This is a genomic window from Legionella cardiaca (assembly GCF_029026145.1).
Taxonomy (GTDB): domain Bacteria; phylum Pseudomonadota; class Gammaproteobacteria; order Legionellales; family Legionellaceae; genus Tatlockia; species Tatlockia cardiaca.
In genome coordinates this window covers 3,361,715-3,419,385 of sequence record NZ_CP119078.1, presented here as the reverse complement: position 1 = coordinate 3,419,385, position 57,671 = coordinate 3,361,715, and the positions used below count along the sequence as shown (strand labels likewise).

Here is a 57,671-nt window from a genome sequence, read left to right as displayed (position 1 = left end):
GAGATTGATCTTAGCGGACAACTTGGTGCATTTACCTTTGAAAAAGGTTGTGCCACTCTACTTGCTTATCATGCAAAAATTTCGAAAAGTGCATTTAATGGTGCCGACATATCCAATAGTCGTTTTGTGGAAACAGAGGCTTCCCATTCTAATTTTACTAAATCCATTTTACACTCAGCCACTATAAAATCATCCAATTTAAATTCATGTAAACTTGATGATGCTCAGGTGCACAGTGCAACTATTGATCGCAGTCATTTTGATCAAGCATCCTTCAAGAAGGCAATTATTTTGTCGTCGTCAATAACTCAATCAAGTTTCGCGGGATCGACCTTCGTTCAAGCACGAATTGAAAACGTTATTTTTGAAAATATAGATTTTAGTGACGCTACATTTAAAGATGTTATATTCAGGAATGTTATTTTTAGAAATTGCAACTTCAGCCACATATCAGCGACCAAGATGAAAATGCTTGATTGTCACTTTGAAAATGTTTCTTTTGAATCTGCTACGTTAAGTAACTCAGAAATCTCATGTAATCCTGAAGAATACTTGGCATTAAATACCCAGAATGCTGACATGCTTACTTGTTCTTATTCTAATCCTTCATCAACTGGAAGTGAGGATTCTCTTGACCGCACTAAGAAAATTTAAATGCCTAGAGTCAATCAAGAGAATGAATTGTTTAAGATGCAAATGCGTTAATGCAAGCTGAAATCAAGCCCGCTGGAAATATACCTAAAAAGAGCAGTGCCAGACAATTAGCAGAGAATACCAAATTCATAGGTGTTGAGAATTGTAGTTGATTAGCATCGGTAGCTTCATCAAAATACATAACCTTGACAATGCGAACATAATAATAGGCACCCATTACAGCAAAAATCAATCCTAGCACTGCAACCCAAGTTAAATTCACATCGACCAATGCCTTAAGCACCAGTAGTTTGGTAAAGAAACCGACGGTTGGCGGCACGCCGGCCATGGAAAACATGATAATTAACATCATAAATGCAATCCAAGGATTTCGTTTATTTAATCCTTTCAGATCATCAACTGCTTCTATTTCCACACCATTTTTTGACATCAGCACAATTAAACCAAAAGCAGCAACAGTCATAAGTGCATAAACCAAAACGTAATAAAGTGCTGCGGCATAGCCAGCTGCAGTAGCTGCCAGTATACCAAATAATGCGTAGCCGATATGAGAAATAGCAGAATAAGCCAATAATCGTTTAATATTTGATTGGGTAATAGCTAGCATGTTCCCTAAGCCTGTAGATAATAAGGCCATTACGATCAATAGTTGCTGCCATTGAGCAGATGCATCAGGCAGTGCCAGTGTAAGTAGACGTAATCCCATTCCGACAGCAGCAACCTTAGGTGCCGTACTTAAGAAAAGAGTAACGGAGGTGGGTGCTCCCTGATAAACATCTGGAGCCCACATATGAAAAGGCATGGCGGCCAACTTAAATCCGACACCAGCTAAAATAAATACCAAAGCAAACGATAGGAGCATGTTTTGTTGCTGCCAGTTAGCAGCAACAGCATTAGCTATATCAAGTAAATCAAGTTTACCGGTTGCTCCGTATAGCAACGATAAACCATACAATAGCATTCCAGAAGCAATCGCACCCATAACAAAATATTTCATTGCAGCTTCTGCAGCATCGCTATTTGTGCGTCGTATAGCTGTCATTGCATAGAGTGGCAAAGAAAGCAGCTCCAAGCCAAGATAAATTGTTAATAACGAATGAGCAGACACTAAAACCATCATACCCAGAGTTGAAAACAAACCAAGGATATAATAATCCCCAGATGGAATTTGGCGTTCATCAATATAATTTCTAGAATAGAAGAAACCTAGAAATACACATAAATAAATGAATAGCTTCATTAACTGAGCCATATCATCACTGATAAATAAGCCACCTAAAATAGTAGTTTTAAAACTACCCAGAAAAAGAAAACTGACCCCAGCCGCTAAAATCAAACCAATTTCCGCAATAATAAATGCGATAGATTTATAGCGGTGACGTAAAAAAAGATCGCCCAGCAAGGCAACACAAGCCGTAATGAGCACAATCATTTCTGGCAAAGCAATATGTAGATTCTCTAGTAATGCTGTCATGTTAATTTAACCTTGCAAATTATAATTTTGATTTATTGGCTTCAGCCAAAGTATGGCTTACCGATTGATGTAAATAGTCAATTACAGGCTTAGGATAAACGCCCATACCCACTACCATTATGGCTAGCAATACGTATGCACTTATCTCAAAACTGGAAAGATCTTTTAATGCAGCCACTTTTTCATTCACAACAGGTCCGAAAATTACACGTTTATACATCCATAATGTATAAGCAGCACCAATAATCAGTGTAGTTGCAGCCCAGAAAGCCATCCAAAAACCGGCTTTAACAGTACCTAAAATTACCATAAATTCGCCGACAAATCCTGAGGTACCTGGCAAACCAGCGTTTGCCATGGCGAAAAGCATAAAGAAAGAAGCAAAGATTGGCATCGTATGTACAATGCCGCCAAAATCTTTAATTTGTCTTGTATGCATGCGATCGTAGATGTATCCAACGCCTGCAAACATTGCACTGGAAATGAATGCATGTGAAATCATAACCACAATTGCACCTTCAAGAACTAAGCCAGCGTTATTTATTCCAGACTGATGTGCTATTGCAAAGATGGCAAAACAGCCCAAGGTTACAAATCCCATATGAGAAATTGATGAATAGGCAATCAAACGCTTCATGTCTTGTTGGATAATAGCAACTAGCCCCACATAAACAACGGCTATTAAAGATAAGGCTATTATGATCATTGCATACTTATTGCACGCATCAGGAACTATGGGCAATGCAAAACGAATAAACCCGTAAGCGCCAAGCTTTAGGAGAATTGCTGCTAAAACAATAGAGCCTCCAGCAGGTGCCTCAGTATGAGCATCGGGTAACCACGTGTGCACGGGAAACATTGGAATTTTTATTGCAAAACCAAGAAAGAAAGCAATAAAAATAAGAGTCTGTGCTGTCATTCCCAGCTTAATGGCGTATAAGGTTTCGATCTTAAATGAACCCACGACATAGCCCATGTATAAAAAAGAGGCTAACATGAGTACTGAGCCTAAAAATGTATACAGGAAAAATTTAATAGCCGCATAAACGCGGTTATCAGAACCCCATATTCCGATAATTAAATACATTGGAATAAGCGTCGCTTCCCAAAATATATAAAACACAATGGCATCAAGTGACGCAAAAACGCCTACAAGTAAACCTTGCATGATTAGAAATGCTGCCATGTATTGGGCTACACGCTTATGAATGCTGTTCCAGGTAGCCAGGATAACGATAAGATTTGTAAATACGCTTAGAACGATGAGTAGTATCGATAGGCCATCAACACCTAGACTATAATTAATTCCTAATGCAGGCATCCAAGGATATTCGTCGACAAACTGCATATTGTAAGTGTTAGGATTAAATTCCGTAATTAAAGGAATGCACATGATCAGCGTTAATAACACTGTAAATAGCGATAAATAACGCGATACATTAGGATTGTTATCATCGCCAGTGAGAAATACAAACACACCACCGATGATAGGCAACCAGATCAATAAATTGAGCAAATGATGCATACCTTCACCTTATAATCAGCCTAATAACAACCAGCACAAGAAAATAAAAAGACCAAATACCATTACAGTTGCATAATGGTATAGATAACCACTTTGCATGGCGCGTCCCTTTTGCGCAAACCATCGTACAGTGCGACCAGTTCCATTCACTATCATGCCATCAATTAATCTTTGATCGCCCACATTGTAGAAGAAGCGTCCCAATGCTTTGGAGCCACGGACAACAAAAAGATTATTGAAAGCATCAAATCCATATTTGTTTAGCAAAATGCGATACAACCATGAGAATCTCTGTGCGAGAACAGTTGGAATTGACGGCATCGCAATATAGCAAATCCAAGCGAGCAATATACCGGCTACAGTAATCCAAAATGTCATCGTAGTTACCGAATGTAATGCTTCTTTCCACGGAGAAGAAATTTCTTTGGCTAGTTCCCCTAAAACATTATGTTCTGGCAGCACGAACAAAGATTTTCCTAAGAGAGATGGTGCATCGAATAGCATGGGCATGTAGAGGATATAGCCTATTATTACAGAAGGTATGGCTAGAACTACCAGAGGCAACCAGACAACCCAAGGAGATTCATGGACATGAGACAGGGTATGTTCATCCATTCTTGGCTTGCCATGAAAAGTCATAAACAAAGCTCGGAAGGTATAGAGTGCCGTCACCATCGCACCAGCAGCCACACAAAAATAAGCGTAACTGCTACCAGGGATCTCAGAAAGTTTTGCGGCTTCAATGATAGTATCTTTTGAATAAAATCCTGCAAATGGCGGGAAGGCGCAGAGGGCAAGACTACCAATGACGAAGGTAATATAGGTAATTGGCATTTTATTCCAAAGCCCGCCCATTTTACGCATGTCTTGTTCATGATGCATACCAATGATTACTGAACCAGCTGCCAGGAATAGTAAGGCCTTAAAACATGCATGTGTTAACAAATGGAATATTCCTGCACCATAGGCCGAAGCTCCCATGGCAACCATCATATAACCTAATTGTGATAATGTTGAATAAGCTACTACACGTTTAATATCATTCATGACCAGCGCAAGAATTCCAGTAAATAGAGCACCAGTAGCGCCAATAACAAGAATGACACTAAGAGCAGTCGTTGATAACTCTACTAACGGAGAAATTCGCGCTACCATAAATACCCCTGCAGTAACCATGGTCGCAGCATGAATTAATGCAGAAATTGGGGTAGGACCCTCCATAGATTCTGGTAACCAAACGTGAAGAGGTACTTGAGCGGATTTACCCATGGCACCAACAAATAGGAGCAAACAAATTACCGTAATTAATGACCAGGAATGACCGGCAAACAATTCAATTGATTGTCCAGCCAGGGAGTTTGCACTGCGAAATACGGTTTCATAATCGATGCTACCTGTATAGGCCAAAATTAGCCCTATCCCTAGTACGAAACCAAAATCGCCAACACGGTTAACAATAAAGGCTTTCAAGCCACCTTCTATTGCAGATTCCTTATGATACCAAAAGCTGATTAATAAGTAAGATACTAAACCTACCCCTTCCCAACCAAAAAAGAGTTGTAGGAAGTTGTTAGCAGTAACCAGCATTAACATCATAAATGTAAATAAGGAAATATAACTAAAGAATCGTTGGTAACCGTCATCATCAGCCATATAACCAATACTATAAATATGTACAAGGAAAGAAACAAAAGTTACCACCAGCAACATTATTGAGGTGAGGGGATCAATTAAGAAGCCCACATGGAAAGTGTAAGGGAACAAATCTCCACCGCTTGCCCAGGTAAACAGGTTTACGTTAACTACATCAGCAGCTCCACTGAGAATTTGAGCGGCCACATAGCTTGATAATACTAAAGACAAGCCCACCCCCAAAATGGTGACAGAATGAGCACCTACACGGCCAATCTGATTACGGAAAAAACCTGCAATCACTGAACCAAACAGAGGGGCAAGAACAATTACGAGACAAAGCTGTTGTATACTCACGTTATCAACCTTTTAAATGATTCATCTTGTCGACATCAATGTTGCCCCGGTTACGATAGAGCAACATCACAATCGCTAAACCTATTGCTGCTTCGGCTGCAGCCACTGTTAGGATAAAGAAGACAAAAACTTCGCCTGCAACACCACCATAGTAGTGAGAAAAGGCAATAAAGTTAGTATTTACTGACAGAAGCATCAATTCAATACAAACCAACAGAAGTATGACATTCTTGCGATTTAGCATAATACCAACAAGGCTTAAGCCAAACAAAATCGCGGACAATATCAGATAATCATTTACAGGTATCATCACTACATTCCTAGTTATTATTCTGACTTCATTTTAATTAGTTCAATTCGATCTTCATGACGTGTCATCAATTGCTTCGTGATATTTTGTCGCTTGGATCGAACAGCACCTCGATGAGCCAAAGTAATGGCAGAAACAATTGCGACTAATAAAAGCACTGCAGCCAGTTCAAAGGCAAAAACATAATCAGTATACAATGCCATACCAATTTCTTCTGTATTTGATGCAGTTTTTAGAGGAGCAACATAGTTTTCATCTTCCATGCTCATAGTGGCAGGTGATGCTGGTTTTGTTTCTACAGCTTTATTAAAAGCTTCATCGGGGATGGCAACTAGCAGTAAACCTGTTAATAATGCAACCAGAATTAGACCAAAGGGTAAATAACGAACAAAATGAGCCTTCATAGACTCTACGTCGATATTTAGCATCATGACCACGAATAAAAATAAGGTCATTACTGCACCAACATAGACCAACACAAGAATCAGTGCCAGAAACTCAGCTTCGGCAATGATCCATAACACAGAACTTGCAAAAAACGTCAACACAAGAAATAACACGCAGCGAACAGGGTTATTTTGTGTGATAACCATCAATGCTGATATTAAGGTCAAACCAGCAAAAATATAGAATACTATTTGTAAAAATAAATCATGCATCTTTCACCCCATTAGCGCCATTTCTTATCGGCTTCTCTATCTGCGGCCAATTGTTTTTCCATCAAATCACCCACCGCCAATAATTTTTCCTTTGTCATAATATTTTGACCGCGTTCACTAACGTGGTAATGATGAATTGGAGTCACAACAATTGAATCAACCGGGCATGATTCTTCACACAAACCGCAATTGATACATTTAAACATATCGATATCATAACGTGTGGTACGTCGTGAACCGTCTTCACGTGGCTCAGATTCAATGGTGATAGCCAATGCGGGGCATACGGCTTCGCATAATTTACAAGCAATACACCGCTCTTCACCATTCGGATAGCGTCTTAGAGCCAACATCCCACGAAAACGCGGAGATAATGGTGTTTTTTCTTCAGGAAATTGCACAGTTACTTTTTTCTTGAAGAAATACTTGCCGGTTAATTTTAAACCGCTAAACAACTCCCAAAGCAAGAAGCTGTTCAGATAGTGTTTAATGTATCGATATGCTTTTTTCATTAGCCTGCTCAATTAAGACTGGTTAAAACCATGGTTTCACTTGGGCTACTACCATTAAAGCAGTAACAATAATCCAAACGATGGTCACCGGGATCAATACTTTCCATCCCAAACGCATTAGTTGATCGTAGCGATAGCGTGGGAAAGTGGCACGTATCCATAAATAAACAAAAAGGAAGAATGCTATCTTAAGTAACAACCATACAAAACCGGGCACAACGAAGAAAATATTGTTTAATACGGGAATTCCTTCGAAAGGTGACAGCCAGCCTCCCATAAAGAGGAGTGCAATAACGGTAGAAATTAAGATCATGCTGGCATATTCGGAGAGAAAGAATAAGGCAAAACCAATACCTGAATACTCAACATGGAACCCTGCAACAATTTCTGATTCACCTTCGGCTAAATCGAAAGGAGCACGATTAGTTTCGGCAATACCAGCAATCCAAAATACAATAAAAAGAGGTAATAAGGGTAGAAACCACCAATGCCATATGCCACCCTGCTGTGACAGTACAATATCGGTAAGATTCATGCTACCAGCTGCTAGTAAAACACCTACAAACGCAAAGCCCATAGCGATTTCGTAGGAGACCGTTTGAGCAGTACTGCGCAATGCTCCAAACATCGCATATTTGGAATTAGATGCCCAACCTGCTATAAGAACACCATATACACCCAATGAACTCATAGCAAATAAAAACAAAGCACCTGCATTAATATTAGAAAGAACAATGCCCTCTGAAAAAGGTATAACGGCCCAACCAGCCAGCGCCGGCGCCAAAGCAAACAAGGGCGCTATTACAAACAAGTATTTATTTGATTTGGTTGGAACAATAATCTCTTTTGTAATGAGCTTGAATAAATCTGCAAAAGGTTGAGTTAAGCCACGCCAACCTACGCGGTTAGGGCCAATTCTTACTTGAATATAGCCAATTACTTTACGCTCGGCATAGGTCAAATACGCTACTGCTATCAGCAGCGGTACGACTATGACCAGAATCTTAATAATGATCCACAGCAAAATGCCAATATCTTGTAGCATATGTTTACCTTAGCGCTTTATAGTTATTGCAGCAAAAGAATGCCCTAGATCAATTGTCTCTGGCATTGCGTTTGCCACCCAGACAACATCAGGCGCTATACGTTCGTCACGTTTAAGCGGCAATGTTATCTCAATATCACCTTGAGATACAGTAGCAATCTCATCTAATTTCAATCTATCTGCAGTTTTTGGATGAATCCTCACGCAGGCTGTTTCAGCAGCAGCACAAACCTGTAGCGCTTTAGCATGACGCACTACCATGTCAGAGCGGTATAAAGGCCATTCGCCAACACGGACTAACTCTTGATTGTTTGATGGCAATGATTCGTGGTAATAAGGTTTATACTTAAGCTCAGTCATCATGTTTGCTTGTGCTTTGATTTCATTGAGTACGTCTTCTGACGATACATAGTCGAAATCTTTGCATTGCAGTAGATTTCCTAAAACTCTTATTATTTTCCATGCCGGTCTAGCTTCGCCATAAGGCGCCTTTGCACCTTTTACCGTTTGCCATGCTTTATCGATGTTAATATAAGTACCAGACGTTTCTGCGTAAGGAGCTATAGGTAGTATTACATCAGCATAGTCTTGCATTGACTCATGTTGAAAAGCTGAAAGCATGACGACAAATTCAGCGCCAAGCATTGACTGACGTGCACGATAAGGATTGGCAAAATCATAACCAGGTTCTACGGCCAGCAAAAAGTACCCTTTTAACTTGGCATTTAAGGCCGTTTCCACATCCATTCCTGTTGTTTCGCTTGATTTTCCAGCAACAGTACGATGAGGAAGCATGCCAGCCAGCCAAGCGCCGGCGCTATTTGCACCTGTGGTTAATCTTAAAACACGCACTCCATATTGTTCGATCACATGGGTTAGTGAGCGTAACAAAGAAGCATCAGGATGATTTTCGCAAAGGGCTCCTGTAACGATAACCGAATTAGGTTGGCGCAAAGCTTGAGCCATGGCCAGCGTTGCATCATCAGCCTGGAGTCCCAATAATAATTTTTGCACAGCCTCGGGAAGCTGAGTAACGTCTTCTGTCATTGCTCGGACTAGTTTTGCTAGCTGCATTGGCAATTCTTGTGGTGAAACAATAATTTTGTCAGCCAGATCAAAATGGTAATCATAATCAACAGGATTAATAGCAAAGACTCTGGCGCCATTTCTATATGCTTTACGCACACGAACACCTGCTAGCGGAACTTCACGATGAATATTGCAACCTAATAAGAGAATTTGTGTTTGATTCTCCAGCTCAGCATAATTAATTGAGCTTTCAGGCATCGTAGCTTGTGTTTCTTGATCACGGAAATCAACTTGTTGAATACGATGATCAAGATTATTCACGCCTAGTTCTCTCATCAATTTCTGTAGAAGATAGAGTTCTTCTAACGTTGATGAAGATGAGGCAAAAGCAGCAAATTGTTCTGGACCATGCTGCTTAATTACGCGACTCATTCCATCAGCGACAAACTTGAGTGCTGTAGTCCAATCCACGGTTTCCCATTGACCATTGCGTTTTATCATTGGTTGACTAGCTCGAGCCTCATGATTTAAACCAAGATAGCTGAATCTGTCTCTATCTGAGAGCCATGTTTCATTAATCGCTTCATTTTCGCGTGGAACAGCTCGCATTAACTCATTGCGACGAACATGCAAATGGATATTTGAACCCAGACAATCGTGCGGCGCTACTCCCTCATGTTGGACCAATTCCCAAGCTCGCGCAGTGAAACGAAATGGTTTTGAAGTTAGTGCACCCACTGGGCAAAGATCAATAACATTACCAGAAACTTCTGAGGTAATACTGTGCTGAATATAGGTGCCAATCTGCATGTTTTCACCACGACCTGTGGCGCCTAATTCTCTTACGCCGGCAACTTCCTCACCAAAGCGTACGCAACGGGTGCAGTGAATACAACGTGTCATTTCTGTGGCAATGAGTGGTCCAAGATTATCGTCTTCAACTGAGCGTTTGCTTTCCTCATACTCTGATGAGTCATAGCCAAATCCCATGGAGATATCTTGTAATTCACACTCCCCACCCTGATCACATATTGGACAATCAAGTGGATGATTGATAAGGAGAAATTCCATGACTGCTTGTTGTGAACGAAGCGTTTCTTCCGATTTAGTAAAAACCTTCATGCCATTGGTAATTGGCGTTGCACAAGCCGGCACAGGCTTACGTCCGTTTTCAACCTCAACCAAACACATACGGCAATTTGCAGCTACTGAGAGTTTTTTGTGATAGCAAAAGCGAGGAATATAAATCCCTGCTTCATCAGCAACCTCAATAATCATCTTACCGTTTTCAACTTCAAATGTTTTACCGTCGATTTCAATGGTAGCCATTGTTTAAACCTTCTCAATTATGCTGCGACGATCGAGCGTTTATGCTTAATGAAATAATCAAACTCATGGTAGAAGTGCTTTACAAAGCTCTGCACAGGCCATGCAGCAGCCTCTCCTAAAGCACAAATAGTACGCCCCTCAATTTTATCTGCGACATTCGCCAATTTCTCGATGTCTCCAGGCTCCCCATGACCTTCTTTAATACGGTGGATCAAACGAACTAACCAGCCTGTGCCTTCACGACAAGGCGTGCATTGTCCACATGATTCATCCATATAAAATTCAGAAATACGGTAGAGTGCATCCACCATACAAGTTGTTTCATCCATTACAATTACAGCACCCGAACCTAAGCCAGAACCAGCTTTTTGAATACTGTCATAATCCATGTCTAAATTCATCATGACATCACCCGGCAATACTTTCATTGAAGTTCCACCAGGGATAACGGCTTTAATTTTTCGACCGCCGCGTACACCACCTGCCAATTCCAAAAGTGTTTTGAAAGGAGTACCTAATGGTATTTCAAAATTGCCTGGTTTATTAACATGGCCACTGACGCTAAAGCACTTGGCGCCGCCATTGTTAGGCTTACCAAGTTTAAGGAACCACTCACCACCTTTTTCTAGAATTACTGGAACAGAGGCAAAGGTTTCTGTATTGTTAATCGTTGTAGGTTTACCATATAAACCATAGTTAGCCGGGAATGGAGGCTTAAATCGGGGCTGACCTTTCTTACCTTCAAGTGAATTGAGTAGCGCTGTTTCTTCACCACAAATATAGGCACCAGCTCCTAAGTGATTATACAAATCAAAATCAATACCAGTTCCTAAAATATTCTTCCCTAAAAGGCCAGCAGCATAAGCTTCTTTGAGCGCTGCCTCTGTTCGCTGAAAAGGAAGCCAAAATTCCCCGCGAATATAGTTGTAACCAACAGTAGCTCCCATTGTATAACCTGCAATGGCCATGCCTTCAATTAACTGGTGGGGGTTAAGACTTAGAATTTCACGGTCTTTGCACGTGCCAGGTTCGCCTTCGTCTGAATTACAAACTACATACTTTTGCACGGGCGAATTTCGATTCATAAAACTCCATTTCAACCCGGTAGGGAAACCTGCACCACCGCGACCACGTAGAGCTGAAGTTTTCAATTCTTCAATAATTTGCTGCGGCGGCGTCTGTTCTTTTAGAATGCGCTGCCATGCGCTATAACCACCGATGCTTTTATAAGCAGCGAGGGTCCAGGGCTCGTCTAAATGAAAGGTTCGGTAACAGACTTGATTTAATTCAACCATGACAACTCACCTCTATCGTTCATTGGTACTGTTCCAAAACTTGGTTAATTTTATCAGCGGTCAAGTTTTCATGATAATCTTTATCAACTTGCATCATAGGTGCATTAACGCATGCGCCCAAGCACTCCACTGCTCTTAGGGTATATTTGCCATCTGGCGTTGTTTCACCAAGTTTGATACCCAATTTTTTCTGTAAGTGGTCGACTACCTCTGAGGAACCACAGAGTTTACAAGAAATATTTGTACAGACATTAATTAAATGACGACCTATGGGTTTGTGTTCATACATGGTATAAAAAGTAGACACTTCATAAACAGCAATTGCAGGCATATTCAAATAATCAGCAACAGCATCCATTAATTCTGGCGTTAAATATCCTTGTTCTTCCTGTACAATCATTAATGCCCTCATGACAGCTGATTGTTTTTCGGTAGCAGGATATTTAGCAATCCATTGATCAATTTCATCCATACCAGTGGATGACACGAATTGACGAAGTAATTTAGCTGAGTTCTCAGACATTCTTTTCTAACCTTAATACTTTTAGTTAAAGCGTTATCCGCTCGCCTAATCTAGCGATCAATTTCACCAAAGACAATATCTTGGCTTGCCAGAATTGCCACACCATCAGCAAGCATATGTCCGCGAACCATCTCATCATAGCTTGATAAATGTGCAAAGCCAGGAGCTCGAATCTTTAAGCGATAAGGCTTATTAGCACCATCTGAGACAAGGTATATACCAAACTCACCTTTAGGTGCTTCTACAGCCGTATAAACCTCTCCCTGTGGCAAACAAAAACCTTCCGTGAACAATTTAAAATGATGAATTAAAGCTTCCATATCATGCTTCATTTCTTCACGAGTTGGCGGTGTAACTTTGTGATCAGCCGATTTTATCGGACCGGGATTATTACGTAACCATTCAATACATTGTCTGATGATACGATTTGATTGACGTAATTCAGCTACTCGCACCAAATATCTATCATAACAATCGCCAGTTTTACCTACTGGGATATCAAAATCGACTTTATCATACACTGCATACGGTTGTTTTTTGCGTAAATCCCATGCGATACCGGAAGCTCGAAGCATTGGGCCAGTAAACCCCCACTGCAATGCCATTTCTGGTGAAACAACGCCAATATCGACAGTTCGCTGTTTCCAGATACGGTTATCAGTTAATAGGGTTTCATATTCGTCGACACATTTAGGAAATCGCTCCGTAAATGCCCATAGAAAATCAAGCAGACTTCCATGACGATGCTCATTCATTTTTTCTACTTCACGTTCACTGTGCCAGCGTGAAGGTTTATATTGCGGCATTGAGTCTGGCAAGTCACGTGCAACACCACCGGGACGATAGTATTTAGCATGCATACGTGCCCCTGAAACTGCCTCATAACAGTCGAACAAATCTTCTCTTTCGCGGAAACAGTAAAGAAAAACAGTCATTGCACCAATATCTAGTGCGGTAGCGCCTAACCAAAGCAAATGATTTAAAATGCGCGTTACTTCGTCAAACATGGTACGAATATACTTTGCACGAATAGGAATTTCTATACCAAGTAACTTCTCTAAGGCCAGTACATAGGCATGCTCATTACACATCATGGATACATAGTCCAGTCGATCCATGTAGCCAATATTTTGCAGATAAGGCTTTGTTTCTACTAACTTTTCTGTAGCCCGATGCAATAAACCGATATGCGGATCAGCACGCACAATAGTTTCACCTTCTAATTCCATTACAAGGCGTAATACTCCATGAGCAGCTGGATGCTGTGGACCAAAATTGAGGGTATAATTTTTTAATTCAATCATTGCTCACCCCCTTGTTTTTTAGGCTCAAGATAGCGGTTATCACTTCGTATTACCTTAGGCACAAGAACTCGTGGCTCAATGTCAACAGGCTCATAAATAACTTGCTGTACCCGCGCATCATAGCGCATTTCCACATGTCCGCTTAGCGGGAAATCTTTACGGAATGGATGACCGATAAACCCATAGTCAGTTAAAATTCTTCGCAAATCCGGATGACCATCAAATAAAATACCATATAAATCATAGGCTTCACGCTCAAACCAGTTTGCTGATTTCCAGATCTCGTGAACTGAAGGAACAATCAAGTGTGATTCATCTACAAAAACTTTTACACGAACTCGATGATTTTTTGAGGTTGATAACAGATGATAAACAACGGCAAATCGTGGTTTGGACAAAGCATATGCTTTTGCCTCTTGTCGCTCTACACCTCTTGAAAAACCATGCTCTGTTGCTGATTCAGTTTCCCAATCATATTCACCGTAAAGCAGGTAATCCACGGCACAAAGATCAATCAATTGATTAAATTGAAAGGCCTCATGATCGCGCAATTGGTATAGGGCTGCTTTGAGATAAGCTATTTCACATTCTAGTGTAATTTCTTCATTTGCTAAATTCGCTGAAGCGATTAAACCATCCAGCTCCATAGTTATTTTTTCAGCCAAATTTGTTAATTTTGTCATCTGATAAGCACCTGTACTGGTCTTAAGCTTCAATTATCTGCTTACGTCTAATTTTATTTTGCAATTGGATAATGCCATAAAGAAGAGCTTCAGCAGTGGGCGGGCAGCCTGGCACATAGATATCAACTGGTACAATACGATCACAACCACGCACCACAGAATAGGAATAATGGTAGTATCCACCACCGTTAGCACATGATCCCATAGAAATTACCCAGCGAGGTTCAGGCATCTGATCATAGACACGACGTAAGGCTGGTGCCATTTTATTACATAGTGTACCTGCAACAATCATAACGTCTGATTGACGAGGACTAGGTCTAAAAATAATACCAAAGCGGTCCAAATCGTAACGAGCAGCACCTACGTGCATCATTTCGACAGCACAGCAGGCCAAACCGAAAGTCATGGGCCACATTGAACCGCTCCGAGCCCAACCAAGCAGTTTGTCTACGGAGGTTGTAACAAAGCCAGTTTTCTGCAATTCAGCAACAGCCATAGCAAGCCTCTATAATATCTGGGTTTAATGTAACATTGTGGTCATTTCTGCTAAGAAATGAAAGGAAACTCACTCCCATTCAAGAGCGCCCCGTTTCCACTCGTAGATAAAGCCAATTACCAATAGGCCTAAGAAGATCATCATTGCGGAAAAACCGAACCAACCAATCTTACGTAATACTAAAGCCCAAGGAAAGAAAAAGGCAGTTTCTAAATCAAATATAATAAAAAGTATAGCAACCAGGTAGAATCTTACATCAAAAGGAATATGAGAGCTTTCAAACGCTCCAAAACCACATTCATAAGGCGCATTTTTGACGGAATCAGGATTGTGTTTGCCAAGCAGTGAACCGGCTGCCAGCATCACAAGACCAATCACAAGGGCAATTATGATAAAAACAAGTATAGGTAAATATTGTGATAGCATCATTTCACATCGCTCGGATTAAATGGTGCCGAAGGCCGGACTCGAACCGGCACGGCTTACGCCACCGCCCCCTCAAGACGGCGTGTCTACCAATTCCACCACTTCGGCATGTTAGTTATTGTTTTCCGCTCTTACTGCTATCAACCGGCACCGGGATTTTACTCTCTGGTACACTGGTTTGCTGAGGTATGGCTTGCTGTGCTGCCTTCTGGTATTGCGAAGATACCATATATGACAGAGACAAACTCGTGACAAAAAAAGTCAAGGCCAAACCGCCGGTTAATTTGAACAAGAAACTACCTGTACCTTGGCTACCGAACACAGTATTAGACGCACCCGAACCAAAGGCTGCGCCGATGTCGGCACCTTTACCATGCTGAATTAATACCAAGCCAATTAAGACTATGGCAACCAGCACATGAATCATTAGAATTAATTGATACATTTTACAATATCCACAAACTGTTGCGCATTCAGTGATGCACCACCGACCAAACCACCGTCAACATCTGGCATTGCAAACAATGAGCTTGCATTTTTCTCATTGACACTGCCGCCGTAAAGTATAGACAACTGATTGGCATCATTAAGGTTAAATTCAGCGACTAAGGCTCTAATTGAGGAATGCACCTCTTGCACTTGCTCTGGCAAGGCAGTTTGCCCAGTCCCTATGGCCCATACAGGCTCATAAGCGATTATGCAACCATTAAAGCAGCGATTATTAGTCTCTGTAATCGCAAGCAGCTGCTTTGTTAATACTTGTTCAGTTAATCCTTGCTTACGCTCTTCCAGCGTTTCACCAACGCAAAGAACCGGTATCATACCATGTTCTTTTACATGGTGGAATTTATCTGCAACAAATTTTTCACTCTCAGCAAATATGCGTCTGCGCTCTGAGTGTCCGACTAAAACATATTTGCAGCCGTAATCTTTGAGCATGGGGCCAGATAACTCACCCGTAAAGGCGCCCATATCCTCTGGGTACACATTTTGTGCCCCCCATTTAATTTTACTATTGGCGAGCTGTTGCTCTACTAAAGCCATATAGATTGCTGGCGGGATTACTAAACAATCAGCAGTAATAGAATCATCCATCAGCGCTAATAATTGCTGCAACAGTGACTTAATCTGGCTAATACGACCATTCATTTTCCAGTTGCCGGCAACTATTTTTTTCCGCATTTATCCCCCCAGATTACGGTGCGTGACTATACAGTAAACTTTATTTAAATCCTAGTGCTAATACTTATATTTCTGCTTTTAGTTGCCTTTTCTGGTGAATTTTCGATCTAGTTGGCTCTTGTCAAACTAATTAGTTTAGTTAGAATCAATATTACACGCGCAAGGAGGTGCTGTGATGATGGACAAAATTAAGAGTTTAGTTAAGGAATTAGCAAGCTTAAGCCAACCCTATAATTTAGAATCACTTGCTCTAATTTTTTATAATTATAAAGAACTTTTTGATAATAATGTCAGTCCTCCCGAACAGCTAGCCCCCATTTGGTACAGTTTACGTAATGTTCGCGAGCAGATTGTAGACTGGCAACATTTAGATAGTGAACAAAAAGCGGTCGCAGCAGTCAACAGCATAATAATTAAGTCTGATAGACAATTGGACGAAATTGAGAAACAAATACATAAACTAAAAGATGAGGTTTTGCAGCAACAAGGGCAAATTAATAAATGTTACCCCAACTTGTTAGAAGCCTACCATGCTTGCTTGATGAAGCAGGAACCGACAATTGCCTTAGGTATTCCTTCTGATCTTCGTCAACAACGATATGCGTTGGATTCGTATTTAGAGATTCTTCAAGAACAATTAAAAATTCTCGAACTAGACAGTACACGTCTTAGCTTGTCTGAATCATTAATTAAACGCAAAGAATTAATTGCACAATTAAAGATGCTGAACATTATCATTAGCGAAAATGTTTCCGATGCTACTCGAATTTATGACAAATTAAAAATTCAACGAGAGGATTTAGGCATATTAAGGTTGGGTTTAGAAACTGTACAACGCGAATTGGCGGATACTATTTCTATACTGGATGTTCAGCAAGAAATAGAAAATAAAACCCTTCTTATCGATGAGACAAATGCTGAATTGCTTAGTGTGACAACTAAGCTCAAGCAGAGTCTCCTGGCACCAGAAACTAGAAAAACGCTCGAAAATGATTATCAATTAGCAACTGATAAGCAAAAACTCCTGGAGGAACGGCAAAATGCATTGAATTGGCATAATTCCTCCCTTAATCCCTATGCGTGGTATGAGTGGAGAATGAATCCTGCGTTTAAAACTGACCGCCAGCAATTGCAGGCCGAGTTCCATTATTTGCAGCTTTGGCATCAACAAGCACAGTTGACATCTGAGAGCATACATTTAAATCAGCAATTGGCCTCTGCACAAGGCTTTGTTAAACCACAATTGACCACTTTCAAGGTATCAAGTGACAGCTGTAAATTACACGAGCGCGCCCTGCAATTACTTAAAGAGCATAATCCAATGTATGCCTCTACAAATATCAATAATGTTGCCTTAATGACAGATATTCTAGATAGCCTTGACTCTATTCATAAAAAAAATGAGGTTCTTGAAGAAGCATTGCAAATTTTACCAACTTTAATTGAACTTGATAGAACGATTTTGGAATTACGCACAACCCATTTGTTAATCGTAGAGATTGATAATTTAATACTATCACCAGAAGAACTTAACAAACTACGCAGCTCTGAGCTGACACGCCAAAAAGACATACAAGAGCAAACTGAAAAAATTAACAGTTGCAAAACATGTATTCAATCCATGGATAGATTAGCTGATTTAAATAAGCTGGCAAAAGAATTGAATGAGTCTAAACGGATTATAAAAGCAGAGCTTAAGCACAATAAGGCTAAACAAGTAAATATGCCAGATTGCAGTAGCCATGATATGAAAAAAAACCAAACTCAACATTGCATTAGCCGGCAAATCGCAACTTTAGAAACTGATTTACAAGAAATATTAACCAGGCAAGAGGAATCTTTATCCTATACACAGGAAAAAAATACCAAGTTCAAAGCACTTATTACTTATCAAGATAGCTTGAATGCCTGGAATCGCCGTATCCGCAATATTAGTCCTGCTATGACCGTAGAATTTGAAGAATGGTATCAAGAATTATTTGTCGCGTTGCAAGTCCATATGCAAAATGAAACGCAGCATAACCAAGCATGCCAATTACTACGTGATATTTATTTTGAAATAGCACATCCTCAAGCCAATGATGCTGTTCTTTCTCACTATCGAGCTTTATGTCCTAATCCTAAGAGTTCATGGGAACTTTTAACTAGTCTTAAGCCAGCATTTGCAACAGAACCGCACTCTCTTGCTGAAGTAAAAAATCCGACGTTAAATAATCGCCTAAAGGCACTCTATCAACAGCAAAAATTGTTAGCCAAAAACTATCCTAGAGAAGCCGAGCTCTTGCATCAGGCAATTTGTAATTTGCATCAAGGTTGCCTAATGGCTGAAGAAAATCCTACACATCCAGTGCTAAAAAATCTTAATTTCAGCCTAAATGACCCTCGTTATGAAGCACTGCATAACCATCGTGGTTTCTTTAAAATTTGCGAATGGCTAGCTCAGCTGTGCCTTGCATTGTTGACTATTATTCACGCAAATCAAGGCAAAAACTATCGCCAGCTTTTCTTTTTTAAGCCAACTCATACAAGCAAATTATTAAATGAAACGACAACAGAACTGATTCATTGTTTAGCGGGGTAGGCATGCAATTAAATGCTGCGAGAGACGATTTAATTGCGATTGCCGTTGAAAATTGCTAACACGTTTTAAAAGTATTGCTTTTCAATATGACGAATCTCATTGCTCAGTTGCTCTGCATGAGACGCGACCTTATTGCTATCATGACCCTCGACCATTACTCTTAATAGTGGTTCAGTTCCAGAGGGGCGCAATAAGATACGACCCTCTCCTTGCCATTCACTACTAAGGGTAGCCACTATTTCTAAAATACGATTATGTTGTGCTAGTTGTTTGGCATAGGCAGTTTTGATATTGATTAATGTTTGCGGTAATAACTGAATCCCCTCAACTAATTGTTGCAAATCTTTTTGCCGCTTTATCATACAGGCCAATACTTGCAACGCAGCAACGATACCATCGCCAGTGGTTGTTTTATCAAGGCAAACGATATGGCCAGAGGATTCGCCACCAATTTTCCAATCTTTTTTCTTTAATGCTTCTAATACGTATCGATCGCCCACATTTGTTCTAAGGAAGGGAATTCCCATTTCATTGAAAGCCTTTTCCAATCCGTAATTACTCATTAAGGTGCCGACAATACCCCCTTGGAGCAGGTTTCTTTGATGCCTGTCTTTTGCAATAATATAAAGGATTTGATCGCCATCAATGATATTCCCAGTAGCATCAACAAGGATAAGTCTGTCACCATCTCCGTCCAATGCGATACCTATATCCGCTCCTGTTTGTAGGACCTGTTGCCGCAAAGCCTCAGGTGCCGTTGAACCACAAGCTTCATTAATGTTAAAACCATTTGGTTTATTACCAATCGCTAAAACTTCAGCCCCCAATTCGCTAAATACATTAGGAGCAATATGGTAAGTCGCTCCATGAGCACAATCGACAACAATTCTCAATCCAGTTAAACGTGTTTGCGAAGGGATGGTTGACTTACAAAATTCAATATAACGACCAGGAGCGTCATTAATACGTGCGGCTTTTCCCAATTTAGCTGAAGGAACGGTCTCAAGCGTTTTTTCCATTTCTGCCTCTATTGCCAGTTCCAGTTCATCCGGAAATTTACTGCCATCGGCAGAGAAAAATTTAATTCCATTATCCTCAAACAAATTATGGGAAGCGCTAATCACCACGCCAGCGCTAGCGCGTAAAGTTTGCGTAAGATAAGCTATTCCAGGAGTGGGCATTGGTCCTAATAAACCGACATCAACGCCAGCAGCAGATAATCCCGCTTCAAGAGCAGACTCAAGCATATAACCAGAAACTCGAGTATCTTTACCAATAATTACTTTCCCATGCCTGCTATTAGTAATTACCCGGCCTAGAGCCCACCCTAACTTTAAGATGAACTCAGGATTAATATTGGATAAACCAACTCGACCACGAATTCCGTCAGTACCAAAATATTTACGCTGATTCATCCTTATATCCTCTTTTAATTTCTCAATATCTTTATAATTTTTAAGCCTTCTTATATAGGTCAAATACCTGGTCGAAAAATGGCCTAATGCCTATTTCGCACAACCTGCACAATTGCGGAGTCGTGTGAATTTTAGAAACAATTAAATGGTTTTGGCAATGATTCGTTAGTAATTGCTTCTAACATTATTAAGACTTGTTGTGTTTCGTCAACATCATGAGTTCTTAAAATAGCCACTCCTTGTAAAGCTGCAAAAATTGCAATAGCCAAGCTCCCTAATAACCGCTGTTCCACGGGTTTTCCCAAGATTGAGCCCACTGTCGATTTACGAGAAGCACCAAGCATTATGGGAAGATGAAAGTCTTTGAAAGCAGCTATCTGTTTAACAATGCGTAAGTTATGCTGCGGTAATTTCCCAAATCCAAAGCCGGGATCCAGAATTAAATTTTCAGTTTTAATACCTGCAGAAAGACAGATTTGAATTTTTTGTTTGAAAAAAGAATATAACTCATCGATAACATCATCAACATATTGTGGCTGCTCTTGCATAGTCGTTGGTTTACCCTGCATGTGCATTAAACAGACAGGCACATCAAATTTAGCAGCAACGTCTAAAGATTCTGGTGTAGCTAATGCAGTAATATCATTAATTATAAAAGCTCCCGCAGCAAGTGCTTCCTGCATGACCTGGGCCTTTGTAGTATCAATTGAAATACAGATTTCACTTTCCTGGCGCAACTTTTCAATAACTGGAATCACTCTTGCTAATTCTTCCGCGCAACTCACAGGCTTTGCACCTGGTTTGGATGATTCTCCGCCAATATCAATAATATCAGCACCGGCAGCTACCATTTCCAAAGCATGTTCTACCGCTTTGTCTCTAGTAAAATATCGCCCACCATCCGAAAAAGAGTTTGGAGTTATATTCAATATTCCCATAACTAATGGTTTGGAGTACTCTTGAATAGATTGAGCATAGGCCCTAAGCCATTGCTTAAATTGATTATTGTTCATCAGATATCACAAATTATTACTTTTGAGTTGACTGTGATTACATTATTTTAATTGAATCACAGTTACTCCAGGCATAACGAGCATAGAAGAAACTCCTATGTTGCTAACACAAGAGTTTATTTGCTATTAATGTCCGCCCGCAGGATTATCGACAGGCTTCCCATTGATAGTTTTTGGAGTGGTATCATCACCTCTTTTATCTTTATCAATGAGTTTGGTAGCTTCCCAATCATCTGGAGGAGAAGGTTCTTGTCCAGCCATAATTTCCTGGATTTGATTTGCATCTATTGTTTCGTATTTAATTAATCCTTCTGCCATTAGATGCAACTTGTCCATATTTGCCAAGAGAATCTCTTTTGCTCTTTGATAGTTTCTATCAATAATATCTCTGACTTCCGCATCAATTTCTTGTGCTGTTTTGTCTGAAATCTCTTTATGTTGGTTAACGGTACGTCCCAGAAATACTTCACCCTGTTCTTCACCAAAAGTGAGAGGCCCAAGATTGGACAAGCCCCAAGCAGTAACCATTTTGCGAGCAATTTCTGTAGCACGCATTATGTCGTTGGAAGCCCCCGTAGTTACACTTTCAACACCGAAAATTAATTCCTCAGCAATACGACCACCAAATAAGCTAGACAATTGGCTTTCTAAGCGGCGTTTACTATGGCTATAGCGATCTTGTTCCGGTAAAAACATCGTCACCCCTAAAGCACGACCACGAGGTATAATTGTAACTTTATACACGGGATCATGCTCAGGAACTGAAAGCCCCACAATTGCATGTCCTGCTTCGTGGTAGGCTGTCAATTTCTTCTCATTCTCATCCATTACCATTGAGCGTCTTTCAGCACCCATCATAATTTTGTCTTTTGCTTTATCGAGCTCAATCATGCCAACTTTTCGTTTGTTAGCACGTGCAGCAAACAGTGCTGCTTCATTCACTAAATTCGCTAAGTCAGCACCAGAAAACCCTGGAGTTCCACGGGCAATAGGTAATATTTCTACATCTTTATCAATTGGTACTTTTTGCAAATGAACCTTGAGAATCTGTTCGCGCCCACGGATATCAGGCAAAGGGACGACAACTTGACGGTCAAAACGTCCTGGCCTTAACAGTGCAGGGTCAAGAACATCAGGCCGGTTTGTCGCGGATACAACAATAACGCCTTCATTACCTTCAAAACCATCCATTTCAACCAGCAATTGGTTTAATGTTTGTTCGCGTTCATCATGACCGCCACCTAAGCCAGCGCCACGATGTCTACCTACAGCATCAATCTCGTCAATGAAAATAATACAGGGCGCATGTTTTTTTGCCTGTTCAAACATATCACGAACTCGAGAAGCACCCACCCCAACAAACATCTCGACGAAATCAGAACCGGAAATTGTAAAAAATGGTACCTTAGCTTCACCGGCAACCGCTTTAGCAAGCAAAGTTTTACCTGTTCCTGGAGGACCAACAAGCAAAACACCGCGAGGAATTCGTCCACCTAAATTCTGAAATTTGGATGGATCTCTTAAGAAATCGACTAACTCTTTAACTTCTTCTTTAGCTTCGTCTACCCCAGCAACATCAGCAAACGTAACCTTAACCTGATCTTCACCAAGTAAGCGTGCGCGAGAGCGCCCAAAAGACATTGCTCCCCGGCCGCCGCCACCTTGCATCTGGCGCATGAAGAAAACCCAAACACCAATCAGCAATAACATAGGGAACCAGTTAATGAAGAGATGCAACAAGAAACTTTCCTGCTGCTTTTCTTGGCCGCTGACATCAACTTGGTTTTTCAGCAATTCACCCAGCAATGCATCGTCTTGCATCGGCATATAGGTAACAAATCGGTGATTATTTTTAGTTAATCCTTTGATGACTTTATTGTCTTCAATGGTCACTGTACTAATTGTGCCTTGATCAACCTCTTTTAAGAAATTGCTATAAGATATTTTCTCAGCAGACGTATGGCGGGGGCCAAAATTACTAAATACTGAGACCAGCACGATTGCTATTATCAGCCACAGAAATAAATTTTTTACCATGTCGTTCAAAGCATTAACCTCGTTTTATGACGTATTTCTACGAACGATAACGTTACTATAAATTATAGCCCTTCGCCAGCAAATAGGTTTCTCGCGAACGAGAACGTGAGGCGGTAGGCTTACGAATAACTACTTTATCAAACTGCGCACGCGCTTGCTTAATAAGTTCATCAAAACCAGCACCATGAAACACTTTCATTAGCAAAGTACCTCCTGGTTTTAACATTTTTTCGCCAAAATCAAAAGCTAACTCGGCTAAATACATGGCTCGAGGAATATCAATTGCTGCCGAACCACTCATATTTGGGGCCATATCTGATAAAAGCAAGTCTACACCATGTTCCGGAATCATATTCATTAATTGTTGGAAAACCTCATCATCCCGGAAATCACCTTGAATAAAATGCACATCAGGCAGAGTATCCATAGGTAAAATATCAAGTGCAATAATCGTGCCGTGACCGCCTAATTTTTCGGTCACATATTGCGTCCAGCCTCCGGGAGCAGCGCCTAAATCAACAACTGTCATACCAGACTTTAGCAAATGCTCTTTTTCATCAACTTCTTTTAGCTTATAGACTGCTCGACTACGATAACCTTCCGTTTGTGCTTTCTTTACAAAAACATCATCGAAATGTTCCTGTAGCCAGCGCTTACTACTTTTGGAACGGGGCATAGAACTTTATTCTCTCTAAAGAATTACTGAATGATACTGAAATTTACTACCTTTTCCCAGCAAAACGTGCAATAATTCGCCATTTAATTGAAGAATAGTCTCTTATGGACACCGCATTTAAGCAATCATTAAAAGCTAAAGCTCATCATTTAAAGCCTGTTGTACTCTTAGGAGCTAAAGGCTTGACCTCGGCTGTCGTTGAAGAAACAAACGTTGCCCTAATCGCTCACGAACTTATTAAAGTAAAAATTTCCGGTGTAGAAAAACAAGAACGACAAGCTATAGCAGGTGATCTTTGTGAGCAATTGCAAGCCGAATTGGTCCAATTAATTGGTAATATTGCCATTATTTACAGAAAAAATGAGGAAGAATGAGAGTTATCTATTTCTTCTTCATAACCTTGATAATCAATCTCAATCTTATTCTGACTGACGGTAATTTTTAGTGATTGATCCTCACTAGTAAGAAAGTGATTGTGAACAATACTTTCTTTCTTAATTGCAAAACCAGCTTTTACATAGTCAAATTGATATGATGCCTTTTTTAAGGCATCTACTTCTTTTTGCGTACCGCTTAAAATCAACTCCCCCTCATCGCCGTATTGACTAAGCTCTCCGCCAATGAATTCTAAACGCTTAATATCAATTATTTTGTCCTCATCTATTTTAAGTAGAGTACGTAAATTACTTAAAAAGGTGGCCAGCTCTTTATCCGTATACTTTACTGGGTCATCTTGAAAACCCACAGGAAATCCCGACCAATGGTAGAGGCCAAAACAAGGAATTTTGCTTGATCCTTTATTGAAAACACCTTGAACCACAAAAGCAATACAAGTACAAATTCCTTCGGTGATTAATACCTCGTCTGGATGTTTTGCAAAGCCCTGCTCATCCATTTCCACTATAATTTCATGTCTTTGTCGCATACTGAACCTTTGTGCTATATATTAAGCTATGTTACTCATAATTAACGATTATGAAACAACTCACCTTCTTTTTAGTGTTAGCTACTGTCGCCACCTTCCTTCTTGCTGGTTATTATTTAATTGAAGGTTGGCGTTTCACCCATAACAGCATACAAACTGACGGAAAAATAGTCAACTTTATCATTAAGCCATCACAAAATAATGTTAATCGCGCTGCGATGTTGCACTATCCTGTTGTTAACTTTAAAACAAAGACAGGAAAAAATGTTACTGCCACCAGTCAGATTGGATTTTATCTGCACAAATATGAAATGGGGGATGTTGTGCCGCTCCTGTATCATGAACATGATACAAATCACGTCGTAATCGGCAAATTCATTGCCTTGTGGATGCGTTTTGCCATTGTTTTAATTGCCGCTTTAATCTTTATGATCCTAGCTTGCATTACTTCACTTTCCCGCAAATAAATCTTTTTTTAAGCCAGTATTAGATTTCCTTGCAAATGAGAATGATTATCATTTATATTAAAAGCCAAGCTTATGCATTCGATTTCTGAATGGTTGTCAATATATAAGTCTAACTGTCTATTTTCACAGGCATAACTTAAAAAAATATTTTTAATCAATTAGTTATGTTATTAAAAATTGCACTCAGGAGACTATTATGGCTTTAGCCTATGGCGATTTTCATGAATTAAGTCATCAACTGCGTTTTTTATTATTCGAAATTGGTATTGGTTTACCACAACGTTCCATAGAATACTTTATTGGCACAGCTCACCGTGAATGTTTGCAGCGCTTGCAAACTGCAGCAGGAATTGAAGGCTTGTCTCAAAACGTGATTGTCAGTCACCATATCCATGATTTTCTTGATCAATTGCAACTGCAGCTTAAATTCAAACAACCCGCTTCTTTATTTTTTAATTGGCAAGCATTGCGGCATGAATTAGACGAAACGGTTGCCAATGACGCACTGGCCCAGGCTTATCGGCAATGTTGGCAATTAGAGTTACGCAAGCAAGCCACAGGATTTAGTAATTTCTGGAGCTGGTTATGTCAAAAAAATAATACCCAGGAAATCCTGCATTTGCTTGAGCAATGGGGCTGTATCGGCCAGCCTTACTATCCGAATTTTCGCGCCAAAACAGGTTTTAGTCGGCGTGAAGTTTTGCAATATTCCCCCGAATTTAATGCCCAGGTAAATCTTCATTGGTGTGCTTTACATCAACGTTATACTCACATTTCTGAGGGGAAGAACAGTTATCGCGAATTACTGGCCAAGCAATTTTCCCGGGAATATCAACTTTGGCAAAACCAATTGATCTTTAAACATTATGACCCACAACAATATTACCCTCTTCCCTTGCATCCTTGGCAGTGGCGCAATCAAATACAAAATCACTTTACGCAACTTATTGACGATAAAGACTTAATTTTGCTACCCCATCATCAAATTGCGAAGCCATCAATGTCTTTTCATACCATGATGCCTTTAAAGAATGGCAGCTGTCATCTCAAAATGGCTACGTCTATTCAGGCAATCTCGGCATTACAAACACCATCTCCTGCATCCATAGACAATGGTCTCCTTTTGTCCCTGTGGCTTAATCGCTTGCTTGAAAGACATGAATATTACCAACAGCAGCTTTTTATTGCGGCAGATTTAGCTGGCATAAGAAATAATAATAACGCGGCATCTGCCACTGTCCCTAAACGGCTTTCAATCATTTTACAAGAGAATCCTTTATCTCAACTTAATTCCGAACAGCGACTTGTCCCTTTAGGCGCTCTTTTTGCCCAATCTCCCTTATCCAATAAACCGTTACTCATTGAAATCATTGAGGTTAGTGGCTTAGCACCGAGAGATTTTTTCCGGAATTATTGCCAATGCTTGCTTTTTGGCCAATTACATCTGTTATTGCGTTATGGATTTGCTTTTGAAGCCGATCAGCAAAATACCCTAATTGCCTTTACCAACAACCAGCCAAGTGCACTGGTTATACGCAATTTAGATAATGCCAGTATTAGCATGCATCGATTTTATGAGCAGACCTTAAAGCCTGATTTTCATCTCGATTCAACAATCATTGCCAATAGTTTAGATGGACTAGTTAATAAGTTTGTACATAGCAATCTACAAAGTAATTTGGCCTATTGGATTACAATTATTAATTCTCATTACCATTTTACAGAAAAAACTCTCTGGCAACTTGTCTACACTGTGATCCAGCAAGCTTTGGCAAAAATTGCTCCCGACATAGAACCGTCACTGTTTGATTTTTATCAAAGGCAACTTCTTTCTAAGCCTTGGCAGCATAAAGCTTTACTCTCAATGCGTCTTCATAAAGATAGTACTGGCTATCTCTCTAGTTCGGTTATCAATCCCTTAAGTGAATGTTGTAAATAATAGCTACATTGCAGACTGTTAGACTTATACTATTTCAGGGTTGCTTACCTTCATTCAGCGCTAAGCAACCTAATATTTTCTTTAAAATTTTAATAAATTGTCGGTTTTGCATTATTTGTGGAAGCACAACAACGTGACAGTAGCGCAAGTATTGTATAAACTTGACAACATCATTGCCTTGCATAGGGCTTGTTGATCATTTAAGTTAAAATTTCATCGCCCGTGCTTTATACGGTCCCAGAGAATCCTTATTTCTGGATGTAGCACAAATGTCAACAATCCAAGCAATGGCATAAACGCAAAAGTTTAAGTCAGAAGAGGGTATGTTTAAATTACCATTTCTAAAATATATACCTAATGCGCTTACCTTATTCCGCTTCATATTGATAGTGCCTTTTCTGGTCTTTCTTTATGATAAGGAATATGCAAGGGCGTTTTATATATTCTTGATTGCAGGTCTAACCGATGGTTTTGATGGTTGGCTTGCAAGATGTTTTCATTGGCAAAGTCCTATAGGATCTTTTATCGATCCATTGGCGGATAAATTATTAGTCGCTTCCAGCTTTATTTCTTTAGCACTCATTGGCTCGCTGCCCTGGTGGTTAGTGATTTTGGTATTTCTGCGCGACTTAACCATTTCCTTTGGTGTTTTAGCGTGGTTTTGGTTTATTCAGCGCCGCCTCGACTTTGAGCCAACCATGCTCAGTAAAATTAATACCAGCTTACAGCTTATCTTGGTAACTCTTTGTCTTTTTGAGCTCGCTTTTTTTACATTCGCTCCCAATTTAATCGATATTCTTATTTTTTGCACAGCGATCACGACCGCTGCAAGCTACTGCGATTATGTCTGGACTTGGGGCAAAAAAGCTTACTCACGGAATCCCATCGATAAATGAACCGGCAACTCGCTTTAGCAATCCAACTAAACGATGAAGCAACTCTGGCCGATTTCTGTTGGGGTAGTAATCAGTTATTGCAGGAACAAATTTCAAAAAGCTTGGCAGGCTCTGGCGAGCGCCTACTCACTATCTGGGGCAATAGCGGTAGTGGAAAATCTCATCTATTACAAGCTTGTTGCCAAGCTTTAAGCATACAGAAAGCCACCATTTACCTGCCACTACAAATTCTGAAAGAATGGGGACCAGAAAGCATTGATGGGGTCGAAGCACATACCTTAATTGCCATTGATGATATTGATTTGATTGCGGGAAATGCCGCGTGGGAAGAAGCATTATTTCATCTCTATAATAAAGTTCGCGACAATGAAGAAACTCTCTTAATCATCAGTAGTAGACAACCACTTACTGCGACCAAGATAAATCTAGCTGATTTACATTCACGATTAGGTTGGGGCCTAGTGATGCAATTAAATGAATTAAGCGATGAATTAAAAATTCAAACTTTACAGCAACATGCCAGAAAACGTGGTTTTGAATTGCCCCTTAGTGTTGGCCAATTTTTGATAAGTCGTTGTGCACGCAATATGCATGATTTACATGTCATCCTCAACCAATTAGATGAAGCTTCCTTGGCAGCGCAACGTAAGATTACGGTTCCCTTTGTTAAATCAATTTTAAAAATTTGATTTTTTCTAATATAATCTTTAGCTTAGCTGCTGCTTTTCTTTTCTAGGGAGAGAAATGAGCCACTCTATTGCTGTACATACCGACGTACTAGCTACGGAAACTTTATCCGCGCAGTACATTCAAGCGTTAACGCAATTTGCAGCCCAACATTACAAGTTTCATAATCATTTTAATTTTTCTCAAGAAATTTTAGGTATTAATAAAACCGGGGAAATTGCTGTTTTTTATGATAACGCTCATAAAATCATTGGTTTTACACGCATTTCTTGCCAACATCTGCAATTGGATAACCAGCCTGTAACTATCTATTCAGGTGGAACCTATCATGATCAAAAAGCCGATTTAAGTTTCGATGCAGCCAGATTTGGTTTAACCAGAGCAATAAAATACAAACTAGCGAACCCAATGCGTGAAATATTTTTTTTTGCTAATGCAGATACACCTGCACGCTATCAATTTTTGGCAAACTTAAGCACCACCCTTTATCCTAAAGAAGGTCAAGCAATACCTTTACGAATTTTAAAATTAGTCGAAAATTTAAAGAAACATAATGGATGGAGTTCGCGCACATCGCATCCAATGATAATTGGCGAACAAATGGCACTGCGAAATCTTCACGCCACAACAGAAGAAAAAACACCTTTAGTTTCCTACTACCTGTCTTTAAACCCTGATTATGCTAGCGGGAATTCATTGCTTGTTTATTTACCCTTAAATTTCGCGGATATCAGTCAGGGTATTCGTCATTTATTGACACAACCATCTCTAGCCTAGTTACAGCAATTGCGGCCAAGAAGTATTGGAAAAGCTCAATGATTCATCACATTGATAATTATTGTACTGTTGGCCAAGTTGCTTGATAAATCCCAAAGAAAGTTCAAAATTATGACAAGTAATATGCTCAATATTCAGGCCAAGAGGGACAACTATATTTTTTTCTCGAATGAAATGTAAAATTTCATGCAAAAGAAGTGCGGCAACTTTCATCGAACGCCAACCAATACCCAGGGATGTTTTGAAAAGCTCTCTTTCCGTTTCCTTGGAAATTTGCACACCAAGCCAGCGTAAAAAATCCAGATCTTTTCTAGTTGAAATCGGTGCAAAACTTAAAAAAATTCTTTTTGGCTCAATGTCATGTTTTTTACAAAATAAATCATAATCCCTAAGCAGTAATTTAATACTCATGGCATCATAAATAATTTGCGTCGTAAAAAAGTTCATTCCAGCTAAAGATTTTTTATAAATTCGAAAAGGTTCATCTTGGGTCGCCTCACTAGAGCGTCTCGATTGAATAGTAATTCCACCGCAAAAAATATCCTTATTTTTACAGTGTTCTTGAATGTAATTTGCCATCTCCAAAACCGATGGACCAGGGTAGTTAATTTTACTTGAACTACCACCTACCAATATAATTGTGGGACTACCATGACTATGAGATGCGGCGTTAATCCAATCGATTTCTTCTGTCAATGGATGATAAACAGTAGAATGGTTTAAAACCACATTGAATTTTTTTTCCGTCTTTTCTCGAATAATTTTCGCAAATGCAACCGGATCAATTTTAGGGACATTTTTCCTTTGATTCCCGTCCCCTTTTTCATCAGAATGGATTTCAGGAATATTTACTGCATCGATCGTAATTGGTAAGTGGCTTAGTAAATCAATTGCACATTCAATATAGGCATCAACAGCAATAGGTTTTCCATTAGGCGGCGGTAGAAGCTCATAAAAAATAACGGGGCTGGAGTTATCAACAATTTTCTCTTTTAATGTCTTTCTTTCAATTTTCATATTAACGAAATCCAATTTATTGTTAATACTTTGCGTCCAATAAGTAGATAAAAAATCATTAGTACATGATTCATTTTCTGTCAATAAAGCGTAGTTTTTATAACTCTCAGCCCCTCATACTAAAATAGAGGCGATGTTTGAAAGATTCCGGGGTCTATTATGAAAAAATTTAAAAAAGCGTCTTCACTTAAACTTCTTAATTTAATAGCATTTTTTTAAAATTAATTACTATGACTATTTTGACAATGGAAATTTTATATGCTAGCTCTTCTTAGTAAATAAATTTGTCAGGGATAGGGCATGATCACTGTTCATAGCTTGGGCTTTCCTCGTATAGGCGCTCATCGTGAAACCAAATTTTCCGTAGAATCTTTTTGGCGCGGCGAAATTGGAGAAGCCGAATTAAAAGAGGAAGGTCGTAAAATTCGTCAGCAAAATTGGTCTATTCAGCACCAAACTGGTTTAAGACTCCTACCTGTCGGTGATTTTTCCTGGTATGACCATGTTCTTGATCTGTCAATGATGCTTGGTGTAATCCCTGAGCGCTTTCAAGCTGAGAATGATACAGAATTAACAACTTATTTTAAAATGGCACGTGGGAAAGGCTACGATGGTGAAGAAATTCTAGCTTGCGAAATGACAAAGTGGTTCGACACCAATTATCATTATATCGTACCCGAACTACACCCAGAACAAGAATTTTCTCTAAAAAGTTCAAAACTCTTTGATGAAATCCGCGAAGCGCAAGCTTTAAATTATCAAGTAAAACCCGTTCTAATAGGACCGCTAACGTATTTATGGCTTAGCAAGTTGTCAGAGCCTGGCGATAAGCTCTCCTTATTGCCTAAGTTCCTTGTAGTTTACCAAAAACTATTAGCTAAATTGGCAGCATTACATATTAATTGGGTACAGATTGATGAACCTATTTTGGTTCTCGATTTGCCTCCCTCCTGGCAGCAAGCATTTAAGGACAGTTACGCAAATTTACAGCAAAAATCACTGAAATTAATGGTAACAACGTATTTCGGTGGCTTAGGATCTAACCTTTTACTTAGCTGTCATTTACCAGTTAATGGTTTACATATTGATTGCGTACGTTCGCCTTCACAACTCTCTGAGGTTATTAAAGCGCTGCCTGAGGACCGAGTTTTATCAGTTGGTATCGTCAATGGACGAAACATTTGGAAAACCAATATTAATCATGCCCTGACTCTATTAAAACCATTGCATGAAAAATTAGGGGACAGATTGTGGATAGGAGGATCATGCTCCTTTCTTCATTCACCGGTTGATTTGGAAATAGAGAAAAAACTAGATAATGAATTAAAAGAATGGCTTGCTTTTGCCAAGCAAAAAACTGCTGAACTCGTCATTTTAGGTAACATTCTAGAACAAGGGGAGCAGGCGTTTTCCTCCATTTTAAAGGAGAACAAAACTGTTTTTGAAAAGAAGCAGCTATCTACAAAAATACATAACAAACAAGTTCAAGCTCGCCTGGAGAAAATTAATCAACTTAATGTGCAAAGAACTCCTTTTTCAGTGCGCCAACAAATTCAACAGAAAAATATCAAACTGCCACTTTTCCCGACAACAACTATCGGTTCTTTTCCTCAAACAGCAGAAATACGCCGTTTACGACGTGATCAAAAGGCAGGAGCATTATCATCTTCAGATTATATGGCGCAAGTGAAAGACAAAATTCGTGAATGTATTGAAATTCAGGAGAAGTTAGGTTTGGACGTTTTAGTCCATGGAGAATCTGAACGTAACGATATGGTTGAGTATTTTGGTGAACAATTAGAGGGTTTTGCTTTCACCCAAAATGGTTGGGTTCAAAGTTATGGTTCACGTTGTGTCAAACCCCCTATCATTTTTGGTGATGTATCACGCCCCCATCCGATGACGGTTGATTGGATTCGTTATGCACAATCGCTTACCGATAAGCCTGTAAAGGGCATGTTAACTGGTCCTGTCACGATGACCATGTGGTCTTTCATACGCGAAGACCAGCCGTTTTATATTACTGCCCGTCAAATTGCCCTTGCCTTGCATGATGAAGTTTGTGATTTAGAAAAAGCAGGAATTCAAATTATTCAAATTGATGAGCCAGCATTTAGAGAGGGATTACCATTGCTTAGACAGCAATGGGATAGCTATCTGCAGGAGGCCATTTTTTGCTTCAAATTAGTTTCTTGTGATGTCGCTGATCACACCCAAATCCATACCCATATGTGCTATTCAGAATTTAATGACATTATTGATGCAATTGCCGCCATGGATTCCGATGTCATTTCGATTGAAACATCACGCTCAAACATGGAGCTTTTAACCGCCTTCCAGGATTTTTGTTACCCTAACGGGATTGGACCAGGAGTGTATGATGTCCATTCCCCTCGTGTTCCTCATGAAGACGAAATCATTCAACTTATGGAAAATGCCGCTTCGTTAATTCCTAAAGAACGACTTTGGGTAAATCCTGATTGTGGACTTAAAACTAGAAATTGGGCTGAGGTAAAACCCGCTATCCAAAATATGGTAAAAGCCGCACTTTTCCTAAGAGAAAAATACTCGCAGTAAAGTGAGTTCATTAAAGCGTGTCCTCATTGCTTTTATGAAAAATAAATTTTCAATTTGCAGCCAGGAATAATTGAGGACACGCTAAAGGCACAAAAGTTAAACTTTCTTACCAATGCCCAATATTTGGTGCTGAAGTCCAAGGCTCTTGCTTGGCTAATGGTTGTCCTTTTTGCAGGAGTTCAATAGAAATATTGTCTGGCGAACGTATAAAAGCCATTTTACCGTCGCGCGGAGGGCGATTTATTATTACCCCAGCCTCTTGTAAACGCTGACAGGTATCATAAATATTATCCACAGCAAAAGCCAAATGACCAAAATTACGTCCCTCGGTGTAGGCTTCTACATCCCAATTATAGGTTAATTCAAGCATGGGGGCGCTCATAGCTCCTTTTTCTTCTAAATCCCGAGATGTTGCTAAAAATATCAACGTAAAACGCCCTTGCTCATGCTCCGTGCGTTTTACTTCAATCAAACCGAGTTTATTACAATAAAAATTAAGTGAGTCCTCTAAATTAGAAATCCTAACCATGGTATGTAGATAATTCATCCCTTGTTCCTCAATTACGTAACAAATACTATTATAAATGCCTAGGAACTTGTTGAGCAATTTTTCCTAAGGCTTCATTATCTGGTATAACTTCAGCTAAGCTAAAATAGTTGCGCGTAACGGGATCACGTCGCAAAGCCTCATTAGTTGGGTGACGTTGCTTAATGTTTAAAATCTCCATTAAATCATAAAGTTCATTAGACGCACCGTTCGGAAGATTGGTATTAGGTAAACGGACTGGGATTTTGGGGACCTCAAAACTAATAGGCGAACGTACAGATTTGCCGTAGACCTCCGTCGTCACGAGCAACTTAAAACGCTCTTCTAAATTCTCAGACATGCATTTAACAATATGTTCTTGCATCGGTTCACTGAATCGATGCCACCTTAGTTTTATTTCTTTGGGCATTACAAGCCAAGTTTTTTCTTCAACATGGTCAGGCTTCTCTACAGTAGCGCCCCCTAGAAATACGAAAAGTTTTTGAAGATTTATCTTTGATATAACTTTACAGGGTACTATAGTAGCTTCGCGATCTGGTACGTTTATTGCGATTGCTTCCTCGTCAAAAGTAAATATTCCCTTTTCTTGGAATAAAGAAAACAACGCATCAACTCTCTCTTTTCGTCGTTCAGGCGGTGGTGTTTGGCTACTTTCGCGTAAAATCAAATGAGTACCAGTCATGCTAACTCTGTAATTTTCATGACAATTTATCAAGGGTAGTAATTGCTCAAAAATATTCTTTACAAGTAATACTGCTTTCAATTTTATTTGTTGTCTTCGTACTTCATGTAGATTAGATGCCATGGTGATAGTTCTCCTTCTAGCCTAATAAATAATTAATGTCCTTGGAATTTAACTTTCCAGACCTATTTTTGCTTTATAGCATCATCAAATTACTGAGTAATTTCTGACGTACCAAGAGAATGCTCATAAGAAACCAGGTCCCCCGTAGATTTAGTTTTTCTTATCGCAAACATAGTAGGGCCACCGGATTGATAATATTGTGGAGGGACCTCTGATGAAACAGGGGTTTTACTGAAAGCAAACTCATCATTCATTGCCGTTTCCAGCGATTGTTTCTCTTTAATTGCATCCTCTAATTGAGAACGTAAGCGCGATACCTCTTCTGTTAACTGGCTAACCTGTAAATCAGAAGTTGCATGTCTGCTATGTAAATCGACCTTCTCGTTAAGATTATCAATTAAACCTTGTAGTTTTTCTGTTTCTCGATCGACAACTCTTGATTTACATAAGGCATCAATCTTTTCTTTATCTAATCCCTTCCAACGGCTAATAAGATTTTCAATACCTGGACGCTCGACAAACCAATAAACACTAAATGCCGCTAAACCAACGACAATACTTGCAAGCACAATTGGCCAAAATGTCGCAGCCACTGAAGCCATAAATAAACCAGCAACAGCCATAGCTACTGTTTGGCCGGCAAAGAAACCGCCACTAAAGAAAATAATCCCCGCTACCGCAGCCGTAAGTATTTTTGCCATCTTTAACTTCGGATTTGATAATGCTTCCTTCAGCTTTTTTCGAGCCTCATCTAATTCCTGATGTCTTTTTAATAACATATTTGCAATCGCTAAATCTGATTGCAACTGCTCTTGTGTTTTATTAGAGGCTTTTGCCAATTCTAATCTTAAGACTTTAATTTGCTTAAACTCATCAAGTAAGACGTCCAGTAATTGCGGCGCATCGGACGATTTAACACCTAAATTTTTTGAAATTTCAACCAAATCAAAGCTATAAAATACAATGACAGAAAGAATTGAAAATAATGTACCTGCTGCAAAAATAGCCAATGTAGGAATGGACGAAAAAATGCCCATAATTGCCGTAATGCCATCAAACCCTTCACAGCCAAAATAAATTGTTCCAGCAATGGCTAATACTGCGTATTTGATTTTTGAATACCAATTAACAGGCTTCTTTTTTTCCTTTACCTGCATAGAGGGTTTTTTTATGGAATCATAAAAGTCTTTTAAAAGGGATGCGTGAAGAGACGCCATTAAAAAGATCTCGTCATCGTCACTAGACATTGGAGTTTTTTCAAACCACTCCAATAACGTGGGGCGCTCTATTTCACCTGTATGTTGGAATGTCGATGCAAGATTAGGATTTTTCTTACATAGTTGGGAAATTAAATCTTGGCTTGCTGTACTCAGTTTCATTGCCATTGTTTCATTCACCCCACAAAGACTGGATCACTAGCCCATCCCTTTACCAACAATTGGGCATATGCTCTCTATCATACTGTTAATTTATTAACCAAATATTAAGTCTACTCCAAGAATTGCTTTTTTTTTCACAGGCAATTGATAATAAAAAAATTTTGCCAAGCCAATTTTTTAATAAATTGCAGCAGTAATAATCCATTACTATAATTTTTGGTATCTCTATACAAATGAGCTCGCCATGGAAAAAAAGCTAGTGCCAGTAGATGATGTTTATAATTATGATTATTTAGGTTTTACTAATTGTGTTAGTTACAACGGCGTCATTTATGTCACAGGACAAGCAGGAATAGATGCTAAAGGTAACTTAGTTGGCCCGGGAATAAAAGAGCAAAGTGTTAAAACTTTTGAAAATATACAAATTGTATTACAAGCAGCTGGAGCCACTTTAGCAGATATTTTAGCAATGACGTGTTTTATTGTGGATATCGAAAAAAATGGCCCGGACTTTTTCGCAACTCGAGCACAAATGATGCCCGTTATATCATTCACGAGTGCTTCAATCGGCATTTCAAAATTAGCCATGCCAGGATTACTTGTTGAAGTGCAATGTACAGCAGCCCTTCCTTATAAAACGCGTTAAAGTTAATTAAAATCCTGACCTTTCAGTAAGTTAAGCTTATCCATGTCGATAATAAAATTAATTTTGGAATAGCTTATCGTTCACCATTATGGAATTTATTCTCTAAATAATCGACACAATGTTTCATCTGAGTGGCTGTATCCAGTAAGCCATCAATAATTAAATCCGCATTTTTTTGTAACTCTTCATCAAAAAATAACTTCCTTGAATGCTTAAGATAAAAATCTAGTTCCTCAAGCAACTCTTCTTTGGATTTATCCGGTGCTTTAAAATCACGAATTATTCGTCTTCCCAAAGAAACATCTAATGGGAGTGTTATGTGAATACAAACATCAATAAAAATACCTGTTTGTTGATGTAAACGACCTAGTGGAGCATCAAAAATAATATAAGGGGTTGGCAGTAGCATTTTTCCTAATGCGGGATGATTAATAACGTTATTTTCTTTTAATGTTTGTAATATTTTAGCAAGCGATTCATAATTCCATTCAGTATAATTTTGGCCGCGGTCATACCACGCCCTATAATCTTCAGGTCCCGTTCCCAAGGAATCAAATTCATCCCAATGCAGACGTGTTCCTTTTAAAATTTTTGCCAATGCTTTAGTTAATGTAGTTTTCCCTGCGCCTGAAATACCGCTAATGCCAATAATCTGTACTTTCATGGTGAATCCGCATAGCATTTTGCCAGAGTAGATTATTGCATGAATTGCTGATTAGGAATTTATTTTCTTAATGTAACGGCTTAAATGGGAAGAGGTTATCCACATTAACACGCCAATGGCTAAGGTCACCAATCCGATACAAGCAAAAACATTCGTATAGATTGTCAAGGATTCAATGCCTGGTGCCACATTTTTAGGCAAGGCAGTATAAGAGGCCACAGAGGCACCAATAAAACCCGCGATCGCAGAGGTTAGAAACCACATTCCCATCACAAAACCAGCAATTCTTTCAGGTACTAACTCGGCAACCATCGCCACGCCAAGAGCGGATACTAATAACTCTCCCATGCTTTGAAAGAAATAACTCGTCACTAGCCACCACGATGACACCATTCCTGAGCCATTGTGCAAATACCTGGAGAAAAAGAGTAGCGAAAAGCTGAGGCCACAACATAGCATACCCACAGCAAATTTATAGGGAATAGGAAAGGAAACGCCACGCAGGTGTAACTTACTGTAGAACAAAGCAAGCACGGGACTCATCGTGATAATCCAAATTGGGTTTAATGCCTGGAAACTTTGTGGATCAATATGAATGCCGAACAAAGAGGGAATAACATTATTCACGGCAAATAAATTCAAAGAAGTTGGCATCTGTTGATAGAGAGTAAAAAAAACTATCGCTTCAAGCATTAGGATGAAAGCGACCAACATCCGCATAAAAGAGGCTTTATTTTCTTTATACATATAAAAAAAATAAACAATTACTACAAACAAGGTAATGACCCATACGAGATTTTTGGCAAGCATAACGTGCTGCAGTAGGTAAGCGGAAATCATCGTTACTATTACAATACCAGCAATCACCAAAATCCATTGCCATAACCTGATAACTTTTCTGTCAGACACTGTATTTATATTTGCGACATGTTGACGTTGAAACCAATAGTTGGCCAACCCTAATAAGAGTCCAATAAAACTAAGAAAATAGGCATAAGGATACCCATAGCTACTTGAAAGTGCGGGACCGACAAATAAAGCTACTGTTGAGCCAAGATTAATGGCCATATAATAAAGCGTAAAACCACCATGCAAACGCGGATCATTTTCTTCATAGCATTTTGCTAATAAACTTGACGGATTTGCCTTGAACAAACCATTGCCGACACAAACTAAACCCAGTGCCAAAAATACATGGTCTTTGTCAGTGATAGCCAAAGAAAAATAACCTAGCGCTAGCGTTATAAGCCCTAAAACGATGGTACGTTTGGTGCCAAGAACATTATCTCCGAGGTATCCCCCCAATGACACCATGCCATAAACCAGTGCAGAAAAAGCCCCAAATGTGTAATACGCAGCCGTATCATCAAACCCCAGAAATCGAATAAAGTATAAAGTTAAAATGCCTTGTACCGTATAAAAACCAAAACGCTCCCAGATTTCTAACATAAAAATCATATGGAAAGCTCGAGGTTGAGCACGAAATAATGCGAGCATCTTTTCCTTTATTTTTAGGGGGATAAAATCAAACGCTATAATACTTTATCAAGAAATGCAATGACAACTAAGTAGAGGAAGAGAGATTAATCTCATCATTCTGTTTCTCTTTTAGGCGAACATGCTTTTCACGTTCCTCCTCATGAAATAGAGCGGGTGAGTGATGCGAAGATACTGTCGTCGCAGGTTTTATGGCGATTATCGTTAAATTAATTCCTTGTTCCTGAAATGCCATAACCAAAGGAGCATAATCTAATAGTTCTTCTCTTGCTCGACCGCTCATTGGCACTTGCGCAACTGCTTGATCTAAAATCTTTAAACTTGGACTGATGTTTTCCTGCTCTAAAAAATTTCGTACTTCTTCTACAGACCACTGGTTCTGTCGAGCGTAGAGAGCAAATTCTTTTAACAAACGCATCGCTTCTTTTAAATTATTATGCTGCAAAAGAAATTGAAATTTTTGCTCCAGAGAACTGAGTGATTGCTCACTTGGCCCAACCACGCTCTCGTGATGCATTTTCAACATGGCCATCCCCGTCGATTGCAATTCTAATGTGTGTGAATGGCCATTTCTTTCTGGGCTTTGAGTAATTGAGTTTTTAGCTGATTTAACAGCGATCCAATCTATTAATCGATTTACTAGGGGAGCTGCCAAACGACCAACAATATAAATACCGCCCAAAGCAGCGCTAGCAGCTACTATTCCTAAGCCCAAAACAGGGAACGTTAACGATAGTGCTAAACCAAAAATAGCCATTGCAGATAACCCAATTGCAAGGCCTCTATCAAGAATACTTGCAAAGTTCATTTTCGCAAGCTTTTGCTCGAGGTGAGTTTGTTTATTATATAATTTCTGAACTATTTCCTTTTGGTCGCTAAATAAATCTTCTAATTGCTTCACTTCTTGTTCGATTACTTCTAGCGGCATCTTGTCTTTATTTAATTCTATTTTTTCTTGCAGAGCTTGCGCTAAATCCTGAATTTTATTCAGTTTTTCTTCTGCAATAATAATTTCTCCAGCGCATTTTTTTAAAGTCTCTTTGAGTCGATGTCGCTCCCATAAATGTTTGGTTAGCAAAAACACGCTAACAGCAAAACTAAGAACGGCAGTGACAAAAGCAATTGCAGGCGCAGCCACAGGCACAAATATCGCTACAGCCGTTAAAATCAATAATACGGTAGAATATAGCCATCGAGCATTTTTAGATAATGTTATTGGTGGCTTTTGACCAATAAACAATGCCGCGAGGTAAATAAAGGGAATACGAAAAAAATCAACCAAAGCCAGCCCAAAATTAGCCCATTGAAAGCCTCGACTGATTGCTTGGGCGTTCTGACCGACATTGCGCACAATAGCCAATTTACTTAATGCATTACCGGCGCCATCAACGCTATGCAAAAAATTAGAAAAGATAGGGAATTTTTTCAATAATAAAAAGATAAGTACTTTTTCAGACAAATGATGACCTTTAAAATGGACTTTTTTTTGTAGTTCATTCAGTCTTATTAATAATCTTTCTTCAGGCGTAGCATTTTCCTGACCCTCTGGTGAAAGCTGCTTACCTTCATTACCCATAGTAATTCACCTGCGTGCAGTTTCAATTAATATATCAACTAATCATTAGCAGAAAATTAATTCTAGTCAATCATTAGCCAATTTTATCAAATTTATTCTAATTTTTTGCACTCGTCATCAACAGTCCTTGCAAGAAAGCACTTTAGTCAACTATATTTCTATATCTTCAAAAAAAATAAATAGTTATGGCAAAAAAGAGCCTTTATTTGGCTGGTGGTGGAGCTCGAGGCGCCTATCAGGCAGGCGTATTAAAAGCAATTAATGATATTTTACAAGTCAAAGCACTTCCCTTTGCAATGGTTAGCGGCGTCAGCGTAGGCAGCATCAATGCGGCGGTACTTGCTGAGAATGCCCATGATTTTCCACTTGGAGTTGAGAAACTTGAAGCCATGTGGAGAGATATTTCCTGCCAACGCATTTTTAATGCCAGTAATTATGAATTAAGTAAATCGGTGTTGCGTAATCTTAGTCATCTGATTATCAAGCAACGCCAAACTGGTCATTTACTTGATACCACCCCTTTAAAGGAATTTATCACAGAGAATATCGATTTTGATTTACTAAGGATGAATATTGCCAGTAATCACTTAGAAGTCATGGAAGTGATTAGTCAATGTTATGAAACCCAGCAAACTATTTCTTTTTATCAACATTATGATGCTCCTGATTTTGCCGATTGGCATTATCCCCGCCATATTAGTCAGCGGACCACACTGACGATGGAGCATGTCTTAGCTTCAAGCGCACTTCCTCTTTTTTTCCCCACCGTCCATCTTGATGGTTTTCATTACGGAGATGGGAGTATGGGCTTAGTATCACCTTTAAGAGGGGCTATTCGCTTTCAGGTAGAGAAAATATTAATTTTAGGAACCCGGCAATTGCCTGTCTTTACTAATGCTGACTCGTTAAGAAACGGTAGTATTGGTTTTGCTCGCATTTTAGGAGGGATGTTAAATGGCATCTTTCTGGATAACCTCGACCGTGACATTGAAATGGTCAATCGCATGAATGACATTGCTCGTCTTTTGTCAATGTGGAAGAAACGTCGCTCTCCCTGGCGTCCCATTGAAACCCTGCATTTAAGACCCAGCGTTGATGTTTCGCAAATGGCTCAGGCACAATATAACAATATGCCTACTTTATTGCGCTTTTTATTAAATGTCTTAGGAGCCAAAGATCATTCAGGAGATTTGCTGAGTTTTCTACTCTTTGAAAAAGAGTTCACTCGCGAACTAATCGAGCTAGGCTATCAAGATACCTTGTCTGTTGCCCCCGACGTCAGCAAGTTTTTTGCTGATTAGCACGCAATTCAGCAAGTATATCTCGAGTTTCAGGCCTAACGCCATGCCAAATAAAGAAAGCCTCTGCCGCTTGTTCAACCAGCATGCCTAACCCATCGGTACTCTTACAACCATGCTCATGAGCCCAATTAACAAAAGGAGTCACACTCTGGGAATTATAAGCCATGTCATAGCAGTAGGTAGCGGGTTGTAAAATCTCAAGAGGCAAATTAATAGTCTCTTTTGCCAAACTAGAAGAAGTAGCATTGATAATTAAATCAAAATACCCTTGCTCTCTTAGCTCCTCCCAATAACAATAAGCAATCTTTGCGAAATCACGTTGTAAAGCCTGAGCTTTTTCTACTGTGCGATTTGTCAAAGTTAAATTAGTAAGGCCTGACTCTAATAAAGGACCAATTACACCTCTTGCAGCGCCCCCCGCCCCCAATAAAAGTACCCGCTTATCCTCTAGATTAAGATAATGAACTAAATCTCTTATGAGGCCAATACCATCTGTATTATCTGCATGTAACAACCCTTCTTGCATCCATAAAGTATTAGCAGCCTTTGCCTGAAGACAACGAGAAGTTCTCACCTTAGCCATGGAGAAAGCATGTTGTTTAAACGGTAAAGTAACATTTAATCCCTTGCCTCCAGCGGCAAAAAAATTAGATACTCTTGTCTCAAATAAGCCTTCATCAACCAATATTTTTTCATAAACGAGCTGCTGACCCGTTTGTTCAGCAAAGCGGTGATGAATCACTGGAGATAAACTGTGGGCAATAGGATTACCCATAACCGCAAAAAGATTTTGCATTGTATTCTCTTAAATTTATGTCTAGGACTCCTGTTTTTAGAAGTCATTAACGCCTTCGCAGGGCAAACATCGTCCGTATCGGTGAATGTTTATCTTAAATTCCCTGCCAACAATGCTATCAAAGATCTCATCAAAGAGTTTAACTCTTCTCTTAGTAAGAAAAACATTCTCTCTGATTACCATTTAACACCTTTTCTCCAACAGCATCCCTTACATATTACCTTGTATTTAACCCATTATAACCAAAGCCAGATAGAACAAATTATTAATCGCACCCAAATGCTAGCCAAACAAACAAGTCCCATTCTCGTTAAAACTACAATAATTGAAACAAGTCCAAGTATGTATACCATGCTATTTGTTATAAACAATGAGCATTTGCAACGATTAAGCAATCAATTCGTAATTGAGCTAATGTCCTTGCGGGATAAACAGGCAAAAATTCCTTCGTGGGCTGAACATGATAAGAATAAGTGCGCCCTGTTTAAGCGTTTTGGTAGTCCAACGGTGTTTAAAAATTTCTCGCCTCATTTTTCCATTTTGGCTGCAGAGCATTTAACTCAACGAGAAGCAATCGAGCTGCAATCAATCTTACGCCCCATAATAGATAAATTTAATAAACACCATCCCGGTGGTATTCAAGCCAAGGCAATGGCAATTGGAATTGGACTTGCTGATAGTCAAGGGCAAATCATTAAAGAACTCCAGTCCTTTTCTCTAAAGTGAAATTTTATAATTAACTAGAGGATTAATCTTGTAATTTCTAGGGAATACTTAACGCTTCTAAGATAAATAGCTGTCAGTAAATGGCTGCCAATTGCGGCAAATTCTAATTGTTTAAAATTTGCAGTTTCATAATCAACGACTAATTTTAAAATTTTCCCTAACTCACCCTCGAGATAAAGTAGTGCATCGTTAAGTTGACTACTTAGTTGAATTTTAGCCAATAAAGAAGCCATTGGCTCATGAAAAATTGCCTCCAATGTAGAAAAAATGCCTACGGTATATGCAAGATGAGGATTAACATTGTTGATTTTAGCAAGTTCTTCACACATTTTTGCGCGAATCAGCGTACGTTCAAGTAAGTCCAGCTCCACGTTATCAGTACTTGATAGTAGAAGAAGAATCAACCAGTTGCGTACCTGAAAAAGCCCTAAATATTTAATTGCATCAACTAATGATTCAATTTTCGTTCCTTTATACAAAGAAACAGAATTAACCACACGTAAAATGCGATAACTAAGTTTAGGGATCTGTAAGATTATCTCTTCAATCTGTTTAATCGTTGTTCTTGGATTATTTACTTCATTGAATAATCTTACTAAATGCATTTTATTTTCACTAAGAGCTTGTCCTCTTACCAAGTCAGGTTGATTGAGGAAAAAACCTTGAAAATAATCAAATCCCAAGTCAATACAATCCTGAAATTGGCTTCTACTCTCTATTTTCTCAGCAAGAAGTTTTCCATGGAAATCTTTTAGCGAGGCAAGTTGGCATTCGATTTGTTGTTTATTTTGATGTAGCACATCTATTTTAATAATATCGGCAATTTGAATCAGAGGAGCAGCCTGCTCTTTATAAATAAAGTCATCCAGAGCAATCCTATATCCTGCTTTATGCAAAACAATCAAGCTATGAATTAATTGATTGTTGATAGGTATATCTTCTATTACCTCGATAATAATCCTATCTTTTGGCAGCAATTTAGGGATTTCATTTACCAGGTGATTATAGGTAAAATTAATAAATGCGGATTTGTTACCAATAACCTCATTAATATCTAAATTTGTGAATAATTGGGTGATAATCGATGAAGTAGCTCGATCACCTGCATTCATGTCGCTATTGTCAACCTGCGAAGCAACTGACCACCCATCTCTGTAAAGCAATTCATAAGCTTTGACAACTCCCTCCTTGTCGTGTATAGCTTGACGAGCCATGAGAGTTATCATTGAGTTTTTCATTTGTTAATATGCCTATCCTTAATAAAGATAACGATGATCATTATTTGCTCAGATATTTATTTCTCTCACGAATTTAATCCATCATCAATTTGCAGCTTAAGATAAATTGCAGCAAGCATTAATGTTTTTTTAGTTTTTTAACGAGTTTAGCTTTTGTAGCAGAAGCAGGTTTTACTTTTTCCGAACTGGTTGGGGGTAATGAAAAATTTGCTATCTCCATCATTATTTTTCTAGGATCAAATATATCCATATTGCCCCAGTCCAAAACGGATTCCGCTAAACTCATTGCTGTTTTTGCTGGGAGTCCTGCTAATTTTGCTGGACTCGTCAATGATGCCGGATTTTGAACTGTCTGTGAGCGTTGATTATCGTCTGTAAGTGGCTGCAAAGTTTGTTCGAATATTGCAAATGATTGTTGGAAATAATCAAGTGCTTTATGACCATTTTCAATAGCGATACTCACTTGCTTTTCTATAAATTCCTCGGGATTTTTTATGGCAGCCAAATCCTCTGGCTTTAAAAATTTAAAATTTCGTAAGGTTTTTACATTAAGGTCAAGCATTGCTTGAAATGGTTGTTGAATATGCTTTGCTATTTCACTCCATTGCTCTAAATATTGCTGATTCATATCATCTCCTTGCTAGAGCATATATATAAAGCATCTATCTTCACAAGTATAGGACTGTGATTAAATATTATCAAACAAGAGCAATTTTTATGCGTGCACAGTAAAGCCAATAATTTACCATGCACAACCAATTTATCGCTTAAACTAAACCACTAAACTTTTAGCGACAACTTCTCGCAAATCACGTGATAAATCAAGCGAAGCTAATTGCTTTAATTCTTTTTTTATTAGTTCTTGCCTTTTTGAATCATATCGTCGCCAACGCGTAAAGGGGGTGGCCAACCTTGCCGTGATTTGTGGGTTTATTTTATCTAACTTCGCTATCATTTCGGCCAGGAAAGCATAACCACTTCCATCTTTCGCATGAAAATTACGTGGGTTGGCTTGGCAAAAAGCACCAATCAAGGCCCTTACTTTATTTGGATTTTTAATAGTAAAAGCAGGATGTTGCAGCAATACTTTGACGCGTGCCAAGGTATCTGGCAATTCACTGCTTGCCTGGATTGCAAACCATTTATCCATCACTAATTCGTCCTGCGACCATTGAGTATAAAAATTATCAATGGCTTGTTCTCTTGCCGAACTTTGAGAGCAATTATTAAGCAGGGCAAAACTTGCTATCTGATCAGTCATGGTAAGTGATTTGATAAATTGCTGCTGACATAAATGTAGTGTGCGCTTCTCATTTGCTTTCATCATCAACCATAAGCAGCAATTACGTAATTGTCTTTGCCCATAAGCGCGAGCATGCATGGCATGATCTTCAATTTCCCATAAACGCTGATAGGTTGCATAAGCGTCTTCAAATAAATGACCGCCCAACGCCGCCCGGAAAAAATCACGAGCGGCTTCAACCACATCCACATCAACAGTAGGCAAGGCTGCGGCAACCTCTTCAAAAGCAGGGGGCGTTAGAATTTCAGCACGCAGAGCCGAATCGAGTGTCTCATCTAATAGAACATGACGATAGGCGGCAAGTAAAGGGGCAGGAATAGACCATTCTTGTCGTGGACTATTAAAATAACGAGTTATACAAGCCAGCGCTAAACGCTGAGCAGCATCCCATTTGGCAAAACCATCGGACTCAAAACGTAGCAAAGCAAGCAACTCATCCTCTTTAGCCTCTAAAAATAGCTTAATAGGTGCGGAAAAATCGCGTAACAAAGAAACAATAGGCTCTTCTTTTAAATCAGTAAAACTAACGGTTTCTTTAATCTCGCGTAATTCAATCACCTCATTTGCAAGCGGCAAACGCTTGCCGCTTCGGGTAAATAGTGCGATGCGAATGGGAATATGAAAAGGTTTTTTATCGGCAGACTCCGGCGTTGGCGGACAGGATTGCACAAAGTTAAGCTTCAGAGTGCCATTTTTAAATTCTTTAGTAACATGAACTTCGGGTGTTCCTGCCTGACTATACCAACGTTTGAACTGTGTAAAATCAACCTTGTTAGCATCTTCCATGGCGGCAACAAAATCATCAATCGTCACCGCTTGACCATCATGACGATCAAAATATAAATCCATACCGCGACGAAAACCTTCTTTGCCTAACAGTGTATGTTGCATGCGAATAACTTCTGCGCCCTTATTATAAACAGTAGCTGTATAAAAATTATTAATTTCCTGGTAAGACTCTGGTCTTACTGGATGGGCCATCGCTCCTGCATCTTCTGGAAATTGAGTATTACGCAATACCTTCACATCAAGAATACGATTCACATCACGAGAATTCATATCACGAGAAAATTCTTGATCACGAAAAACGGTCAATCCTTCTTTTAAACTTAATTGGAACCAATCACGACAAGTAATCCGGTTTCCCGTCCAATTATGGAAATATTCATGGCCAACAACCCCTTCAATATCTGCAAAGTCTTGATCAGTTGCCGTATCGGGTCGCGCTAAAATATATTTGGAGTTAAAAATATTTAATCCTTTGTTCTCCATAGCGCCCATATTGAAATCACTGACCGCAACAATCATAAAAATGCCAAGATCATATTCACGCCCAAAAACTTCTTCATCCCAACTCATTGCACGCTTTAATGAGGCCATGGCATGCGCGCATTTATCCTCATTACCGGGTTCCACATAGATCTTTAAATCAACTTCTTTACCAGAACGGGTTTTAAATTTGTCTTGAACGCAGGCTAAATCACCAGCTACCAGAGCAAACAAATAAGATGGCTTTTTGAACGGATCTTGCCATTGCACCCAATGTCGTCCATTCTCCAAATCACCAGAATCAATTAAATTACCGTTAGAAAGCAAAACAGGATAGGTTTCTTTAGCCGCGGTAATTCTTGTGCTGTAAGCTGCAAGCACATCTGGTCTATCAGGGAAAAAAGTCATTCGCCTGAAACCCTCTGCCTCACACTGCGTACAAAAAAGGTGATTTGAGCGGTAAAGACCAGATAATTTAGTATTTTCTTGTGGACGGATTCGCGTCACAATCTTTAGTTCCACTTCGTCTGGGCAGTTCTTGATGATTAAATTACCTTCGTCTAAAAGATAATTGGCATTATTAAGCTGCGTATTATTCATATGGATACTAACAAGCTCCAACTCATCACCATACAACTGTAAAGCCCCTTGATGTTGACGTTGTAGTTTTAAAGAGCTTGTGACTAATGCATGGTCATCGTATAAATCAAAATTGAGGTCAACATTTTTTACCGAAAAAACAGGAGGTTGATAATCTTTCAAGTAAATGGTCGTGTCTGGCATGGACTTTGCTCCGGATCTTGATATGAATTTAAAAATAATAAAATAATAGTTTGAATTTGTTATTAAATTTCTGGCTATAATAAATTTAGATAGTGTCTCGCTTTTACGGGCGAAATGCAAAAATTTGAGTTAGAAGAAAGCTAAGCTGTTTTCCCAGAGGCAGGGATTAGTAAAAGGGGATGACTTATGAATACACATGATTTTTTAACGGGTTACACTCAACGCTTTGTTGACAACAAAGAGGAAGAATTAACCCTCAACGATTACCTGGAGTTGTGTCGCACAGATCCTTCTGCCTACGCCAATCCAGCTGAACGTCTTTTAATGGCTATTGGTGAACCCGAACGCATTGATACTCGCCACGATCCGGTTTTATCTCGACTTTTCTCAAATAAGGTTATTCATCAATATCCAGTGTTTAAAGAATTTTTTGGAATGGAGGAACCTATTGAGCAAATCGTAGGATTTTTGAAACACTCCGCCCAAGGACTTGAAGAAACCAAACAGGTTCTATATCTCTTAGGACCTGTTGGTGGCGGTAAATCTTCACTTGCAGAAAAATTAAAAGATTTAATGCAAAAGACACCTTTTTATGCCATTAAAGGCTCACCGGTATTTGACTCGCCTCTCTCTTTATTTAACCCTGAAGAAGATGGTGAAATATTGTTTGAGCGCTTCGGCATCCCAACGCGACATTTGCGTTATGTCATGTCTCCCTGGGCTGTCAAACGCTTACAAGAATTTAATGGTGATATTAGTCAATTCAAAGTCATCAAAATTAAACCTTCTCGCTTAAAACAGATAGCTATCGCCAAGACCGAACCCGGTGATGAAAACAACCAAGATATTTCTTCACTTGTCGGTAAAGTTGATATTCGTAAATTAGAAGAGTTCTCTCAGGATGACCCAGATGCCTACAGTTATTCTGGTGGTTTATGCCGTGCAAACCGCGGTTTGCTGGAATTCGTAGAAATGTTTAAAGCACCCATTAAGGTGTTGCATCCTTTGCTGACAGCTACGCAAGAAGGCAACTACAATGCAACCGAAGGGTTATCGGCAATTCCTTTTGAAGGCATCATTCTTGCGCACTCTAACGAAGCTGAATGGCAAACTTTCCGTAATAATAAAAATAATGAAGCCTTCATTGATCGTATCAATATTGTGAAAGTGCCCTATTGCTTGCGTGTTTCTGAAGAATTGAAGATCTATAAAAAGCTTGTGGACCATAGCTCACTTAAAGAAGCCCCCTGTGCACCAGGTACTTTGGACATGCTCGCGCAGTTTTCAGTTTTAACGCGCTTGAAAGAACCTCAAAACTCAAGTATTTATTCCAAAATGCGTGTTTATAATGGCGAAAGCTTAAAAGACACTGATCCCAAAGCCAAGTCTTACCAGGAGTATCGGGATTTTGCCGGTGTTGATGAAGGAATGAGCGGAATTTCAACTCGTTTTGCTTTCAAGATCTTATCTAAAGTATTTAATTTTGATCACACGGAAATTGCGGCCAATCCTGTGCATTTATTATACGTTCTTGAGCGACAAATTGAGCAAGAGCAATTTCCTCAAGAATTGCACGAAAAATATTTAACTTTTATGAAAGAATTTTTAACACCAAAATACGTGGAATTTATTGGTAAAGAAATTCAAACAGCTTATCTCGAATCTTATTCCGAATATGGGCAAAATATTTTTGACAGATATATCACTTATGCTGACTTTTGGATCCAGGATCAAGATTATCGAGATCCAGATACTGGTGAAATTTTTGATCGCGGTTCATTAAACCTTGAATTAGAGAAGATAGAAAAACCGGCAGGAATTTCAAATCCAAAAGACTTTCGCAATGAAGTAGTAAATTTTGTGCTTCGCGCACGTGCTAATAATCATGGCAAAAATCCTGTATGGAATAGTTATGAGAAATTAAAAACCGTAATTGAGAAAAAAATGTTTACGAATACCGAGGATTTATTGCCTGTGATTTCCTTCAATGCCAAAGCATCTGAAGATGATAAGAAAAAACATGAAGAATTTATTGCGCGCATGGTAGACAAAGGCTATACCCGCAAGCAAGTCCGGTTACTGTGCGAATGGTATTTGCGAGTACGCAAATCACAATAACTAAATGCATAGCTTGTCTCAGTGGGAGTTTTAAGATAAGCGATGAATAAGGATTCTAGTTATGTCGCAGATAATTGATAGGCGGCTAAACGCTGGTAAAAAAAGCACAGTAAATCGCCAGCGTTTTCTTCGTCGTTATAAAAATCAAATCAAACGAGCAGTTTCTGATGCCGTTGGTAAACGTAGTATTACTGAAATTGATCAAGGCGAAGAAATCAGTATTCCCGCCCGGGATATCTCTGAACCACGCTTCTATCGCGGTCATGGAGGGCATGTCGAACGTGTGTTACCCGGTAATGATGAGTTCATGACAGGTGATAGAATCAAACGCCCCTCGGGAGGCGGGGATGGCGGCGGTGGTGGCGGTCAAGCCAGCGATGTTGGTGAAGGTGAGGATGAATTTGTCTTCCAATTATCTCGAGAAGAATTTCTGGATTTGTATTTCGAAGATTTGGAATTGCCCGATTTGATTAAAAAAGAATTGGCAAAGATGACAACCTATAAAACCATTCGTGCCGGGGTCACAAGCAGTGGTATTCCCACCAATATTAATGTGGTTCGCTCCATGCGCCAGGCCACCGGACGTCGCATGGCCTTAGCCTCTCCTTACAAACGACAGTTACGTCAAGCTGAGGAAGAATTAAAACAACTTGAGGAAAATCCTAATGCTCAAAAAATTGATATTTTGCGCCTAAAGCGCGATATCGATTTTTTAAAAAAGAAAATTCAAGCCGTTCCCTTTATCGATACCATTGATTTGCGCTACAACAATCGTGTTCGCGTACCTTCTCCATCAACCCAAGCCGTCATGTTTTGTGTCATGGATGTTTCTGGCTCCATGGATGAAGCTAAAAAAGATATTGCTAAACGATTCTTTATTCTTCTATATCTCTTTTTAACTAAAAACTACGAAAAAATAGAACTCGTTTTTATTCGTCATCATACTTCTGCTAAGGAAGTCAATGAAGAAGAATTTTTCTACTCACGGGAAACCGGAGGTACTGTTGTTTCCAGCGCTTTAGAATTGTTATCATCGATTATTGAAGCGCGCTTCCCCCCCTCTGCCTGGAATATTTACGTTGCTCAAGCGTCTGATGGTGATAATTGGAATGCCGACTCCCCTTATTGCCAAGAGCTGCTGCAAGAAAAAATTATGCCCTTATTGCAGTATTTTGCTTATATAGAAATTATGCCACGTCATCATCAAAGTCTTTGGGAGGTCTACCAGCAAGTACGCAATAACTATCCTAATTTTGCTATGGAAAATATCGATAATGTTGCCGATATTTATCCTGTTTTTCGCGAATTATTCAAAAGGAAAACCACATGAGAAAAAAGCCTTTATCCACTGGTGCTGAATGGACCTTTGAACTTATTCAAGCCTATGATAAAGAAATTGCTCGTTTGGCTAAGGAATTCAAATTAGACACGTACCCAAATCAAATTGAAATAATTTCGGCAGAGCAGATGATGGATGCTTACGCTTCAGTAGGCATGCCTATTGGTTATCATCACTGGTCATTCGGTAAGCATTTTGTGGGAGTTGAAAAAAGTTACAAACGAGGACAAATGGGATTGGCTTACGAATTAGTCATTAATTCAAATCCATGCATTTCTTACCTTATGGAAGAAAATACAATGGCCATGCAAGCCCTGGTAATTGCCCATGCCTGTTATGGTCATAACTCTTTTTTCAAAAATAATTACTTATTCAAAATGTGGACCTCGGCAGATGCCATCATTGATTACCTCGTTTTTGCAAGAAATTATATCAGCGAGTGTGAGCAACGCTATGGCATTGATGAAGTGGAAGCAATTCTTGATGCTTGTCATGCCTTAATGAATTATGGTGTTGATCGCTATAAACACCCTACCAGTTTATCGATTCAAGAAGAGAAAATCCGCCAGCAAAATCGGGAAATGTATTTACAATCTCAGGTTAATGAATTATGGCGTACTATTCCTCAAAGTAAGCACGTTGATGAGAATGGTCAGAAAAAGCGCTTTCCCGAAGAACCACAAGAAAATATTCTCTACTTTATTGAAAAAAATGCACCTTTATTAAAATCCTGGCAACGAGAAATTGTCCGCATTGTCAGAAAAATTGCGCAATATTTTTATCCTCAGGGACAAACTAAGGTAATGAATGAAGGCTGGGCTTGCTTTTGGCATCACACGCTTTTGAATGCCTTGTATGACGAGGGCCTGGTGACTGATGAATTTATGTTAGAAATTCTGCAAAGCCATACCAATGTTATTATGCAACCCCCCTTTAATAGTCCTTATTTTAGCGGTATTAATCCCTACACTTTAGGTTATCACATGATGCAGGATATCAAGCGCATTTGTGAAAATCCTACCGAAGAAGACAAGCACTGGTTTCCGTATTTAGTCCATACAGATTGGCTTTCAAGTCTGGATTTGGCAATGAGAAACTTCAAGGATGAAAGCTTTATTGCACAATACCTATCGCCACGCCTTATCCGCGAATTAAAATTATTCTATGTCGTGGACGATGATAGACAACCTGATTTATTAGTTGGCGCCATTCATAATGAGCAAGGCTACCAAACCATTCGCGAAGCATTATCAAGACAGTATAACCTTGGTTATATTGAACCTGATATTCAAATCTATTCTGTCGATGTAGAAGGTGATCGCTCCCTGACTTTACGCTATACCCAACAAAATCGTGTTCCGCTTGGCGATAGTACCTCAGAAGTATTAAAACATTTGTATACCCTATGGAAATTCCCAGTTGCTATACATGCAGTCGATCCCTTAGGACAGATTACGGCGGAATATCATTGTCCTCCAATACCTAACAAACCGACACCTAAGGATATGCCGAATTAGTGAAAGTCGAAAGTCAAAAACATTTGTCATGTCTGTGTTGGCGGGCTGCGGCATGACAGCTTTTTTGCCTGGTACAAGGATAAAAAACTATCCGTTCATTATCTAACTTTGCTTGTTATTGTCAGGCTTTTAAATTATAGCCTGCAGGGAATGCTGAAAAGCCCAACAAACTCTAGCGAAGTTGTTTAAAGGCTCATTGGGTTAGCAGCCCAGCAATGGGTCTGGTATCCGCCAAACGACTACCCCATCCAGGATGGCGGCGACAAGTTACTAAATATCGCTAATTTCCCTTCTACAATATAAATATAACCTGCAAAGGAAGCCGCATGGAGCAGCAAAATGCCAAAACCGCAATGGGAATTTTGGATTGACCGCGGCGGCACATTTACCGATGTGGTTGCTCGCGATCCTCAAGGTAAGCTCTTAAGCCATAAGCTACTTTCTGAAAATCCTGATTGTTATCAAGATGCTATTATTCAGGGAATTCGAAATCTGCTTAAGAAAAAAACGATTTCCGCTCAGGATATTTCCTGCATCAGAATAGGCACGACGCTATCAACTAATGCCTTACTGGAGCGCAAGGGAGAACCTGTTTTATTAGCCATCACACAAGGTTTTGCTGATGCCTTGCGCATTGGTTACCAAAATAGACCGGAACTTTTTGCATTAAATATTGTGCTACCATCTCTACTCTATGAGCGCGTTATAGAAATTCAAGAGCGCATTGATGCCAAAGGTAATATTTTACAGCCTTTAAACCAGCGCCGTGCAGCGCTTCTCATGCAAGAAGCTTATGCTCAAGGCTATCGCGCAATCGCTATTGTTCTTATGCATGGTTATCGCTATCACCAACACGAAAAAAAACTAGAGCGCCTTGCCAAAAAAATTGGTTTCACTCATGTTTCTGTAAGCCATCAAGTTGCACCAGTCATGAAGTTAATTGGCCGTGGTGATACGACGGTGGTTGATGCCTATCTAGCTCCTGTTCTGCAGCGCTATATCAAAACCTTGCAGCAAACTTTAAAAAATATCCCTTTATTTTTTATGCAATCCAATGGCGGCCTTGTCAATGCTAAAGCATTTAAAGGCAAAGATAGTATTTTTTCAGGCCCCGCAGGTGGTGTTGTTGGCATGATTAAAACGAGTCAAATCGCTGGCTTTAAACAAGTGATAGGTTTTGATATGGGTGGAACGTCAACGGATATTTCTCATTTTGCCGGTGATTATGAGCGTCAGTATGCTTGTGAATTTGCCGGGATCCGTTTACAAACCCCGATGATGTTAATTCATACTATTGCCGCAGGCGGCGGATCTATTCTGCATTTTGATGGACAACGTTATATTGTCGGACCAGACTCTGCCGGTGCTAATCCTGGTCCTTGCTGCTATGGGCATGACGGCCCCTTAACTATTACTGACTGCAACGTGATGGTAGGCAAAATTCAAGCAAACTTTTTTCCCCAGGTTTTCGGTCCAACGGGAGATAAATCTATTGATGTAGCAGCGGTTCATAAAAAATTTCATCACTTAACGCGGGAAATAAATCATATAACAGGCGGGAAACGAAAAGCAGAACAGGTAGCAGAAGGCTATCTGCACGTCGCCGTCGAAAACATGGCAAACGCCATTAAAAAAATTTCTGTTCAACGAGGCTATGATGTAGGCCAATATCTTTTAAATTGTTTTGGAGGAGCCTCCGGCCAACATGCCTGTCTGGTTGCCGATAATTTACGGATTAAGACCATTTTAATTCATCCCTTAGCCGGTGTGTTGTCTGCTTATGGCATAGGTTTAGCTGCGATTAGCGTTCAGCACGAGTACCCTGTTGAAAAAACGTTAACTCAAAAGCTGCAAATTTTTTTACAATCAAAATTACAGGAATTAGAACAAGCCAATCTTGTAGAATTAAAAACTCAAGGCATTACACAACCTGTTCATCATAAACGACAAATTCATCTACGTTATCAAGGTTCTGATACCATGTTACCTGTGGAATTTGCCTCAACTAAAGCCATGCGCACGGCGTTTTCTGAAAAACATAACAAACAGTTTGGTTTTTCTTTTGCAAAAAAGAGCTTAATTATCGAAGCAATTGCCGTAGAAACCTCTGTTGAAAGTGAAACCGTTGCAGAAACTGATAAGACAATTCATCAGCGTTCACAACAAGAAATTCCGGTCAGTAAACTAGTTACTTTATATAGCCAAGCTCAAATTCACCGCGTTCCAGTCTATCAACGACATCATTTATTACCGGGCGATTGTATTAAGGGCTTTGCCATTATCAGCGAAAGTAATGGCACTACCGTCATTGAATCAGGATGGCAAGCACTGGTAACTGCAAAAAATCATTTATTGTTGACGCGCTATCAACCTTTAGCGCAACAAATCCCAGTCTCTTCTTCCAAACAGGCCGATCCCATTCTGCTTGAGGTATTTAACAACCGCTTTATGAATATTGCCGAACAAATGGGAGAGGTGTTACGTAACACCGCTAGTTCTGTCAATATTAAAGAACGACTTGATTTTTCTTGCGCAATTTTTAATGGCCAAGGAGAACTGATAGCGAATGCCCCTCATATTCCTGTGCACCTTGGTTCAATGAGTGCCAGTGTCAAAAGTATTTTACGTAGCAATCATGTAATGCATCCCGGCGATGTCTATGTTCTAAACGCACCATATAATGGCGGCACTCATTTACCAGATATTACAGTGATTACCCCTGTTTTTGCCAGACAGGGAAAAAAACTCTTGTTTCTATTAGGTTCTCGCGGACACCATGCAGATATAGGCGGAATTACTCCCGGCTCTATTCCTGCAGCAAGTACCATTATTGAAGAAGAAGGGATTTTAATTAACGGCTTTAAGGTAATTGATAGGGGGCATTTTCGTGAACATGCCACCTTAAAACTCCTCACTCAATCGCCTTATCCTGCACGTAATCCACAACAAAATATTGAAGATTTAAAGGCACAAATTGCAGCCAATGCCTGTGGCGTCAAAGGGTTATGGGATTTAGTAGATTGCTTTGGTTTAAAGGTTGTTAAAGATTATATGAAACACGTCTGTATAAATGCCACTTTAGCCGTCAGAAAAGTATTAAAAAAACTTGATAATTGTCATTTTAGCTATGGTTTAGATGATGGCAGCCAAATTAAAGTTGTGATTTCTATTAACAGAGAAAAAACTAAAGCTTGCATTGATTTTAGCGGCAGTGCTGCTCAACATCCAGGCAACTTTAATGCCCCCACAGCCATTTGTCACGCCGCTGTCTTATACGTATTACGTTGTTTAATCGATGGCAACATTCCTTTAAATAGCGGTTGTTTTGTTCCTATCGATATTGTTATTCCACCTCACAGTTTACTGAATCCCACTTATCCTGCGGCCGTTGTAGCGGGAAATGTTGAAACATCCCAATGTATTGTTGATACCTTGCTGGGTGCTTTAGGTGTGGTGTCAGCGTCGCAAGGAACCTGCAATAACTTTACTTTCGGTAATGCGAATTATCAATATTATGAAACCATTTGTGGTGGAGCAGGTGCAGGTCCAGGCTTTGATGGTGCTTCAGCAGTTCATACTCATATGACCAATACTTATTTAACTGACCCTGAAGTTCTTGAATGGCGATTTCCGGTTTTAGTTGAAGCATTTTCCATTCGTAAGAGTAGTGGTGGTGTGGGTCAATATCAAGGGGGAAACGGCGTTATTCGCCGTATTCGTTTTTTAGAATCGATGACCGCTAACATTATTTCCAATCATCGTAAAATTCCACCCTATGGTTTACAAGGAGGAAACTCAGGTCAAGTGGGGCATAACTGGTTGCAGAGAAAAGATGGCAGCATAGAAGAGCTCGGTAGTTGTGGAGAAAAAGAATTGCATTCTGGCGATGTCATTGTGATTGAGACACCAGGAGGCGGCGGCTATGGTAAGAAATAATTCAGGTTATTCCTGACATTGCCTCCACAATACCCAGTTTTTAGCGTTAATTACGGCTATACTTAAGACCTCTATTTGCTTAATAAAAATGACACATTAAACGACAGTAATCGGGCAAGTGCAAAACAAGCCTTTATCGATAAGAAAGCTGATCTATTAAGCATTAAAGATCTTGTCAAAAGTAATCGCTCCATTGAAATATCTGAGCTTGATAAGAAAATAAATCACATTGCAACGAAAATTAATATTCTGCAAACGCAAAAAAATTTAAGTCAAAGCGCCGACGACGAAAGAAAATTAACCCATTACATATTAAAATCTTAGCAATGAGGGCTATACACAGCCCTCATTGGACGATCGATTACTCGCTAGCAAGTTCTATAGCAAAGGCTAACCCTAACTTGGTGAAGTTAGTCATGTGTTCGGCATTGAGTAACTCCATTGTATCATCTGCTGAATGAATGTATGGATTATGATCTTCAAAGCTTGTTTCGCAAGGAAAAGCAGCAGGAACATCTACTTCTGTCCAGGATGCGTGATCACTACAGCCATAACCACATCGAGAATAATTCACAGGAACTTTGACATAAGTCTGAATAAGTTCGGCAATGTAATTACTTAGCGCTTTATCAGTATAGTCACGGAAAACCCACATCGTTTGATCGTTGGCATCATTACGAAAACCTGTCATATCAAATTGAATAGCAGCTTTTACCGGAATTGCTTTCTTTTGGAATTCTTCCACAACATATTGCGAGCCTACAAGACCACGTTCTTCAGCTGCAT

The 57,671-nt window shown here is 39.5% G+C and carries 50 protein-coding genes and 1 tRNA gene (2 of these 51 running past the window's edge); 17 read left to right on the top strand and 34 right to left on the bottom strand.

Translation table 11 applies throughout. The annotated features are described in order from the left end of the window. Positions 1–654, top strand: partial view of a pentapeptide repeat-containing protein gene (locus PXX05_RS14885; RefSeq protein WP_275088973.1) — the 3' end only. 1,191 nt of this gene lie to the left of the window's left edge; only the last 654 of its 1,845 coding nucleotides appear in the window; the start codon falls outside the window, past its left edge; its stop codon occupies positions 652–654. 31 nt (positions 655–685) lie between these two features. Here the strand turns inward: PXX05_RS14885 and nuoN are convergent, their stop codons facing one another. From nuoN to tpiA, 17 genes are all read right to left on the bottom strand, one after another. Then, the gene (gene nuoN, locus PXX05_RS14880) at positions 686–2,128 is read right to left on the bottom strand and encodes an NADH-quinone oxidoreductase subunit NuoN (RefSeq protein ID WP_275088972.1); all 1,443 of its coding nucleotides are present in this window, start codon (positions 2,126–2,128) and stop codon (positions 686–688) included. A 19-nt stretch (positions 2,129–2,147) separates the two neighbouring features. Further along, on the bottom strand, positions 2,148–3,653 hold the full coding sequence (locus tag PXX05_RS14875) for an NADH-quinone oxidoreductase subunit M (RefSeq protein ID WP_275088971.1): 1,506 nt from the start codon (positions 3,651–3,653) through the stop codon (positions 2,148–2,150). Positions 3,654–3,668: 15 nt separating this feature from the next. Continuing rightward, on the bottom strand, positions 3,669–5,642 hold the full coding sequence (gene nuoL, locus PXX05_RS14870; protein ID WP_275088970.1) for an NADH-quinone oxidoreductase subunit L: 1,974 nt from the start codon (positions 5,640–5,642) through the stop codon (positions 3,669–3,671). Positions 5,643–5,646: 4 nt separating this feature from the next. Next, on the bottom strand, positions 5,647–5,952 hold the full coding sequence (gene nuoK, locus PXX05_RS14865; RefSeq protein ID WP_275090536.1) for an NADH-quinone oxidoreductase subunit NuoK: 306 nt from the start codon (positions 5,950–5,952) through the stop codon (positions 5,647–5,649). A 17-nt stretch (positions 5,953–5,969) separates the two neighbouring features. Beyond that, on the bottom strand, positions 5,970–6,611 hold the full coding sequence (locus PXX05_RS14860; protein ID WP_275088969.1) for an NADH-quinone oxidoreductase subunit J: 642 nt from the start codon (positions 6,609–6,611) through the stop codon (positions 5,970–5,972). An 11-nt stretch (positions 6,612–6,622) separates the two neighbouring features. After that, a complete protein-coding gene (nuoI, locus tag PXX05_RS14855; protein ID WP_275088968.1) occupies positions 6,623–7,123 on the bottom strand; it encodes an NADH-quinone oxidoreductase subunit NuoI in 501 nt (166 codons plus the stop codon). 22 nt (positions 7,124–7,145) lie between these two features. Beyond that, complete coding sequence (gene nuoH / locus PXX05_RS14850) at positions 7,146–8,168, bottom strand: NADH-quinone oxidoreductase subunit NuoH (protein WP_275088967.1); 1,023 nt, start codon at positions 8,166–8,168, stop codon at positions 7,146–7,148. 9 nt (positions 8,169–8,177) lie between these two features. Further along, positions 8,178–10,526, bottom strand: coding sequence for an NADH-quinone oxidoreductase subunit NuoG (gene nuoG, locus PXX05_RS14845; protein ID WP_275088966.1), 2,349 nt, complete (start codon positions 10,524–10,526; stop codon positions 8,178–8,180). 17 nt (positions 10,527–10,543) lie between these two features. Continuing rightward, entirely contained in the window at positions 10,544–11,821 is a 1,278-nt protein-coding gene (nuoF, locus tag PXX05_RS14840; protein WP_275088965.1) for an NADH-quinone oxidoreductase subunit NuoF, read from the bottom strand. A gap of 19 nt (positions 11,822–11,840) precedes the next feature. Then, complete coding sequence (gene nuoE / locus PXX05_RS14835) at positions 11,841–12,344, bottom strand: NADH-quinone oxidoreductase subunit NuoE (protein ID WP_275088964.1); 504 nt, start codon at positions 12,342–12,344, stop codon at positions 11,841–11,843. A 50-nt stretch (positions 12,345–12,394) separates the two neighbouring features. Then, entirely contained in the window at positions 12,395–13,648 is a 1,254-nt protein-coding gene (locus tag PXX05_RS14830) for an NADH-quinone oxidoreductase subunit D (protein ID WP_275088963.1), read from the bottom strand. Continuing rightward, the gene (locus PXX05_RS14825) at positions 13,645–14,331 is read right to left on the bottom strand and encodes an NADH-quinone oxidoreductase subunit C (protein WP_275088962.1); all 687 of its coding nucleotides are present in this window, start codon (positions 14,329–14,331) and stop codon (positions 13,645–13,647) included. Before PXX05_RS14825 ends, PXX05_RS14830 begins: the two co-directional genes overlap by 4 nt. Positions 14,332–14,353: 22 nt before the next feature. Further along, on the bottom strand, positions 14,354–14,830 hold the full coding sequence (locus PXX05_RS14820) for a NuoB/complex I 20 kDa subunit family protein (RefSeq protein ID WP_275088961.1): 477 nt from the start codon (positions 14,828–14,830) through the stop codon (positions 14,354–14,356). A gap of 69 nt (positions 14,831–14,899) precedes the next feature. Further along, the gene (locus PXX05_RS14815; RefSeq protein WP_275090535.1) at positions 14,900–15,256 is read right to left on the bottom strand and encodes an NADH-quinone oxidoreductase subunit A; all 357 of its coding nucleotides are present in this window, start codon (positions 15,254–15,256) and stop codon (positions 14,900–14,902) included. Between the two features lie 23 nt (positions 15,257–15,279). Then, positions 15,280–15,364: transfer RNA gene (locus PXX05_RS14810), tRNA-Leu, on the bottom strand. Positions 15,365–15,371: 7 nt separating this feature from the next. Beyond that, complete coding sequence (gene secG, locus PXX05_RS14805; protein ID WP_275088960.1) at positions 15,372–15,701, bottom strand: preprotein translocase subunit SecG; 330 nt, start codon at positions 15,699–15,701, stop codon at positions 15,372–15,374. Continuing rightward, on the bottom strand, positions 15,689–16,438 hold the full coding sequence (tpiA, locus tag PXX05_RS14800; RefSeq protein WP_275088959.1) for a triose-phosphate isomerase: 750 nt from the start codon (positions 16,436–16,438) through the stop codon (positions 15,689–15,691). The genes secG and tpiA overlap by 13 nt, the downstream gene beginning before the upstream one ends. 175 nt (positions 16,439–16,613) lie before the next feature. On the opposite strand from tpiA, the gene PXX05_RS14795 reads away from it, so the two are divergent. After that, complete coding sequence (locus tag PXX05_RS14795) at positions 16,614–19,019, top strand: hypothetical protein (RefSeq protein ID WP_275088958.1); 2,406 nt, start codon at positions 16,614–16,616, stop codon at positions 19,017–19,019. Positions 19,020–19,084: 65 nt separating this feature from the next. Here PXX05_RS14795 and glmM read toward each other — a convergent pair whose 3' ends face one another. From glmM to rlmE, 4 genes are all read right to left on the bottom strand, one after another. Beyond that, positions 19,085–20,434 carry a phosphoglucosamine mutase gene (gene glmM, locus PXX05_RS14790; protein WP_275088957.1) on the bottom strand — a complete coding sequence of 450 codons (1,350 nt, stop codon included), beginning with the start codon at positions 20,432–20,434 and terminating at the stop codon, positions 19,085–19,087. Between the two features lie 131 nt (positions 20,435–20,565). Then, positions 20,566–21,447, bottom strand: a complete 882-nt coding sequence (gene folP, locus PXX05_RS14785; protein WP_275088956.1) for a dihydropteroate synthase — start codon at positions 21,445–21,447, stop codon at positions 20,566–20,568. Positions 21,448–21,573: 126 nt separating this feature from the next. Then, complete coding sequence (ftsH, locus tag PXX05_RS14780) at positions 21,574–23,484, bottom strand: ATP-dependent zinc metalloprotease FtsH (protein WP_275090534.1); 1,911 nt, start codon at positions 23,482–23,484, stop codon at positions 21,574–21,576. A gap of 55 nt (positions 23,485–23,539) precedes the next feature. Continuing rightward, entirely contained in the window at positions 23,540–24,160 is a 621-nt protein-coding gene (rlmE, locus tag PXX05_RS14775; protein WP_275088955.1) for a 23S rRNA (uridine(2552)-2'-O)-methyltransferase RlmE, read from the bottom strand. 104 nt (positions 24,161–24,264) lie between these two features. Between rlmE and PXX05_RS14770 the strand changes: the two genes are divergently transcribed. Beyond that, positions 24,265–24,534 (top strand): YhbY family RNA-binding protein, encoded by a 270-nt coding sequence (locus tag PXX05_RS14770; protein WP_275088954.1) that lies wholly within the window; start codon positions 24,265–24,267, stop codon positions 24,532–24,534. On the opposite strand, the gene PXX05_RS14765 is transcribed toward PXX05_RS14770, so the two are convergent. Then, positions 24,510–25,085, bottom strand: a complete 576-nt coding sequence (locus PXX05_RS14765) for a hypothetical protein (protein WP_275088953.1) — start codon at positions 25,083–25,085, stop codon at positions 24,510–24,512. The two genes, PXX05_RS14770 and PXX05_RS14765, sit on opposite strands and share 25 nt — an antisense overlap. A 50-nt stretch (positions 25,086–25,135) precedes the next feature. Between PXX05_RS14765 and PXX05_RS14760 the strand changes: the two genes are divergently transcribed. The 5 genes from PXX05_RS14760 (at position 25,136) to PXX05_RS14740 (ending at position 29,851) form a co-directional block, all read left to right on the top strand. Then, positions 25,136–25,552, top strand: a complete 417-nt coding sequence (locus tag PXX05_RS14760; RefSeq protein WP_275088952.1) for a DUF3592 domain-containing protein — start codon at positions 25,136–25,138, stop codon at positions 25,550–25,552. A gap of 196 nt (positions 25,553–25,748) precedes the next feature. Then, positions 25,749–27,491, top strand: coding sequence for an IucA/IucC family protein (locus PXX05_RS14755; protein ID WP_275088951.1), 1,743 nt, complete (start codon positions 25,749–25,751; stop codon positions 27,489–27,491). Between the two features lie 323 nt (positions 27,492–27,814). Further along, positions 27,815–28,387, top strand: a complete 573-nt coding sequence (locus PXX05_RS14750) for a CDP-alcohol phosphatidyltransferase family protein (protein WP_275088950.1) — start codon at positions 27,815–27,817, stop codon at positions 28,385–28,387. Beyond that, positions 28,384–29,076, top strand: a complete 693-nt coding sequence (gene hda / locus PXX05_RS14745) for a DnaA regulatory inactivator Hda (protein ID WP_275088949.1) — start codon at positions 28,384–28,386, stop codon at positions 29,074–29,076. Before PXX05_RS14750 ends, hda begins: the two co-directional genes overlap by 4 nt. 55 nt (positions 29,077–29,131) lie before the next feature. Then, positions 29,132–29,851, top strand: a complete 720-nt coding sequence (locus PXX05_RS14740; protein WP_275088948.1) for a hypothetical protein — start codon at positions 29,132–29,134, stop codon at positions 29,849–29,851. On the opposite strand, the gene PXX05_RS14735 is transcribed toward PXX05_RS14740, so the two are convergent. Continuing rightward, positions 29,852–30,868 (bottom strand): methylenetetrahydrofolate reductase, encoded by a 1,017-nt coding sequence (locus tag PXX05_RS14735; RefSeq protein WP_275088947.1) that lies wholly within the window; start codon positions 30,866–30,868, stop codon positions 29,852–29,854. It abuts the gene before it with no gap. A gap of 300 nt (positions 30,869–31,168) precedes the next feature. Here PXX05_RS14735 and metE point away from each other — a divergent pair, with 300 nt between their 5' ends. Beyond that, positions 31,169–33,445 carry a 5-methyltetrahydropteroyltriglutamate--homocysteine S-methyltransferase gene (metE, locus tag PXX05_RS14730; protein WP_338034421.1) on the top strand — a complete coding sequence of 759 codons (2,277 nt, stop codon included), beginning with the start codon at positions 31,169–31,171 and terminating at the stop codon, positions 33,443–33,445. A 106-nt stretch (positions 33,446–33,551) separates the two neighbouring features. Here the strand turns inward: metE and PXX05_RS14725 are convergent, their stop codons facing one another. The 3 genes from PXX05_RS14725 to PXX05_RS14715 form a co-directional block, all read right to left on the bottom strand. Next, a complete protein-coding gene (locus PXX05_RS14725) occupies positions 33,552–33,992 on the bottom strand; it encodes a VOC family protein (protein WP_275088946.1) in 441 nt (146 codons plus the stop codon). A gap of 31 nt (positions 33,993–34,023) precedes the next feature. Next, positions 34,024–34,797, bottom strand: a complete 774-nt coding sequence (locus tag PXX05_RS14720; RefSeq protein WP_275088945.1) for a hypothetical protein — start codon at positions 34,795–34,797, stop codon at positions 34,024–34,026. Positions 34,798–34,886: 89 nt separating this feature from the next. Further along, positions 34,887–36,182, bottom strand: a complete 1,296-nt coding sequence (locus tag PXX05_RS14715) for an AAA family ATPase (protein ID WP_275088944.1) — start codon at positions 36,180–36,182, stop codon at positions 34,887–34,889. Between the two features lie 238 nt (positions 36,183–36,420). On the opposite strand from PXX05_RS14715, the gene PXX05_RS14710 reads away from it, so the two are divergent. Further along, positions 36,421–36,822 carry a Rid family hydrolase gene (locus tag PXX05_RS14710; RefSeq protein WP_275088943.1) on the top strand — a complete coding sequence of 134 codons (402 nt, stop codon included), beginning with the start codon at positions 36,421–36,423 and terminating at the stop codon, positions 36,820–36,822. Between the two features lie 73 nt (positions 36,823–36,895). Here the strand turns inward: PXX05_RS14710 and PXX05_RS14705 are convergent, their stop codons facing one another. From PXX05_RS14705 to PXX05_RS14695, 3 genes are all read right to left on the bottom strand, one after another. Continuing rightward, positions 36,896–37,486, bottom strand: coding sequence for a nucleoside/nucleotide kinase family protein (locus PXX05_RS14705; RefSeq protein ID WP_275088942.1), 591 nt, complete (start codon positions 37,484–37,486; stop codon positions 36,896–36,898). 51 nt (positions 37,487–37,537) lie between these two features. Next, positions 37,538–38,983 carry an oligopeptide:H+ symporter gene (locus PXX05_RS14700; protein WP_275088941.1) on the bottom strand — a complete coding sequence of 482 codons (1,446 nt, stop codon included), beginning with the start codon at positions 38,981–38,983 and terminating at the stop codon, positions 37,538–37,540. A gap of 67 nt (positions 38,984–39,050) precedes the next feature. Then, positions 39,051–40,559, bottom strand: a complete 1,509-nt coding sequence (locus tag PXX05_RS14695) for a coiled-coil domain-containing protein (protein WP_275088940.1) — start codon at positions 40,557–40,559, stop codon at positions 39,051–39,053. A gap of 185 nt (positions 40,560–40,744) precedes the next feature. Between PXX05_RS14695 and PXX05_RS14690 the strand changes: the two genes are divergently transcribed. Then, a complete protein-coding gene (locus PXX05_RS14690; protein ID WP_275088939.1) occupies positions 40,745–41,860 on the top strand; it encodes a patatin-like phospholipase family protein in 1,116 nt (371 codons plus the stop codon). On the opposite strand, the gene aroE is transcribed toward PXX05_RS14690, so the two are convergent. Then, complete coding sequence (gene aroE, locus PXX05_RS14685; protein WP_275088938.1) at positions 41,838–42,656, bottom strand: shikimate dehydrogenase; 819 nt, start codon at positions 42,654–42,656, stop codon at positions 41,838–41,840. The genes PXX05_RS14690 and aroE overlap by 23 nt on opposite strands. On the opposite strand from aroE, the gene PXX05_RS14680 reads away from it, so the two are divergent. Further along, positions 42,615–43,382: a hypothetical protein gene (locus PXX05_RS14680; RefSeq protein ID WP_275088937.1), complete on the top strand. Its 768-nt coding sequence runs from the start codon at positions 42,615–42,617 to the stop codon at positions 43,380–43,382. The genes aroE and PXX05_RS14680 overlap by 42 nt on opposite strands. 14 nt (positions 43,383–43,396) lie before the next feature. Here PXX05_RS14680 and PXX05_RS14675 read toward each other — a convergent pair whose 3' ends face one another. The 3 genes from PXX05_RS14675 to pepN all read right to left on the bottom strand — a co-directional run bounded on the left by PXX05_RS14675 (position 43,397) and on the right by pepN (position 47,975). Continuing rightward, a complete protein-coding gene (locus tag PXX05_RS14675) occupies positions 43,397–44,608 on the bottom strand; it encodes an EAL and HDOD domain-containing protein (RefSeq protein WP_275088936.1) in 1,212 nt (403 codons plus the stop codon). A gap of 130 nt (positions 44,609–44,738) precedes the next feature. After that, positions 44,739–45,248, bottom strand: a complete 510-nt coding sequence (locus PXX05_RS15175) for a phasin family protein (protein WP_420844595.1) — start codon at positions 45,246–45,248, stop codon at positions 44,739–44,741. Positions 45,249–45,392: 144 nt separating this feature from the next. Further along, positions 45,393–47,975, bottom strand: a complete 2,583-nt coding sequence (gene pepN, locus PXX05_RS14665) for an aminopeptidase N (protein ID WP_275088935.1) — start codon at positions 47,973–47,975, stop codon at positions 45,393–45,395. Positions 47,976–48,161: 186 nt separating this feature from the next. Here pepN and PXX05_RS14660 point away from each other — a divergent pair, with 186 nt between their 5' ends. The 5 genes from PXX05_RS14660 to PXX05_RS14640 all read left to right on the top strand — a co-directional run bounded on the left by PXX05_RS14660 (position 48,162) and on the right by PXX05_RS14640 (position 57,209). Continuing rightward, positions 48,162–50,093 (top strand): PrkA family serine protein kinase, encoded by a 1,932-nt coding sequence (locus PXX05_RS14660; RefSeq protein ID WP_275088934.1) that lies wholly within the window; start codon positions 48,162–48,164, stop codon positions 50,091–50,093. A 61-nt stretch (positions 50,094–50,154) separates the two neighbouring features. Beyond that, positions 50,155–51,423 carry a YeaH/YhbH family protein gene (locus PXX05_RS14655; protein ID WP_275088933.1) on the top strand — a complete coding sequence of 423 codons (1,269 nt, stop codon included), beginning with the start codon at positions 50,155–50,157 and terminating at the stop codon, positions 51,421–51,423. Further along, the gene (locus tag PXX05_RS14650) at positions 51,420–52,949 is read left to right on the top strand and encodes a SpoVR family protein (RefSeq protein ID WP_275088932.1); all 1,530 of its coding nucleotides are present in this window, start codon (positions 51,420–51,422) and stop codon (positions 52,947–52,949) included. The genes PXX05_RS14655 and PXX05_RS14650 overlap by 4 nt, the downstream gene beginning before the upstream one ends. 339 nt (positions 52,950–53,288) lie before the next feature. Further along, a complete protein-coding gene (locus PXX05_RS14645) occupies positions 53,289–56,885 on the top strand; it encodes a hydantoinase B/oxoprolinase family protein (RefSeq protein WP_275088931.1) in 3,597 nt (1,198 codons plus the stop codon). A 75-nt stretch (positions 56,886–56,960) separates the two neighbouring features. After that, positions 56,961–57,209, top strand: coding sequence for a hypothetical protein (locus tag PXX05_RS14640; RefSeq protein ID WP_275088930.1), 249 nt, complete (start codon positions 56,961–56,963; stop codon positions 57,207–57,209). A 37-nt stretch (positions 57,210–57,246) separates the two neighbouring features. Here PXX05_RS14640 and lapA read toward each other — a convergent pair whose 3' ends face one another. After that, positions 57,247–57,671: the 3' portion of an aminopeptidase LapA gene (gene lapA, locus PXX05_RS14635; protein WP_275090532.1), read on the bottom strand. Its footprint extends 772 nt past the window's final position; 425 of the gene's 1,197 nt are visible here — the last part of the coding sequence; the start codon falls outside the window, past its right edge; the stop codon is at positions 57,247–57,249.

Coding starts and splice junctions, on each gene's coding strand:
- PXX05_RS14705 (WP_275088942.1), bottom strand. CDS start 37,486: ATGAAAGTACAGATTATTGGCATTAGCGGTATTTCAGGCGCAGGGAAA.
- nuoF (WP_275088965.1), bottom strand. CDS start 11,821: ATGGTTGAATTAAATCAAGTCTGTTACCGAACCTTTCATTTAGACGAG.
- PXX05_RS14715 (WP_275088944.1), bottom strand. CDS start 36,182: ATGGCAATGAAACTGAGTACAGCAAGCCAAGATTTAATTTCCCAACTA.
- nuoN (WP_275088972.1), bottom strand. CDS start 2,128: ATGACAGCATTACTAGAGAATCTACATATTGCTTTGCCAGAAATGATT.
- PXX05_RS14695 (WP_275088940.1), bottom strand. CDS start 40,559: ATGGGTAATGAAGGTAAGCAGCTTTCACCAGAGGGTCAGGAAAATGCT.
- PXX05_RS14825 (WP_275088962.1), bottom strand. CDS start 14,331: ATGACAAAATTAACAAATTTGGCTGAAAAAATAACTATGGAGCTGGAT.
- PXX05_RS14645 (WP_275088931.1), top strand. CDS start 53,289: ATGCCAAAACCGCAATGGGAATTTTGGATTGACCGCGGCGGCACATTT.
- ftsH (WP_275090534.1), bottom strand. CDS start 23,484: ATGGTAAAAAATTTATTTCTGTGGCTGATAATAGCAATCGTGCTGGTC.
- PXX05_RS14755 (WP_275088951.1), top strand. CDS start 25,749: ATGGCTTTAGCCTATGGCGATTTTCATGAATTAAGTCATCAACTGCGT.
- glmM (WP_275088957.1), bottom strand. CDS start 20,434: ATGAATCAGCGTAAATATTTTGGTACTGACGGAATTCGTGGTCGAGTT.
- metE (WP_338034421.1), top strand. CDS start 31,169: ATGATCACTGTTCATAGCTTGGGCTTTCCTCGTATAGGCGCTCATCGT.
- nuoI (WP_275088968.1), bottom strand. CDS start 7,123: ATGAAAAAAGCATATCGATACATTAAACACTATCTGAACAGCTTCTTG.
- PXX05_RS14860 (WP_275088969.1), bottom strand. CDS start 6,611: ATGCATGATTTATTTTTACAAATAGTATTCTATATTTTTGCTGGTTTG.
- PXX05_RS14720 (WP_275088945.1), bottom strand. CDS start 34,797: ATGGCATCTAATCTACATGAAGTACGAAGACAACAAATAAAATTGAAA.
- PXX05_RS14760 (WP_275088952.1), top strand. CDS start 25,136: ATGAAACAACTCACCTTCTTTTTAGTGTTAGCTACTGTCGCCACCTTC.
- PXX05_RS14725 (WP_275088946.1), bottom strand. CDS start 33,992: ATGAATTATCTACATACCATGGTTAGGATTTCTAATTTAGAGGACTCA.
- PXX05_RS14660 (WP_275088934.1), top strand. CDS start 48,162: ATGAATACACATGATTTTTTAACGGGTTACACTCAACGCTTTGTTGAC.
- PXX05_RS14740 (WP_275088948.1), top strand. CDS start 29,132: ATGAGCCACTCTATTGCTGTACATACCGACGTACTAGCTACGGAAACT.
- PXX05_RS15175 (WP_420844595.1), bottom strand. CDS start 45,248: ATGAATCAGCAATATTTAGAGCAATGGAGTGAAATAGCAAAGCATATT.
- secG (WP_275088960.1), bottom strand. CDS start 15,701: ATGTATCAATTAATTCTAATGATTCATGTGCTGGTTGCCATAGTCTTA.
- nuoE (WP_275088964.1), bottom strand. CDS start 12,344: ATGTCTGAGAACTCAGCTAAATTACTTCGTCAATTCGTGTCATCCACT.
- pepN (WP_275088935.1), bottom strand. CDS start 47,975: ATGCCAGACACGACCATTTACTTGAAAGATTATCAACCTCCTGTTTTT.
- folP (WP_275088956.1), bottom strand. CDS start 21,447: ATGAACAATAATCAATTTAAGCAATGGCTTAGGGCCTATGCTCAATCT.
- nuoH (WP_275088967.1), bottom strand. CDS start 8,168: ATGCTACAAGATATTGGCATTTTGCTGTGGATCATTATTAAGATTCTG.
- nuoK (WP_275090536.1), bottom strand. CDS start 5,952: ATGATACCTGTAAATGATTATCTGATATTGTCCGCGATTTTGTTTGGC.
- PXX05_RS14770 (WP_275088954.1), top strand. CDS start 24,265: ATGGACACCGCATTTAAGCAATCATTAAAAGCTAAAGCTCATCATTTA.
- aroE (WP_275088938.1), bottom strand. CDS start 42,656: ATGCAAAATCTTTTTGCGGTTATGGGTAATCCTATTGCCCACAGTTTA.
- PXX05_RS14710 (WP_275088943.1), top strand. CDS start 36,421: ATGGAAAAAAAGCTAGTGCCAGTAGATGATGTTTATAATTATGATTAT.
- PXX05_RS14820 (WP_275088961.1), bottom strand. CDS start 14,830: ATGGCTGTTGCTGAATTGCAGAAAACTGGCTTTGTTACAACCTCCGTA.
- hda (WP_275088949.1), top strand. CDS start 28,384: ATGAACCGGCAACTCGCTTTAGCAATCCAACTAAACGATGAAGCAACT.
- PXX05_RS14830 (WP_275088963.1), bottom strand. CDS start 13,648: ATGATTGAATTAAAAAATTATACCCTCAATTTTGGTCCACAGCATCCA.
- PXX05_RS14815 (WP_275090535.1), bottom strand. CDS start 15,256: ATGCTATCACAATATTTACCTATACTTGTTTTTATCATAATTGCCCTT.
- nuoG (WP_275088966.1), bottom strand. CDS start 10,526: ATGGCTACCATTGAAATCGACGGTAAAACATTTGAAGTTGAAAACGGT.
- PXX05_RS14675 (WP_275088936.1), bottom strand. CDS start 44,608: ATGATAACTCTCATGGCTCGTCAAGCTATACACGACAAGGAGGGAGTT.
- PXX05_RS14765 (WP_275088953.1), bottom strand. CDS start 25,085: ATGCGACAAAGACATGAAATTATAGTGGAAATGGATGAGCAGGGCTTT.
- PXX05_RS14690 (WP_275088939.1), top strand. CDS start 40,745: ATGGCAAAAAAGAGCCTTTATTTGGCTGGTGGTGGAGCTCGAGGCGCC.
- PXX05_RS14795 (WP_275088958.1), top strand. CDS start 16,614: ATGATGGACAAAATTAAGAGTTTAGTTAAGGAATTAGCAAGCTTAAGC.
- PXX05_RS14650 (WP_275088932.1), top strand. CDS start 51,420: ATGAGAAAAAAGCCTTTATCCACTGGTGCTGAATGGACCTTTGAACTT.
- PXX05_RS14750 (WP_275088950.1), top strand. CDS start 27,815: ATGTTTAAATTACCATTTCTAAAATATATACCTAATGCGCTTACCTTA.
- PXX05_RS14700 (WP_275088941.1), bottom strand. CDS start 38,983: ATGCTCGCATTATTTCGTGCTCAACCTCGAGCTTTCCATATGATTTTT.
- PXX05_RS14655 (WP_275088933.1), top strand. CDS start 50,155: ATGTCGCAGATAATTGATAGGCGGCTAAACGCTGGTAAAAAAAGCACA.
- PXX05_RS14875 (WP_275088971.1), bottom strand. CDS start 3,653: ATGCATCATTTGCTCAATTTATTGATCTGGTTGCCTATCATCGGTGGT.
- tpiA (WP_275088959.1), bottom strand. CDS start 16,438: ATGCGGAAAAAAATAGTTGCCGGCAACTGGAAAATGAATGGTCGTATT.
- rlmE (WP_275088955.1), bottom strand. CDS start 24,160: ATGCCCCGTTCCAAAAGTAGTAAGCGCTGGCTACAGGAACATTTCGAT.
- PXX05_RS14735 (WP_275088947.1), bottom strand. CDS start 30,868: ATGAAAATTGAAAGAAAGACATTAAAAGAGAAAATTGTTGATAACTCC.